The sequence below is a fragment of the Brevundimonas diminuta genome (assembly GCF_022654015.1).
Lineage (GTDB): Bacteria > Pseudomonadota > Alphaproteobacteria > Caulobacterales > Caulobacteraceae > Brevundimonas > Brevundimonas diminuta_C.
In genome coordinates this window covers 505214-559909 of record NZ_CP073063.1, presented here as the reverse complement: position 1 = coordinate 559909, position 54696 = coordinate 505214, and the positions used below count along the sequence as shown (strand labels likewise).

At 67.5% G+C, this 54696-nt stretch carries 58 protein-coding genes and 1 tRNA gene (2 of these 59 only partly in view); 28 read left to right on the top strand and 31 right to left on the bottom strand.

Annotated elements, in window-relative coordinates:
- From KAK88_RS02675 to KAK88_RS02665, 3 genes are all read right to left on the bottom strand, one after another.
- Positions 1 to 277, bottom strand: the start of a protein-coding gene (locus tag KAK88_RS02675) for a phosphatase PAP2 family protein (protein WP_242077771.1). Its footprint begins 521 nt before the window's first position; only the first 277 of its 798 coding nucleotides appear in the window; the start codon lies at positions 275 to 277; its stop codon lies off the left edge, out of view.
- Positions 274 to 771 carry a hypothetical protein gene (locus KAK88_RS02670; protein WP_242077770.1) on the bottom strand — a complete coding sequence of 166 codons (498 nt, stop codon included), beginning with the start codon at positions 769 to 771 and terminating at the stop codon, positions 274 to 276. Before KAK88_RS02670 ends, KAK88_RS02675 begins: the two co-directional genes overlap by 4 nt.
- Before the next feature lie 77 nt (positions 772 to 848).
- The gene (locus KAK88_RS02665) at positions 849 to 1112 is read right to left on the bottom strand and encodes a ribonuclease (protein ID WP_242077769.1); all 264 of its coding nucleotides are present in this window, start codon (positions 1110 to 1112) and stop codon (positions 849 to 851) included.
- A gap of 103 nt (positions 1113 to 1215) precedes the next feature.
- Between KAK88_RS02665 and KAK88_RS02660 the strand changes: the two genes are divergently transcribed.
- A complete protein-coding gene (locus KAK88_RS02660) occupies positions 1216 to 2220 on the top strand; it encodes an LLM class flavin-dependent oxidoreductase (RefSeq protein WP_242077768.1) in 1005 nt (334 codons plus the stop codon).
- Here the strand turns inward: KAK88_RS02660 and KAK88_RS02655 are convergent.
- Positions 2217 to 3188 carry an alpha/beta fold hydrolase gene (locus tag KAK88_RS02655; protein ID WP_242077767.1) on the bottom strand — a complete coding sequence of 324 codons (972 nt, stop codon included), beginning with the start codon at positions 3186 to 3188 and terminating at the stop codon, positions 2217 to 2219. The genes KAK88_RS02660 and KAK88_RS02655 overlap by 4 nt on opposite strands.
- Positions 3189 to 3235: 47 nt before the next feature.
- Here KAK88_RS02655 and KAK88_RS02650 point away from each other — a divergent pair, with 47 nt between their 5' ends.
- Positions 3236 to 4072, top strand: coding sequence for an aldo/keto reductase (locus KAK88_RS02650; RefSeq protein ID WP_242077766.1), 837 nt, complete (start codon positions 3236 to 3238; stop codon positions 4070 to 4072).
- On the opposite strand, the gene KAK88_RS02645 is transcribed toward KAK88_RS02650, so the two are convergent.
- Both KAK88_RS02645 and KAK88_RS02640 read right to left on the bottom strand, forming a co-directional pair.
- Positions 4069 to 4470 (bottom strand): HIT domain-containing protein, encoded by a 402-nt coding sequence (locus KAK88_RS02645; protein ID WP_431307212.1) that lies wholly within the window; start codon positions 4468 to 4470, stop codon positions 4069 to 4071. The two genes, KAK88_RS02650 and KAK88_RS02645, sit on opposite strands and share 4 nt — an antisense overlap.
- On the bottom strand, positions 4467 to 5360 hold the full coding sequence (locus KAK88_RS02640; RefSeq protein WP_242077764.1) for an SIMPL domain-containing protein: 894 nt from the start codon (positions 5358 to 5360) through the stop codon (positions 4467 to 4469). Before KAK88_RS02640 ends, KAK88_RS02645 begins: the two co-directional genes overlap by 4 nt.
- Before the next feature lie 138 nt (positions 5361 to 5498).
- Here KAK88_RS02640 and mdh point away from each other — a divergent pair, with 138 nt between their 5' ends.
- Positions 5499 to 6461 (top strand): malate dehydrogenase, encoded by a 963-nt coding sequence (mdh, locus tag KAK88_RS02635; protein WP_045809972.1) that lies wholly within the window; start codon positions 5499 to 5501, stop codon positions 6459 to 6461.
- 84 nt (positions 6462 to 6545) lie between these two features.
- On the opposite strand, the gene KAK88_RS02630 is transcribed toward mdh, so the two are convergent.
- Positions 6546 to 7046 carry a YbjN domain-containing protein gene (locus KAK88_RS02630; RefSeq protein WP_242077763.1) on the bottom strand — a complete coding sequence of 167 codons (501 nt, stop codon included), beginning with the start codon at positions 7044 to 7046 and terminating at the stop codon, positions 6546 to 6548.
- Between the two features lie 35 nt (positions 7047 to 7081).
- Positions 7082 to 8173: a cell division protein ZapE gene (gene zapE, locus KAK88_RS02625; protein ID WP_242077762.1), complete on the bottom strand. Its 1092-nt coding sequence runs from the start codon at positions 8171 to 8173 to the stop codon at positions 7082 to 7084.
- A gap of 141 nt (positions 8174 to 8314) precedes the next feature.
- On the opposite strand from zapE, the gene KAK88_RS02620 reads away from it, so the two are divergent.
- The 3 genes from KAK88_RS02620 (at position 8315) to KAK88_RS02610 (ending at position 11972) form a co-directional block, all read left to right on the top strand.
- Positions 8315 to 9361 carry an aspartate-semialdehyde dehydrogenase gene (locus KAK88_RS02620; RefSeq protein WP_205682335.1) on the top strand — a complete coding sequence of 349 codons (1047 nt, stop codon included), beginning with the start codon at positions 8315 to 8317 and terminating at the stop codon, positions 9359 to 9361.
- 144 nt (positions 9362 to 9505) lie between these two features.
- Complete coding sequence (rarD, locus tag KAK88_RS02615; protein WP_242077761.1) at positions 9506 to 10432, top strand: EamA family transporter RarD; 927 nt, start codon at positions 9506 to 9508, stop codon at positions 10430 to 10432.
- A gap of 25 nt (positions 10433 to 10457) precedes the next feature.
- The gene (locus KAK88_RS02610; protein ID WP_242077760.1) at positions 10458 to 11972 is read left to right on the top strand and encodes a DHA2 family efflux MFS transporter permease subunit; all 1515 of its coding nucleotides are present in this window, start codon (positions 10458 to 10460) and stop codon (positions 11970 to 11972) included.
- On the opposite strand, the gene KAK88_RS02605 is transcribed toward KAK88_RS02610, so the two are convergent.
- From KAK88_RS02605 to KAK88_RS02580, 6 genes are all read right to left on the bottom strand, one after another.
- On the bottom strand, positions 11957 to 13090 hold the full coding sequence (locus KAK88_RS02605; RefSeq protein WP_242077759.1) for a serine hydrolase domain-containing protein: 1134 nt from the start codon (positions 13088 to 13090) through the stop codon (positions 11957 to 11959). The two genes, KAK88_RS02610 and KAK88_RS02605, sit on opposite strands and share 16 nt — an antisense overlap.
- Positions 13091 to 13175: 85 nt before the next feature.
- Complete coding sequence (locus KAK88_RS02600; RefSeq protein ID WP_039243854.1) at positions 13176 to 13445, bottom strand: ATP synthase F1 subunit epsilon; 270 nt, start codon at positions 13443 to 13445, stop codon at positions 13176 to 13178.
- Positions 13446 to 13447: 2 nt separating this feature from the next.
- Positions 13448 to 14983, bottom strand: a complete 1536-nt coding sequence (gene atpD / locus KAK88_RS02595; RefSeq protein ID WP_242077758.1) for a F0F1 ATP synthase subunit beta — start codon at positions 14981 to 14983, stop codon at positions 13448 to 13450.
- A gap of 37 nt (positions 14984 to 15020) precedes the next feature.
- The gene (locus KAK88_RS02590) at positions 15021 to 15899 is read right to left on the bottom strand and encodes a F0F1 ATP synthase subunit gamma (RefSeq protein WP_242077757.1); all 879 of its coding nucleotides are present in this window, start codon (positions 15897 to 15899) and stop codon (positions 15021 to 15023) included.
- A gap of 32 nt (positions 15900 to 15931) precedes the next feature.
- Positions 15932 to 17464: a F0F1 ATP synthase subunit alpha gene (atpA, locus tag KAK88_RS02585; protein WP_242077756.1), complete on the bottom strand. Its 1533-nt coding sequence runs from the start codon at positions 17462 to 17464 to the stop codon at positions 15932 to 15934.
- Positions 17465 to 17570: 106 nt separating this feature from the next.
- A complete protein-coding gene (locus tag KAK88_RS02580; protein WP_242077755.1) occupies positions 17571 to 18125 on the bottom strand; it encodes a F0F1 ATP synthase subunit delta in 555 nt (184 codons plus the stop codon).
- A 345-nt stretch (positions 18126 to 18470) separates the two neighbouring features.
- Here KAK88_RS02580 and KAK88_RS02575 point away from each other — a divergent pair, with 345 nt between their 5' ends.
- Together KAK88_RS02575 and KAK88_RS02570 are read left to right on the top strand one after the other, a co-directional pair.
- Complete coding sequence (locus KAK88_RS02575) at positions 18471 to 19298, top strand: TerC family protein (RefSeq protein ID WP_066629030.1); 828 nt, start codon at positions 18471 to 18473, stop codon at positions 19296 to 19298.
- A gap of 5 nt (positions 19299 to 19303) precedes the next feature.
- The gene (locus tag KAK88_RS02570; RefSeq protein WP_242077754.1) at positions 19304 to 20077 is read left to right on the top strand and encodes a glutaminyl-peptide cyclotransferase; all 774 of its coding nucleotides are present in this window, start codon (positions 19304 to 19306) and stop codon (positions 20075 to 20077) included.
- A 61-nt stretch (positions 20078 to 20138) separates the two neighbouring features.
- On the opposite strand, the gene katG is transcribed toward KAK88_RS02570, so the two are convergent.
- Positions 20139 to 22409, bottom strand: a complete 2271-nt coding sequence (gene katG / locus KAK88_RS02565; protein ID WP_242077753.1) for a catalase/peroxidase HPI — start codon at positions 22407 to 22409, stop codon at positions 20139 to 20141.
- A gap of 145 nt (positions 22410 to 22554) precedes the next feature.
- Between katG and KAK88_RS02560 the strand changes: the two genes are divergently transcribed.
- The 3 genes from KAK88_RS02560 (at position 22555) to KAK88_RS02550 (ending at position 25245) form a co-directional block, all read left to right on the top strand.
- The gene (locus tag KAK88_RS02560) at positions 22555 to 23454 is read left to right on the top strand and encodes a hydrogen peroxide-inducible genes activator (protein ID WP_066553170.1); all 900 of its coding nucleotides are present in this window, start codon (positions 22555 to 22557) and stop codon (positions 23452 to 23454) included.
- Between the two features lie 72 nt (positions 23455 to 23526).
- Entirely contained in the window at positions 23527 to 23778 is a 252-nt protein-coding gene (locus KAK88_RS02555; RefSeq protein WP_055807296.1) for a hypothetical protein, read from the top strand.
- A 93-nt stretch (positions 23779 to 23871) separates the two neighbouring features.
- Positions 23872 to 25245 (top strand): NAD-dependent succinate-semialdehyde dehydrogenase, encoded by a 1374-nt coding sequence (locus KAK88_RS02550; protein WP_242077752.1) that lies wholly within the window; start codon positions 23872 to 23874, stop codon positions 25243 to 25245.
- Positions 25246 to 25322: 77 nt separating this feature from the next.
- Here KAK88_RS02550 and acnA read toward each other — a convergent pair whose 3' ends face one another.
- Positions 25323 to 28049, bottom strand: coding sequence for an aconitate hydratase AcnA (gene acnA, locus KAK88_RS02545; RefSeq protein WP_242077751.1), 2727 nt, complete (start codon positions 28047 to 28049; stop codon positions 25323 to 25325).
- Between the two features lie 208 nt (positions 28050 to 28257).
- Between acnA and ccmA the strand changes: the two genes are divergently transcribed.
- From ccmA to KAK88_RS02515, 6 genes are read left to right on the top strand one after another with little or no spacing between them, the layout of a single operon-like run.
- Positions 28258 to 28881, top strand: coding sequence for a heme ABC exporter ATP-binding protein CcmA (gene ccmA, locus KAK88_RS02540; RefSeq protein WP_242077750.1), 624 nt, complete (start codon positions 28258 to 28260; stop codon positions 28879 to 28881).
- Positions 28878 to 29588 (top strand): heme exporter protein CcmB, encoded by a 711-nt coding sequence (ccmB, locus tag KAK88_RS02535; protein ID WP_242077749.1) that lies wholly within the window; start codon positions 28878 to 28880, stop codon positions 29586 to 29588. Before ccmA ends, ccmB begins: the two co-directional genes overlap by 4 nt.
- 39 nt (positions 29589 to 29627) lie before the next feature.
- Complete coding sequence (locus tag KAK88_RS02530; RefSeq protein ID WP_242077748.1) at positions 29628 to 30347, top strand: heme ABC transporter permease; 720 nt, start codon at positions 29628 to 29630, stop codon at positions 30345 to 30347.
- 4 nt (positions 30348 to 30351) lie between these two features.
- On the top strand, positions 30352 to 30570 hold the full coding sequence (ccmD, locus tag KAK88_RS02525) for a heme exporter protein CcmD (protein WP_242077747.1): 219 nt from the start codon (positions 30352 to 30354) through the stop codon (positions 30568 to 30570).
- Positions 30567 to 31127 carry a DsbE family thiol:disulfide interchange protein gene (locus KAK88_RS02520; RefSeq protein ID WP_199060160.1) on the top strand — a complete coding sequence of 187 codons (561 nt, stop codon included), beginning with the start codon at positions 30567 to 30569 and terminating at the stop codon, positions 31125 to 31127. The genes ccmD and KAK88_RS02520 overlap by 4 nt, the downstream gene beginning before the upstream one ends.
- 45 nt (positions 31128 to 31172) lie before the next feature.
- Entirely contained in the window at positions 31173 to 31451 is a 279-nt protein-coding gene (locus KAK88_RS02515) for a hypothetical protein (protein ID WP_039243838.1), read from the top strand.
- Here the strand turns inward: KAK88_RS02515 and KAK88_RS02510 are convergent, their stop codons facing one another.
- From KAK88_RS02510 to KAK88_RS02500, 3 genes are all read right to left on the bottom strand, one after another.
- A complete protein-coding gene (locus KAK88_RS02510; protein ID WP_242077746.1) occupies positions 31452 to 32207 on the bottom strand; it encodes a M48 family metallopeptidase in 756 nt (251 codons plus the stop codon).
- Between the two features lie 67 nt (positions 32208 to 32274).
- Positions 32275 to 33813: a cryptochrome/photolyase family protein gene (locus KAK88_RS02505; RefSeq protein ID WP_242077745.1), complete on the bottom strand. Its 1539-nt coding sequence runs from the start codon at positions 33811 to 33813 to the stop codon at positions 32275 to 32277.
- Between the two features lie 12 nt (positions 33814 to 33825).
- The gene (locus KAK88_RS02500; protein WP_242077744.1) at positions 33826 to 34182 is read right to left on the bottom strand and encodes a thiol-disulfide oxidoreductase DCC family protein; all 357 of its coding nucleotides are present in this window, start codon (positions 34180 to 34182) and stop codon (positions 33826 to 33828) included.
- A gap of 95 nt (positions 34183 to 34277) precedes the next feature.
- On the opposite strand from KAK88_RS02500, the gene KAK88_RS02495 reads away from it, so the two are divergent.
- Positions 34278 to 34742: a DUF3429 domain-containing protein gene (locus tag KAK88_RS02495; protein WP_242077743.1), complete on the top strand. Its 465-nt coding sequence runs from the start codon at positions 34278 to 34280 to the stop codon at positions 34740 to 34742.
- Positions 34743 to 34817: 75 nt separating this feature from the next.
- Here KAK88_RS02495 and KAK88_RS02490 read toward each other — a convergent pair.
- Both KAK88_RS02490 and KAK88_RS02485 read right to left on the bottom strand, forming a co-directional pair.
- Positions 34818 to 34892 (bottom strand) — tRNA-Gly (locus tag KAK88_RS02490).
- 118 nt (positions 34893 to 35010) lie between these two features.
- Entirely contained in the window at positions 35011 to 35793 is a 783-nt protein-coding gene (locus tag KAK88_RS02485) for an SDR family NAD(P)-dependent oxidoreductase (RefSeq protein WP_055754272.1), read from the bottom strand.
- Positions 35794 to 35848: 55 nt separating this feature from the next.
- Here KAK88_RS02485 and KAK88_RS02480 point away from each other — a divergent pair, with 55 nt between their 5' ends.
- Complete coding sequence (locus KAK88_RS02480; RefSeq protein ID WP_055754271.1) at positions 35849 to 36247, top strand: YkvA family protein; 399 nt, start codon at positions 35849 to 35851, stop codon at positions 36245 to 36247.
- Between the two features lies 1 nt (position 36248).
- Here the strand turns inward: KAK88_RS02480 and KAK88_RS02475 are convergent, their stop codons facing one another.
- Positions 36249 to 37250, bottom strand: a complete 1002-nt coding sequence (locus KAK88_RS02475; protein ID WP_242077742.1) for an NADPH:quinone oxidoreductase family protein — start codon at positions 37248 to 37250, stop codon at positions 36249 to 36251.
- A 188-nt stretch (positions 37251 to 37438) separates the two neighbouring features.
- Between KAK88_RS02475 and KAK88_RS02470 the strand changes: the two genes are divergently transcribed.
- Entirely contained in the window at positions 37439 to 38308 is an 870-nt protein-coding gene (locus tag KAK88_RS02470) for an isoaspartyl peptidase/L-asparaginase family protein (protein WP_242077741.1), read from the top strand.
- Here the strand turns inward: KAK88_RS02470 and KAK88_RS02465 are convergent.
- A complete protein-coding gene (locus tag KAK88_RS02465) occupies positions 38305 to 40026 on the bottom strand; it encodes an ATP-binding protein (RefSeq protein ID WP_242077740.1) in 1722 nt (573 codons plus the stop codon). The genes KAK88_RS02470 and KAK88_RS02465 overlap by 4 nt on opposite strands.
- 247 nt (positions 40027 to 40273) lie before the next feature.
- Here KAK88_RS02465 and KAK88_RS02460 point away from each other — a divergent pair, with 247 nt between their 5' ends.
- Positions 40274 to 43138 carry a M16 family metallopeptidase gene (locus KAK88_RS02460; protein WP_242077739.1) on the top strand — a complete coding sequence of 955 codons (2865 nt, stop codon included), beginning with the start codon at positions 40274 to 40276 and terminating at the stop codon, positions 43136 to 43138.
- Positions 43139 to 43472: 334 nt separating this feature from the next.
- On the opposite strand, the gene KAK88_RS02455 is transcribed toward KAK88_RS02460, so the two are convergent.
- The 4 genes from KAK88_RS02455 to KAK88_RS02440 form a co-directional block, all read right to left on the bottom strand.
- On the bottom strand, positions 43473 to 44306 hold the full coding sequence (locus tag KAK88_RS02455; protein ID WP_242077738.1) for a S1 family peptidase: 834 nt from the start codon (positions 44304 to 44306) through the stop codon (positions 43473 to 43475).
- A gap of 12 nt (positions 44307 to 44318) precedes the next feature.
- Positions 44319 to 44759, bottom strand: coding sequence for a DUF350 domain-containing protein (locus tag KAK88_RS02450; RefSeq protein WP_091751531.1), 441 nt, complete (start codon positions 44757 to 44759; stop codon positions 44319 to 44321).
- Between the two features lie 111 nt (positions 44760 to 44870).
- A complete protein-coding gene (gene rlmN, locus KAK88_RS02445; RefSeq protein WP_045810001.1) occupies positions 44871 to 46031 on the bottom strand; it encodes a 23S rRNA (adenine(2503)-C(2))-methyltransferase RlmN in 1161 nt (386 codons plus the stop codon).
- 82 nt (positions 46032 to 46113) lie between these two features.
- Positions 46114 to 46413, bottom strand: coding sequence for a DUF6356 family protein (locus tag KAK88_RS02440; RefSeq protein ID WP_242077737.1), 300 nt, complete (start codon positions 46411 to 46413; stop codon positions 46114 to 46116).
- Positions 46414 to 46584: 171 nt separating this feature from the next.
- On the opposite strand from KAK88_RS02440, the gene KAK88_RS02435 reads away from it, so the two are divergent.
- Positions 46585 to 47916 carry a trypsin-like peptidase domain-containing protein gene (locus KAK88_RS02435; RefSeq protein ID WP_242077736.1) on the top strand — a complete coding sequence of 444 codons (1332 nt, stop codon included), beginning with the start codon at positions 46585 to 46587 and terminating at the stop codon, positions 47914 to 47916.
- Positions 47917 to 48238: 322 nt separating this feature from the next.
- Positions 48239 to 48574, top strand: a complete 336-nt coding sequence (locus KAK88_RS02430; RefSeq protein WP_242077735.1) for a DUF2794 domain-containing protein — start codon at positions 48239 to 48241, stop codon at positions 48572 to 48574.
- Between the two features lie 6 nt (positions 48575 to 48580).
- Here the strand turns inward: KAK88_RS02430 and KAK88_RS02425 are convergent, their stop codons facing one another.
- On the bottom strand, positions 48581 to 49210 hold the full coding sequence (locus KAK88_RS02425; protein WP_242077734.1) for a hypothetical protein: 630 nt from the start codon (positions 49208 to 49210) through the stop codon (positions 48581 to 48583).
- A gap of 97 nt (positions 49211 to 49307) precedes the next feature.
- Positions 49308 to 50057: a Bax inhibitor-1/YccA family protein gene (locus tag KAK88_RS02420; protein ID WP_242077733.1), complete on the bottom strand. Its 750-nt coding sequence runs from the start codon at positions 50055 to 50057 to the stop codon at positions 49308 to 49310.
- 130 nt (positions 50058 to 50187) lie between these two features.
- Here KAK88_RS02420 and thpR point away from each other — a divergent pair, with 130 nt between their 5' ends.
- Genes thpR through mmcB form a run of 4 tightly spaced genes read left to right on the top strand, consistent with a single transcriptional unit; the run spans position 50188 to position 52379 of the window.
- Complete coding sequence (thpR, locus tag KAK88_RS02415; RefSeq protein ID WP_017506257.1) at positions 50188 to 50727, top strand: RNA 2',3'-cyclic phosphodiesterase; 540 nt, start codon at positions 50188 to 50190, stop codon at positions 50725 to 50727.
- Complete coding sequence (locus tag KAK88_RS02410) at positions 50724 to 51308, top strand: GNAT family N-acetyltransferase (protein WP_242077732.1); 585 nt, start codon at positions 50724 to 50726, stop codon at positions 51306 to 51308. Before thpR ends, KAK88_RS02410 begins: the two co-directional genes overlap by 4 nt.
- Positions 51309 to 51365: 57 nt before the next feature.
- The gene (locus tag KAK88_RS02405) at positions 51366 to 51890 is read left to right on the top strand and encodes a lipocalin family protein (RefSeq protein ID WP_242077731.1); all 525 of its coding nucleotides are present in this window, start codon (positions 51366 to 51368) and stop codon (positions 51888 to 51890) included.
- A 45-nt stretch (positions 51891 to 51935) separates the two neighbouring features.
- Positions 51936 to 52379, top strand: a complete 444-nt coding sequence (gene mmcB, locus KAK88_RS02400) for a DNA repair putative endonuclease MmcB (protein ID WP_242077730.1) — start codon at positions 51936 to 51938, stop codon at positions 52377 to 52379.
- Here the strand turns inward: mmcB and KAK88_RS02395 are convergent.
- The gene (locus tag KAK88_RS02395) at positions 52376 to 53158 is read right to left on the bottom strand and encodes an NlpC/P60 family protein (RefSeq protein ID WP_242077729.1); all 783 of its coding nucleotides are present in this window, start codon (positions 53156 to 53158) and stop codon (positions 52376 to 52378) included. The genes mmcB and KAK88_RS02395 overlap by 4 nt on opposite strands.
- A gap of 179 nt (positions 53159 to 53337) precedes the next feature.
- Here KAK88_RS02395 and KAK88_RS02390 point away from each other — a divergent pair, with 179 nt between their 5' ends.
- Complete coding sequence (locus tag KAK88_RS02390) at positions 53338 to 53811, top strand: hypothetical protein (protein WP_242077728.1); 474 nt, start codon at positions 53338 to 53340, stop codon at positions 53809 to 53811.
- Here KAK88_RS02390 and KAK88_RS02385 read toward each other — a convergent pair whose 3' ends face one another.
- Positions 53812 to 54696, bottom strand: partial view of a leucyl aminopeptidase family protein gene (locus KAK88_RS02385; RefSeq protein WP_242077727.1) — the 3' portion only. It continues 501 nt past the right edge of the window; the window shows 885 of its 1386 coding nt (coding positions 502–1386); its start codon lies off the right edge, out of view — the gene reads right to left on this strand; the stop codon is at positions 53812 to 53814.

Here is a 54696-nt window from a genome sequence, read left to right as displayed (position 1 = left end):
GCAAGGCCAGGGGCGGACGCAGCTCGGCATGGGCGGTAGCGAGCAGCCAACGGTCGCCGTCCTCCAGCGCGACAAGCCGCGCCGAGGCCGCCTTGTCCGCTATGTCCGCGACGGACCCGGGAGCCGGGGCCGGCGGGACGGCATTCGCCAATTGGACGACAACTTCATCGCTCAGATAGCCTTTAGCCGGCATCGCGCCGTCCGGCTTGGGCGCACCGGCGCACCCACCGGCCAGCAGGATCGCCGTCGCCGCGCCCAGGGCGGCGACCCGCTTCACTGACCGGCGCTCCAGCCCAGCTGGACCGAGGTCACGCCGGTCTCGGTCGGCGTGGCGACGACCTGCAGCGAGGCGCCGTTCACCGCGTCCGCCGCCGCGCCATAGGCGCGCGTGTCGCCCTGGTTCATTCCGGCGACGGACCGCAGGCCCGCCTGCTCGGCGCGCTCGCGATAGAAGGCGACGACATCGTCCGGCGAGGCGGTGGTGGTGAAGGTCACCAGGCCGCCCGGCCCAGCCTCGCCGCCGGCGGCCAGCGGCTGTCCGTCCACCTGTGCGCCGGGATACACGACGGCGAAGGACGGCGGCCCGTCGGCGGCGGCGGGCGCAGCCCCTCCTACGACGGCGGGCGCTTCGGCTGCGGGAGGCGCCGCATCGGCGACGGTCGGCGCCGACGCTTCAGGCGCAGCCTTGGCCTCGACCGGTTGGGCCGAGCGATCACATCCTGCGAGGCAAAACAGAACCACGACGGCGGGGGCCGCCAAGCGAAGCGTCATCGAAAGGTCGTCCTTGGACCGATGGAAGGTCAGAGCGCCACCGTGGCGCATGGTTGCGGCGGCGGCAAGGCGCCCGCTCAGTCTGCGGCGTCGTCTTGGTCCTTCGAGCCTTCCTTCGCCAGCCGGTCGTTGATCTCGGCGGAGTCGGGGTCGTCATCCGTGCCTGCTGCCGAACCGCCGCGCAGCGAGCCTGCCCGCGTGTCCGATCCCGAATCGCTGCCGTCCAGCGCTTCGATCAGCGTATCCGCCTTGTGACCCAGATCCGGCTTTTCGCCCATGTCGGCGGCCTCGCGGGCGTCGTCGCAATCCGGTTCGGGCTTGGGGGAATCGGTGTCGGTCATGGCGCATCGCTCCGCTTATCGAGATCAGTTTAAAGCGCCTGATCCGGTCGCGGTTCCAGACCCTCGCCCTTGAACCCAGAGGCACAGACCCGATCTAGGCGTCATGATCCCGTTTTCAGTTCTCGACCTCTCCCCCATCGTCGAAGGCGGCGACGCCCGACGCGGCCTGGATGAAACCCTGGCCCTGGCCCAGGCGGCCGATCGACTGGGCTATGAGCGGTTCTGGCTGGCCGAACATCACAATATGCCCGGCATCGCCAGCGCCGCCACCGCCATCGTCATCGGCCATGTCGCGGCGGGGACCGAGCGCATTCGCGTCGGCTCCGGCGGCGTCATGCTGCCCAACCATGCGCCTCTGGTCGTCGCCGAACAGTTCGGCACGCTGGAGACCCTGTTCCCCGGCCGGATCGATCTCGGCCTGGGCCGCGCGCCCGGCACGGACGGCGCCACCGCCCGGGCGCTGCGCCGCTATTTCGAAGGCGCAGACCAGTTCCCGCGCGACGTGGTCGAGCTGATCCAGTGGTTCGAGCCGGCGTCTGAAAACCAGCCCGTCCGCGCTGTCCCGGGCGCCGGCCTGCGCGTGCCGATCTGGCTTCTGGGCTCCAGCCTGTTCAGCGCCCAGCTCGCGGGCCAGCTCGGCCTGCCCTACGCCTTCGCCAGCCATTTCGCGCCCGAACTGCTGCTGGAAGCTCTGGCGCTCTATCGCCGCGAGTTCGTGCCTTCGGACCGCCTGGCCAAGCCCCACGCCATGGCCGCGATCAACGTTTTCGCCGCCGACACGGACGCCGAGGGCGTGCGCCTGTCCACGTCGATGCAGCAGAGCTTCGCCCGCCTCTCGACCGGCAAGCCGGGCAAGTTGCCGCCGCCCGTCGACGACATCACCGCGATCCTGACGCCGCAGCAGATCGCGGGCGCCAAGGGCCGCCTGCTCTATTCCGCCATCGGCGGTCCGGAGACCGTCAAGCGCCAGCTGACCGACTTCATCGCCCTGACCGGCGTGGACGAGCTGATGGTCACCGGCATGATGTTCGACAACAACGCCCGCATCCGCAGCCTGGAGATCGTGGCCGAGGTGCGGGATCAGATGGCGACGAAACAGGCGGCCTAGAGGCCCTTCAGGAAATCCAGCAGCAGGCGGTTGATCTCGTCCGACCGTTCCTGCTGGATCCAGTGACCCGCGCCCGGCACGACCACCGAGCGGATCAGGTTCGGCGCCCAGTCCTTCAGGCCCGCCTCATGCCCGCCGGCGTAATGGCGCACCGGGTCGTCCTCGCCGACGATGAACAGGGCGGACGGCGTGATCTTCTGGTCCTGCACGAAGGCCGTCCGCGACCAGTTCAGGTCCATCACCCGATACCAGTTCAGGGGTCCTTCGAACCCGCTGGCTGAGAAGACCTGCACATATTCGTCGAAATGCGCCTCGGTCATCCACGGCGGTAGGGTCGCATCGTCGGCGATGGTGTCGAGCAGGGCCACGCCGTCGGGCATGAAGCCGGTCGATCTGCGCTCAGCCGGCGTCGCGCCGTCATAGGCGTAGAACAGTTTCCTCAGCGCCATCGTCGGATCGGCGTCCAGCGCGCGGTGCGCGTCCGGCGCCTGGAACCGGCTGATGTAGAGGTCGCCCAGCCCGGCCCGTTTCGAGATGGCGGCCATGGCGGCGGTGGGCGGTCCCTTGGGTCGGCGCGGCTGGAACGGCACCGACAGGCCCGCCACCGCCGTGAACAGATCGGGTCTCAACAGGGCGCAATGCCACGCCACCGGCGCGCCCCAGTCATGCCCGACGACGATGCAGGACACCTTGCCCAGCGCGCGGACCAGATCGACCATGTCCCCGACCAGATGCAGGATGGAATAGGCCTCCACTCCCTCCGGCTTGTCCGTCCCGCCATAGCCGCGCATGTCCGGGGCGACGACATGATAGCCCGCCTGCGACATCGCCTCGACCTGAGCGCGCCAGCTGATCCCCAGTTCTGGAAAGCCGTGGATCAGCAGGACCAGCGGCGCGTTGTCATCCTCGAACCCGGCCTCCAGAACCTGTTGGACCAGACCGTCGGTGTTGATATGCCGGGTTCGCATCGCTTCCTCCGACGGCGTCTTCGCCGCTCATTATCGTCAGGACGGACATGACCCGCCTCGTCACCTTTGCGGACGGTACGACCGTTCCCGCCCTCGGCCAAGGCACCTGGGAGCTGGGCGACGACCCGGCCTGGCGCGATGAGGAGCAGCAGGCCCTGGCGCGCGGCATCGACCTGGGCATGACCCTGATCGACACGGCCGAACTGTACGGCGACGGCCGCTCGGAGCGGCTGGTGGGAGAGGTCATCGCCGGACGCCGCGATGAGGTCTTCGTGGTCTCCAAGGTCCGGCCCGAGAACGCGTCGGAGATGAAGATGATGCTAGCCTGCGAGAAGTCGCTGGAACGGCTCGGCGTCGAGCGGCTGGACCTCTACTTGCTGCACTGGGAAGGCCATGTTCCGCTGGAAGAGACCATCGAGGCCTTCCGCGATCTGGTTGACGAGGGGATGATCGCCCGCTGGGGCGTGTCCAACCTGGACCTGCGCGCCATGGAGCAGTTGATGGAGATCGAGGGCGGCGAGGACTGCGCCGCCAATCAGTTGCTCTATAATCTCGCCTCGCGCGGCGTGGAGTTCGACCTCTTCCCGTGGATGCAGGCGCGCGACATGCCCATGATGGCCTATTCGCCGCTTGGGCGCGGCGAACTGCTGGAACAGCCCCTGATCCGCGACATCGCCAATCGCCATTCCGCCAGCCCGGCCCAGGTGGCGCTGGCCGCCGTCCTGCGCCACGACGGCGTCATCGCCATCCCCAAGGCCAGTTCCATCGATCACGTCGAGGCCAACGCCGACGCCTTGGAGATCCAGTTCGATCTGGAGGATCTGGAACGGCTGGATGCGGCCTTCCCGCCCCCGAAACACGCCGTGCCGCTGGATATCATCTAGCTTCCGGCAGCGATCGCCAGCCTGCGCGCCCGCTCATCGTCTGTATACGGAACAACCGGCCCGCGACCCCAGACGGGATCGGGCCAAAGACCGTCGTCGCGGCGGCGGCCGACCACATGGACATGCAGTTGCGCCGTCACATTGCCGATGGCGCCGACGTTCAGCTTTTCGACCGCGCCCAGTCGTCGAACCAGCGCCCCGGCCCGCACCGTCTCCTCCATCAATGTAGCCCGCTGTTCGACGCTCAGGTCCTCCAGCTCCACCGCGCCCTCGACGCGCGGAATCAGGATCAGCCAGGGAAAGCGGGCGTCGTCCTGCAACCGCACATGGCACAGCGGCCATTCGGCGGCGGCGACCGATCCGGCCTCGAAGGCGGGCGCGACCTCAAACCCCATCAGTTCAGTCCATAGATGACGCAGGCGCTGTCGGTCATCACCTGCAACGGGGGTTGCAGCGCCAGCCGCGCCGCCTCGATCTGGGCTTCGCTGGGCGCCCCTCCTCCGGGCGGAGGGGGCGGGGCTGGCGGCGCGGCATATTCCATGCGCGCTTCCGACCGCGACCCCGTCACCACGATGTCGTCCACCGTCGTCTCCTGCCCGCCGCCTGCGGCGTACGAAGGCCAGCCCGCCAGCACGTCCGTCTGACAGACCCGGCCCGACGGATCGATGATCTTGACCCGGCCCAGGGTCGCGCCCGCATTGGTCGCCGCCGCCTCGGCCCGGCGGCGCGCATCCTTCATCGCCTCGGCCTGCAGATTGGCCTTCCAGCTGTTGTCCGGCTCCAGGTTGAAGTTCACCTGTCCGATCGCGGTCGGACGCGAGGCCACGATAGTCGCATAGACCCGCTCAATCAGGCGCACGTCGCGCACCGTCACATTGACCGAAGCGTCGGCCTGATAGCGGGCCACGCGGTCAGCGCGGGTGTTGTCGCGCATCACCCCGTTTTCGTCGCGGTACTGGTCATAGAGCGGGCGCGTGGTGACGCTGGTCTCGACCCGCACCTTGTCGGCGCCATAGGCCGACAAGGCCTGGCTCAGCGCCCGCACCTGATCGGCGGCGGCGCGCGAGGCCTCGGCGACGCTGCGGTCCACCGACTGGAAGCTGGCCGAGACGAAGGCGCGGTTGGCGGGAATTTCCACCCGCACCTGGCCGAGCGACGCGATCACCGGATCACGCATCCACCAGGGCGCTGGGATATAGCGGTCGCCGATCGTCGCGGGCGGCGTCTGGGCCAGCGCAGGCGCGGCGACCGACGCCAGCAGCAGGGCGAAAGCGAATGAACGGCGCATCGAGGTCCTCCGGTTGTCGCCGGACCTTCGCAAGCCTGACCAAGGCCGTAAAGCGAGGTTCTTGCGACAGCCGCGCGAGGGGTCTAGACCGCCCGCACGATTAATCCCCTTTCGCACACGCAATAAACGGAGACATCCATGGCTCGCGCGAAGATCGCCCTTATCGGCGCCGGCATGATCGGCGGAACCCTGGCCCACGTGGCCGCGCGCGAAGCCCTGGGCGACGTGATCCTGTTCGACATCGCCGAAGGCACCCCGCAGGGCAAGGCGCTGGACATCGCCGAGGCCTCGGCCGTCTTCGGCCAGGACGTGGCCCTGAAGGGCGCCAATGACTATGCCGACATCGCGGGCGCCGACGTCTGCATCGTCACCGCCGGCGTGCCGCGCAAGCCGGGCATGAGCCGCGACGACCTGATCGGCATCAACCTGAAGGTCATGAAGGCCGTCGGCGAGGGCATCAAGGCCCACGCCCCCAACGCCTTCGTCATCTGCATCACCAACCCGCTCGACGCCATGGTCTGGGCTCTGCAGAAGTTCTCGGGCCTGCCCAAGGAGAAGGTCGTCGGCATGGCCGGCGTGCTCGACTCGGCCCGCTTCGCCTACTTCCTGGCTGAAAAGACCGGCGTGTCGGTCCAGGACATCCACGCCTGGACCTTGGGCGGTCACGGCGACGACATGGTGCCGATGGTGCGCCACTCGACCGTCGGCGGCCTGCCCCTGCCGGACGCCGTCGCAGCCGGCTTCCTGTCGCAGGACGAGCTGGACGCCATCGTCGAACGCACCCGCAAGGGCGGCGGCGAGATCGTGGCCCTGCTGAAGACGGGCTCGGCCTTCTACGCCCCGGCTGAATCCGCCATCGCCATGGCCAAGTCCTATCTGCTGGATCAGAAGCGCGTCCTGCCCTGCGCCGTCTGGCTGTCGGGCGAGTACGGTCTGTCGGACCTCTACGTCGGCGTTCCCGCCCTGATCGGCGCCGGCGGCGTTGAGAAGATCGTCGAGTTCACCACCAACGACGAAGAAAAGGCGATGTTCGAAAAGTCCGTCGCCTCGGTCCAGGGCCTGCTGCAAGCCTGCAAGGACATCGATTCCTCGCTGGCTTAAGCGGCGCGACCATCGAATGACGAAGGGCCTGCGAGCGATCTGCAGGCCCTTTTTCTTTTCCCTTCTCCCGTTGGGGGAGGCAGCTCATCGCGGCGCGACGTAGCCCATGCCTGCCGCAAACTTGGGCAGCAGTTGCAGCCAGACCGTCAGCGGGTCCGCCAGTTGCGCCACGCCTTCGCCCGACAGCACGACGACGTCGTACTGCACCGTCGCCGTCGGCGTTTCGGCGGCGGTGTGGAAGGCCTTTAGATAGCGGTTGTCGCGGTTCCAGGCGTTGACCGCATCCAGCGTCGCCCCGGCGCCCGGCACCACGGCGCTGAACTGAACCTCGCCGCAGCCAACCGCCTCGCATCCGTAGAAGAAGACCGCCCAGGTCAGGCCCGCATTGGTCACGGCGAAGAAGGTCAGGCCGTTCTCGGTCTGCACCGGACCGACCCGCCCGCCCAGCCCGGCGATCCACGTCGCGACCTCGGCCGGCGTCAGCCCGCGACTGGCGGCAGACGGCGCCGTCTGGGCGAACGCTCCTCCCGCCGTCAGCGGCGATAAGGTCAAAGAAAGGGCGGCGGCGAGGGCGAGACGGCGCATGAAGACACTCCGAAGGTCAGCCGACACCCTAGTCATCACTCGCGAACGTGCGCCAGCCAGTCCTTGCTTTGCATTTCGTTGAAGCGCGACACGGTGCGCTCGAACTCGAACGCCCCCACCCCTTCGGTATAGAGGGCCTCCGGCTTGGCCGCCGCCAGCACGATCAGCTTGGTCTTGGCCTCATAGAGGGCGTCCACCAGGGTCACCAGACGCCGCGCCTCGTGGTGGTTGGCCGAACTCAGGATCGGCACGTCCTCCAGGAACAGGGTATGGAACCGCTGGGCGATGGCCAGATAGTCCTGCGGCCCCAGCGGCCTGGCGCACAGCTCCGCGAACGTCGCCCGCGCCATCGACCCCACGGTGCGCTCCAGCACCACATCGCGGCCCAGTACGCTCAGGTGCGCCGGCTCCTCCGGTTCGCCCCCCTTCAGCTCGCGCCATAACGCCTCGAACGCCGCGCGGTCGTCTGGCGTGTGCCAGACCTGGGCCGAGGTCATCCGATCCAGCCGCCAGTCCCGCGCCCCGGCCGTCTCCACGACCACGCAGCGCTCGCGGATGATGTCGATGAAGGGCAGGAAGAGCTGACGATTGATGCCGTTCTTGTAGAGGTCCTCCGGTGCGCGGTTCGAGGTGATGGCCAGCACCACCCGATCCTCGAACAGGGCTTCGAACAACCGGCCCAGGATCATGGCGTCGGCGATGTCGGTGACCTGCAGTTCGTCGAAACACAGCAGCCGGGCTTCCGACGCGATCAGCTTGGCGATCGGCGGGATGGGGTCGTCGCCCTTATGCGTGCCGAACACGGCCTTGCGGGTCTTCGCATCCCCCTCGCGCCACTGTTTCACCAGGTCGTGGATGCGGGCCATGAAGGCGTGGAAGTGCGCGCGCGTCTTTCGCGGCTCAGGCGTCGCCGAATAGAACAGGTCCATCAGCATCGACTTGCCGCGTCCGGGAGGGCCGTAGAGATAGACGCCCCGCACCTCCGGCGCCTTGCCGAACAGGCCGCGTTTGGCCAGATCGACCTCCAGCCGCTCCAGCGCCGTGATCACGCTCTCCTGCGCCGGATCGGGCGTCAGCACGCCCTCTTCCACGCGGATGTCGTAGGCGTTGCGGATACGGGAGGTCATGGGAGGACTGCTTAAAGCCCGGCACAGTGAAAAGCGATTGCTTCACAGCCCTGAACGCCTATTTGCAGGGCCATCACTACAATGCGCTCAAGCAGCGAGGCCCCGTGGGCCCAGCGGTAGCGCGTCCGAAGGACAAGAAACATGGGTTATCGCGTCGCCATCGTCGGGGCCACGGGCAATGTGGGCCGCGAAATGCTGAACATCCTCGAGGAGCTGGAATTCCCCGTCGATGAAATTCACGCCATCGCCTCGCGCAAGTCCAAGGGCGTCGAGGTCTCCTTCGGCGACAAGACCGTCAAATGCCAGGACATCGAACAGTTTGACTTCTCAAAGGTCGACATCGTCCTGATGTCCGCCGGCGGCGCGGTGTCCAAGGAATGGTCCGAAAAGATCGGCAAGGCCGGTCCCATCGTGATCGACAACTCCTCGGCCTTCCGCAAGGACGCCGACGTGCCGCTGATCGTGCCCGAGGTGAACCCGGACGCCATCAAGGACGCGACCAAGAAGAACATCATCGCCAACCCCAATTGCTCGACCATCCAGCTGGTGACGGCGCTGAAGCCGCTGCACGACGCGGCCAAGATCAAGCGGGTGGTGGTCTCGACCTATCAGTCGGTGTCCGGCGCCGGCAAGGAAGGCATGGACGAGCTGTGGAACCAGACCAAGGCCATCTATGGCCTGGGCGACGCCACGCCCAAGAAGTTCCCCAAACAGATCGCCTTCAACGTCATCCCCTACATCGGTTCCTTCCTCGAGGACGGTTCCACCGACGAGGAGAAGAAGATGTCGGACGAGACGCACAAGATGCTGGACCCCGACATCCAGGTCACCGTCACCTGCGTGCGCGTGCCCGTCTTCGTGGGTCACTCCGAGGCCGTGAACGTCCAGTTCGACCGCCCCATCGAACCCGACGAGGCCCGCGCCATCCTGCGCGAGGCGCCGGGCGTGCTGGTCATCGATAAGCAGGAGCACGACGGCTATATCACCCCCGTCGACGCGGCCAGCGAACACGCCGTCTATGTCAGCCGCATCCGCAAGGACCCGACCGTCGAGAACGGCCTGAACCTTTGGGTCGTGTCCGACAACCTGCGCAAGGGCGCCGCCCTGAACGCCGTCCAGATCGCCCAGCTGCTGGACGAGACGGGCGTGATCAAGTCGTCGTCGGGATATCGTTCGATCACGGTCTGATCCTCACTTTCGTCATCCTCCGTCTTGCCCCGAGGACCGGATGTTGCGCCGCTGGTGCGAACGAGCGACGCATAGACGCCCGCCGCGCCCGATCCTCGGGTCAAGCCCGAGGATGACGGCAAGGGGGTGAAAGGAATACGCGCCATGAGCGCCACCCCCTCTCCCAACGACCCCCGCGCCGTCGGCACGGCCATCGCCTGCTACACCCTGTGGGGGCTGCTGCCGCTGCTCTTCATGGCGATGGCCGCGCACGGCTTCGGCGCGCCCGAAATCCTGGCGCACCGGGCGGTCTGGTCGGTCTTCGTGGCGGGCCTGGTCCTGCTGCTGGCCGGGCAATGGGGAGAGGCGCGCCGCGTGCTGGCCACGCCGCGCACCCTGGCCTGGCTGGCCCTGTCCGCGCTGCTGATCGGCACGAACTGGAGCCTCTACGTCTTCGCCACCACGCACCATGCGACGCTGGAGGCCAGCCTCGGCTACTATATCAATCCCCTGCTCAACATGGCGGCCGGCGCCGTGCTGTTCCGCGAGAAGATCGACCGCTGGAGCGCGCTCGCCATCGGTCTGGCCGCCATCGGGGTCGTGATCCAGACCATCGCCCTGGGCCATGTGCCGATCATCGGCCTGACCCTGGCCGTCACCTTCTGCGCCTATGCGGTGATCCGTAAGCGCGTGCCCGCCTCGGCCCAGACCGGTCTGTTCGTGGAATGTCTGGTGCTGCTCCCCATCGGTGCGGTCTTCCTGGCCTGGTTGACCACCCACGGTCAGGCGGTCGGGTTCGCCTCGCCGTCCGGACTGATATGGGCGCTGGTGAACGGCCCGGCGACCGTGATCCCGCTGGCGCTGTTCGCTTGGTCGGCGCGGCGCCTGCCCCTGTCCACGGTGGGTTTCATCCAGTTCCTGGCCCCGACGCTGCAGTTTGCCTGCGGCGTCGCGACCGGCGAGCCGCTGACCCTGCTGCGGATCGTCTCCTTCGTCTTCATCTGGGCCGGCGCCGGCGTCTTCGCCCTGGCCGCCTTCAATCGCAGCCGCGCCGCACGCGAGGCGTTGAAGACCACGGCGGAACCGGCGTAGCCTTCGCCCACACGGAGGCGAGGCCATGACGACCGCCCAACCGGGCCCTTGCGAAGGCGGACAGGTCCACGCCGCCGCCGAACCGGCCCATCCGCTGTCGGCAGCGCGCAAACGCTGGGTGCTGGCTGCGACGGTGCTGGGCTCCAGCCTGACCTTCATCGACGGCTCAGCGCTGGGCGTCGCCCTGCCCGCCGTGCAGCGGGATCTCGCGGCCGGCACTGCGGCGGTCCAGTGGGTGTCGAACGCCTATCTGCTGACGCTTGGCGCCCTGGTTCTGATCGGCGGCGCGGCCGGCGATCGGTTTGGCCGTCGGCGGGTCTTTCTGATCGGGGTCGCGATCTTCGCCCTGGCCTCCATCGGCTGCGCCCTGGCCCCCACCGTCCAGGCTCTGGTCGCCGGCCGGGCGATCCAGGGGATCGGCGCGGCCCTGCTGACGCCCGGCGCCCTGGCGGTGATCGGCGCGACCTTCCCGCCCGAGGAGCGCGGCAAGGCCTTTGGAACCTGGGCCGGGTTCGGGGCCCTGACCGGCATGGTCGGGCCGCTGATCGGGGGCTGGCTGGCCGACGCCGCCGACTGGCGCGCCATCTTCTGGATCAATGTCCCGCTGGCGATCCTGACCGCCGTCGTGACCCTGACCGCCACGCCCGAGAGCCGCGATCCCGACGCGCGCGGTCTGGACGGTCTGGGCGCGGTTCTGGCCGTCGCCGGCCTGGGCGCCCTGACCTGGGCCCTGACCGCCGCGCCCGATCTGGGGTTCGCATCGCCCGTGATCCTGGCCGGACTGGTCGGGGGCGCGGCGCTGCTGGCCGCCTTCGTCTGGGCCGAGGCGCGCCAGAGCCACCCGATGATGCCGCTGGGCCTGTTTTCGTCCTCGGTATTCAGCGGGATCAATTTGCTGACCCTGCTGCTCTATTTCGCCTTGGGCGGGGCGATGTTCTTCCTGCCCTTCGATCTGATCCGCGTTCACGGCTGGAGCGCGACCGAGGCCGGCGCGGCCATGCTGCCCTTCGCCGCCGTCATGGGCCTGTTCTCCGGCCTGGCGGGACGGGTCGCCGATCGGTTTGGCGCGCGTCTGTCGCTCAGCGTCGGGCCGGCCCTGGCCGGGATCGGACTGGCGCTCCTCGCCGTGCCTGCGCCGGGCGCGGGCTATGTCGACGGACCGCTGGCGGGGATGACGGTGCTGGCGATCGGCATGACCCTGGCGGTCGGGCCGCTAACGGCGACGGTCATGGGAGCGGTCAAGGCGGGCCACACCGGCGTGGCCTCGGGCGTCAACAATGCTGTGGCGCGCGTGGCCAGCCTTCTGGCCGTCGCCCTCCTGGGCCTGGTGCTGTCGGCGGTCTTCGCCGGGGTCGCCAACCTGCCTGACGCGCGCGCCCAGCTGGCCCAGGTCATGTCGGGCGGCGAGATCACGCCGGTCGTGCGCGACGCTTTCCATGCGGCGTTCCGGGCCGTGATCCTGACATGCGCCGCTTGCGCGGGCTTGGCCGGCCTGATCGGCCTGCTGACCGCGCCCGGCCAGGCTCAGAAAGCGGCGTAAAGCGCGTCCAGCAACCGTTTGGGCCGGGGGTCGCCGATCAGGTGCGGCGACTGGCGCGTCATCACATAGGCCGCCGACAGCTTCCGCGACGGATCCGCCATGGCCATCGACCCGCCCCAGCCATAATGGCCGAAGGCGTCGTTCGGCCCGAACACCTTCAGCCCGTCATTGCGCATCAGCCCCGCCGCCCAGCTGATCGTATAGGGCAGCACCTTGTCCGGCCCGTGGATGCGCTCGCGCGTCAGCTGATCCAGTGTTCCCGCCGACAGCACCGACCGGCCGCCCAGCGCGCCGCCATTGGCGACCGCGCCCAGCATCTTCGCCAGCCCCAAGGCGCTGCCGTGCAGATTGGCCGAGGGGATCTCCATCTCGCGCCAGGCCGCCGAACCGCGCCCGCCCGGCGCCGAGCCGCGATCCAGGAAGGCCGCCTGTTTGATCGGATCGATGGTTCCCAGGCTGGGCGCCGCCGTGGGCTTGCGCATCTGCGCCACCCGTTCATGCTCGCTTTCCGGCAGGCCGATCCACAAGTCCAAGTCGGGGAAGTCCTGACGGAGCGCCTGGCCCATCGTCCTCCCGGTCGCCCGGCGATAGACCTCATTGGCCAGATAGCCGACGGTGATCGGGTGATAGCCAGACGCCGTGCCCGGCGCCCACATCGGCGCCTGGGCCGCCAGACGCGCCAGCACCGCGGACACATCGAACCATATCGTCGGATCGACCGCCTCGGAAAAGCCCGGCAGCCCCGACTGGTGGCTCATCAGCTGAGCGACGGTGACGTCCGCCTTGCCCGCCGCGCTGAACTCGGGCCACAGCGAGGCGACCGTCTGGTCATAGTCGATCTGCCCGGCCTCGACCGCGCTCGCCATCAGAATGGCCATCACCGCCTTGCCGGTCGAAAACACCGAGGTCAGGGTCGTATCGGTGAACGGCGTCGTCCTGGCCGTATCCGCATGGCCCGCCCACAGGTCGACGACCGCCTCGCCTTCGACCAGCACGCTGAACCGCGCCGCCTGCTCGTTCAGCCCCTCGGGCGCCTCGGTGAAGTTGGCGGCGAACGCGTCGCGCACGGCCTCAAAACCGGGTGCGCAGACGCCGTGGATGTCGATGAGATCGGTCATGGGCCGGTCCTAGCGCGCCCGCCGCCCACGAAAAAGGCCTCCCGCCGAAACGGGAGGCCTCAAATCGTTCGATCCATCGACAGGCTCAGGCCGCGACGACCTCGGTGGCCTGTTCGGCCAGAATGGTCAGGCCTTCGCCGTTCACGTCAGCGAAGCCGCCGTGAACGTCGTACTGGGTCTTTGAGCCGTTGTTATAGACGGTCACCAGACCCTCGCGCAGGGCGGTCATGAAGGGCGCATGGTCCGGCAGAACGCCGAAGTCGCCCTCGACGCCCGGTGCATCGACCTGGTCCACGAGGCCGGAAAAGACCTCGCGTTCCGGCGAGACGAGAGAGAAGTTCAGCTTGCCGGCCATGATCAGGCTTCCGACGCCATCTTCTCGGCCTTGGCGACGGCCTCTTCGATGGAGCCGACCATGTAGAAGGCGGCTTCCGGCAGGTGGTCGTAGTCGCCGGCGACGATGCCCTTGAACGAACGGATCGTGTCTTCCAGCGAGACGAACTTGCCGGGCGAACCGGTGAACTGCTCGGCCACGAAGAAGGGCTGCGACAGGAAGCGGCTGATCTTGCGGGCGCGGGCCACGACCAGCTTGTCCTCTTCGGACAGCTCGTCCATGCCCAGGATGGCGATGATGTCCTTCAGGCCCTTGTAGGACTGCAGGACTTCCTGGACCGAACGGGCGACGTTGTAGTGCTCTTCACCGATGACCAGCGGGTCCATGATCCGCGAGGTCGAGTCCAGCGGGTCCACGGCCGGGAAGATGGCCTGGGCGGCGATGTCACGCGACAGAACGGTCTTGGCGTCCAAGTGGGCGAACGAGGCGGCGGGCGCCGGGTCGGTCAGGTCGTCGGCCGGGACGTAGATGGCCTGGATCGAGGTGATCGAACCCTTCTTGGTCGAGGTGATGCGCTCTTGCAGGTTGCCCATCTCGGTGGCCAGCGTCGGCTGATAGCCCACGGCCGAGGGGATGCGGCCCAAGAGAGCCGACATTTCCGAACCGGCCTGCGTGAAGCGGAAGATGTTGTCGACGAACAGCAGAACGTCCTTGCCCTCTTCGTCGCGGAAATATTCCGCCTGGGCCAGGCCGGTCAGGGCCACGCGGGCGCGGGCGCCGGGGGGCTCGTTCATCTGGCCGTAAACCAGGGCGCACTTGGAGCCTTCGGTCGAGCCGCCGTTCTTGGTCGGGTCCACGTTCACGTTGGACTCGATCATTTCGTGATACAGGTCGTTGCCTTCGCGGGTGCGCTCGCCCACGCCGGCCAGAACCGAATAACCGCCGTACGCCTTGGCGATGTTGTTGATCAGTTCCTGCATGGTGACGGTCTTGCCCACGCCGGCGCCGCCGAACAGGCCGGTCTTGCCGCCCTTGGTGTAGGGGCACATCAGGTCGATGACCTTGATGCCCGTGACCAGGATTTCCGACGAGGTGGATTGTTCTTCGAACGACGGCGCCTCGCGGTGGATCGGGCGATACAGGTCGGTCTTGATGGGGCCCTGTTCGTCGATCGGCTGGCCGACGACGTTCATAATGCGGCCCAGGGTGCCGGGGCCGACGGGCGCCTGGATCGACGAACCGGTGTCTGTCACGGGCTGGCCGCGCGTCAGGCCTTCGGTCGTGTCCATGGCGATGGTGCGGACCATGTTCTCACCCAGGTGCTGGGCGACTTCCAGCACCAGTGTGAAGGGCTCGCCCGTCTTCTGGTCGACGTTCTGGGTGTGCAGGGCGTTCAGGATCGCCGGCAGCTGGCCGTCGAACTCGACGTCCACGACGGCGCCGATGACCTGGGCGATCTTGCCCGTGCCGGCGGCGTTGACGGGAGCGGCGTCCGGAGCGGCCTTCTTGGCGGCGGGCTTGCGGGCTGCGGGTTTCTTGGCGGCGACGGTGTCGGTCATGGTCAGGGTCCGTATCGGAATGTCTGTTCGGTCGGGATCAGAGGGCTTCGGCGCCGGCGATGATCTCGATCAGCTCGGTGGTGATCTGGGCTTGGCGCTTGCGGTTGTACTGCAGCGTCAGGGCGTTGATGAGGTCGCCCGCATTACGCGTCGCGTTGTCCATCGCCGCCATCTGCGAGCCGAAGAAGCCGGCCTGGTTCTCATACAGCGCGGCCAGGATCTGGGTCGTCAGCGCGCGCGGCAGCAGGGTTTCCAGGATTTCCTCTTCCGAGGGCTCGTATTCATAGACCGCGCCGTTCAGGTCGATCGGCTGGGCATCGCCATCAACCACGGCCGGGATCAGCTGCTTGCCAGTCGGGACCTGTTGGATCACCGACTTGAACTGGCTGTAGAACAGGGTGACCACATCGGCCTGACCCTCTTCGAACGCCGTGGCGATCATTTCGGCGACCGGCTGGGCTGACGGCAGGCCGACGGTCTTGTGCTCGCTCAGTTCGAAGGTGTGGATCACCTTGTCGCCGTACAGACGCGCCAGCTGGTCGCGCGACTTCTTGCCGACGGCGATGATCTTCACGTCCTTGCCGGCGTTGATCAGGCTGTTGATCCGCTCGCGCGCGGCGCGGATGACGTTGGTCGAGAAACCGCCCGCCAGACCCTTGTCCGCCGTCGCCACCACGATCAGATGGCGCTGATCCTGGCCCGTGCCGGCCAGCAGCTTGGGCGCGTCGGCGCCCGAGACGCCGGCGGCCAGATTGGCGATGACCGAGGCCATCTTCTGCGCATAGGGCCGGGCGCTTTCGGCCTGGTCCTGGGCGCGCTTCAGCTTGGCCGCGGCGACCATCTGCATGGCTTTCGTGATCTTCTGCGTGGCTTTCACGCTTCCGATCCGATTGCGCATTTCCTTGAGGCTGGCCATCCGGCGCTACTCTCTCAGCTTACCAGACGGGTTCAGGCGAAGGTCTTGACGAAGGCGGCCAGGATGTCCTTCAGCTCGGCTTCGAGGTCCGAGGTCAGGTCCTTCTTGGTGCGGAGGCCTTCCAGCAAGGAGGCGTGGTTCGCATGGATGCGCGCCAGCAGCTCCTTCTCGAAACGACCCACGTCGCCGACGGCGATGCCGTCGATATAGCCGCGCGTGCCGGCGTAGACCGAGACGACCTGCTCTTCCATCGCCAGCGGCGAATATTGCGGCTGCTTCAGCAGTTCCGTCAGACGGGCGCCGCGCGCCAGCAGCTTCTGGGTCGAGGCGTCCAGGTCCGAGCCGAACTTGGCGAAGGCGGCCATCTCGCGATACTGGGCCAGTTCGCCCTTGATCGAACCGGCGACCTTCTTCATCGCCTTGGTCTGGGCCGACGAGCCGACGCGCGACACCGAGATGCCGACGTTCACGGCCGGACGGATGCCCTGATAGAAGAGGTCCGATTCCAGGAAGATCTGGCCGTCGGTGATCGAGATCACGTTGGTGGGAATGTAGGCCGAAACGTCGTTGGCCTGGGTTTCGATGATCGGCAGGGCGGTCATCGAGCCCGAACCGTAATCCTCGTTCAGCTTGGCCGAACGCTCCAGCAGGCGGCTGTGCAGATAGAAGACGTCGCCCGGATAGGCTTCACGGCCGGGCGGACGGCGCAGCAGCAGCGACATCTGGCGATAGGCCACGGCCTGCTTGGACAGGTCATCATAGACGATCAGGGCGTGCATGCCGTTGTCGCGGAAGAACTCGCCCATGGCGGTGCCGGCGAACGGAGCCAGGAACTGCAGCGGGGCCGGCTCCGAGGCGGTGCAGGCCACGACGATCGTGTATTCCAGCGCGCCGGACTCTTCGAGGGTCTTGACGATCTGGGCGACGGTCGAACGCTTCTGACCGATGGCGACGTAGATGCAGTAGAGCTTGGCGCTCTCGTCGTCGGTCTTGTTGACGTTCTTCTGGTTCAGGATGGTGTCGATGGCGACGGCGGTCTTGCCGACCTGACGGTCGCCGATGATCAGCTCGCGCTGGCCGCGGCCGACGGGGATCAGGGTGTCGATGGCCTTCAGGCCGGTCTGCATCGGCTCGTGAACCGACTTGCGCGGGATGATGCCGGGCGCCTTGACGTCCACGCGGCGACGCTCGGTGAACTCGATCGGGCCCTTGCCGTCGATCGGCTCGCCCAGCGGGTTGACGACGCGGCCCAGCAGGCCGCGGCCGACCGGCACGTCCACGATCTCGCCCAGGCGGCGCACGTCGTCGCCCTCGGCGATGGCGGCGTCGGCGCCGAAGATCACGGCGCCCACATTGTCGCGTTCCAGGTTCAGGGCCATGCCCTTCACGCCGGCCTTGGTGAACTCGACCATTTCGCCGGCCTGGACATTGTCCAGACCGTGGATGCGGGCGATGCCGTCGCCGACCGACAGCACGCTGCCGACGTCGGAGACATCGGCTTCGACGCCGAAGTTGGCGATCTGCGACTTGAGGATGGCCGAGATTTCAGCGGCGCGGATGTCCATGACGGGCTCTCTGTTCTTCAGTCTTCTGCGGGTGCGCCGTTCAGGCGCGCATTCTGGGTGGCGGGAGCGCGTTTAGGCGCGCAACATTTTGGTTTCTGAAACGAGTCTAGGCTCGTTTCAGGGCGAACTTCATCTGGTCGAGTTTGGTCTTCAGCGAGGCGTCGAACAGTTTCGACCCCACCTTGACCTTCAGGCCGCCCAGGATCGACGGATCGACGCGTGCGGTCAGTTCCGGCGCCTTGCCCAGGCTCTTGGACAGGGCGGCGGTGATGGCGGCGACCTGTTTGTCGTCCAGCGGCTGGGCCGAGACGACCTCGGCGGCGACGACGCCGGCGTGTTTGGCGTAGCGGGCCTCAAACCCGGCGATCACGGCCGGCAGGTCCTTGGCGCGGCCGTTCTGCGACAGCAGGCCCAGGAAGTTTGTGGTGGTCTGCTCGAACTTGGCCTTGGCGGCGATGGCGACCAGACCCTTGGCCTGGTCGGGCGCGGCGATGACGGGCGATGTGGCCAGGCGACGCAGGTCGGCGCTTTCGGTCCAGGCCGCCTTCAGCGACTTCAGGTCGGCGCGGACGGCGTCCAGGCGGCCGGTTTCCAGCGCCAGGTCGAACAGCGCCTGTGCGTAGCGATCGCCGACTTCCGTCGTTCTGAAATCATCAGCCACTGATTAGGGTCCGAGGTCGTTGTGTCAGGGTCGCAACCGACTGCGAGGCTCGCAACGGTCAAAAGCTTGAAATGCTTACGGAAAGCACGACGGAGGCCGTATCCGTAAATACGCCCCCTTCAAGCCGGGCGCCTGATAGCACGGGGTTTCGCCGCTCGCAACATTGCGTGAAGGCGCGCCGATGCCGCAGGGCGAGAGCGCGCCGCCGTTTCCTTCCACACAGCGTAGGAAGGGCGACTGCGCCCAAGGGGGGTGCGACCATGACGCCGCACCCCATCGCTTGCTTGGAACCCGCGTCGGCCCTAGCGCTTTCCGCTCAAGCTTTATCCACCATCTGGAACCCCAATGCTCGACAGCATAACTCCCCTGCTCTCCGATCCGGCCGCCTGGGCTGCATTGGTGACCCTCATCGTGATGGAGGTCGTGCTCGGCATCGACAACCTGATCTTCATCTCGATCCTGTCGAACAAACTGCCCGAGCATCAGCGGCAGAAGGTGCGGCGCATCGGTATCGGCTTGGCGCTGGTCATGCGTCTGGCCCTGCTGTCGATCATCGCCTGGCTGGTCGGTCTGGTGCAGCCGGTCTTCACCGTCATGGGCAATGAATTCTCGTGGAAGGACCTGATCCTGATCGCGGGCGGTCTGTTCCTCGTCTGGAAGGCCACGAAGGAAATCCACCACACGGTCGATCCCACGCCCAGCCACGACGTCATGGACAAGAAGGACGTGGTCATCGCCAACGCCGGCGCGGCCATCTTCCAGATCATCCTGTTGGACATCGTGTTCTCGATCGACTCGATCCTGACCGCCGTCGGCATGACCGAGCACCTGCCGATCATGGTCGTCGCCGTCCTGGTCGCCGTGACCGTCATGCTGCTGGCCGCCGACCCGCTGGCCAACTTCATCAACAAGAACCCCAGCGTGGTCATGCTGGCGCTCGGCTTCCTCCTGATGATCGGCATGGTGTTGATCGCCGACGGCTTCGGCTATCATGTGCCCAAGGGCTACATCTATGCGGCCATGGCCTTCTCGGCCGGTGTTGAGGCGTTGAACATGCTGGGTCGCAAATCCGCATCCAAGAAGGAAAAGGCCGAACTGGCCCGCAGCGAGGCCAACGCCGCCGAGGCCCGCGCCCAAAAGGCCGAGGCCGAAGCCGCCGCCGAGCGGGGCTGAGCCTCATGATGCGCCTGTCGTCCCGGCTCGCCGGCCTCGTCGCCGGCCTGCTGCTGACGACAGGCGTCGCCCTGCCGGTCAGGGCCGAAGTCCCGGTCCAGTCTTACGAGGTCGTGCGGGCCTATCCGCACGACCGGTCGGCCTTCACCGAAGGCCTCTTCTTCCACGACGGCGACCTTTACGAGAGCACGGGCCTTTATCCGTCCTTCATCCGCAAGGTCGATTTGGAGACCGGCCGCGTGGAGCGTCAGCGCGACCTGCCGACCATCTATTTCGGCGAGGGCATGACCACGCTGAACGGCAAGCTTTACAGCCTGACCTGGCGCAACCACATCGGCTTCATCTGGAAGCTGGACGATTTCTCGCCTCTGGGCGGTTTTTCCTATCCGGGCGAGGGCTGGGCCCTGACCACCGACGGCCGCCGTCTGATCATGAGCGACGGCACCGATCAGTTGCGCTTCCTCGATCCCGAGACCCTGGCCGAGACCGGCCGCGTCTCCGTCACCGCCGACGGCCGGCCGCTGGATCAGATCAACGAGCTGGAATGGATCGACGGCGAGGTCTTCGCCAATATCTGGCAGGACAACCGCCTCGCGCGCATCGATCCCGAGACCGGCGTGGTCAAGGCCTTTATCGACCTGACCGCCCTGGTCCCCAAGGGCGCCAACCTCGACCCCAACGACGACGTCCTGAACGGCATCGCCTGGGACGCAACCGGCAAACGCCTGTTCGTCACCGGCAAACGCTGGCCGCAACTGTTCGAGATCAAGCTACGCTAGAAAAGCCAAAGGCCGGACGCGTCTTCAGCGCCCGGCCCTCAGCCTTCAGTTTGGGTCAGCTTCAACCGTGCAGGTCGAACCGGTCCAGCTCCATCACCTTGGTCCAGGCCGCCACGAAGTCCGAGACGAACTTCCCTTCGGCGTCGGCCCCAGCATAGACCTCGGCCAGCGCGCGCAGCACGGCGTTGGAGCCGAACACCAGATCGACACGCGTGCCGGTCCACTTGGCTTCGCCCGTCTTGCGATCGCGGCCTTCGAACACGTCCTTGGCGTCCGAGGTCGCCGCCCACTTCACGTCCATGTCCAGCAGGTTGACGAAGACATCGTTGGACAGCACGCCCGGCCGCTCAGTCAGCACGCCATGCGTCGCGCCGCCCGTATTGATGTTGATCGCTCGCAGGCCGCCGATCAGCACCGTCATCTCCGGCGCCGTCAGCGTCAGCCGCTGCGCCTGATCGATCAGCAGCGACTCGGCCGGCACGGCATAGCGGGCCTTCTGGAAGTTGCGGAATCCATCGGCGACCGGCTCCAGATAGCCGAAGGATTCAACATCCGTGTCCGCCTGGCTGGCGTCCGTCCGGCCGGGCGTGAACGGCACGCTGGCGTCGTGGCCCGCCGCCTTGGCCGCCTGCTCGACGCCCGCGTTGCCGGCCAGCACGATCAGGTCGGCCAGGGACACCTTCTTGCCGCCCGTCTGCGCCTGGTTGAACTCGGTCTGGATGCGCTCCAGCGTCTTCAACACCCGGTGCAGCTGTTCGGGCTGGTTGATGGCCCAATCCTTCTGCGGTGCCAGGCGAATGCGGGCGCCGTTGGCCCCGCCCCGCTTGTCCCCGCCGCGGAAGGTCGAGGCCGAGGCCCAGGCCGTGCCGACCAGTTCGGCAGTACTCAAGCCCGAGTCCAGCACCTTGGCCTTCAGAGCCGCCGCGTCCGTCGCGTCGATCAGCGGGTGATCGACCTCCGGCACCGGATCCTGCCACAACAGGACTTCGCTCGGGACTTCCGGCCCGACGTAGCGCGAACGCGGCCCCAGATCGCGATGCGTCAGCTTGAACCAGGCCCGCGCAAAGGCGTCGGCGAACGCTTCCGGATCGTTCAGGAACCGGCGCGAGATCTTCTCGTATTCCGGGTCGAACCGCATCGACAGGTCGGTCGTCAGCATGGTCGGCCGTTTCTTCTTGGCCGGATCGTGGGCGTCGGGGATGATCTCGCCCGCGTCCTTGGCGACCCACTGGTGCGCGCCCGCCGGAGACTTCTCCAGCTCCCATTCGAAGCCGAACAGGTTTTCGAAATAGAAGTTGCTCCATTGGGCCGGGGTCTGGGTCCAGGTGACTTCCAGGCCGCTGGTGATGGCGTCGGCGCCGTGTCCCGTGCCGAAGCTGGAGGTCCAGCCCAGGCCCTGCGCCTCCAGGCCGTCGCCTTCCGGCTCTGCGCCGACGTGGTCGGCCGGTCCCGCGCCGTGCGTCTTGCCGAAGGTATGGCCGCCCGCGATCAGGGCGACCGTCTCCTCGTCGTTCATCGCCATCCGGGCGAAGGTGTCGCGGATGTCGCGCGCCGCCGCGATCGGATCGGGATTGCCGTCCGGCCCTTCCGGATTGACGTAGATCAGGCCCATCTGCACGGCGGCCAGCGGGTTCTCCAGATCGCGCGAGTGCTTATCGCCGTCCGCATTGTCATCGCTGACAAGTACGGCCTCATCGCCCGGCTTCACCACCCCATCCGAGCCGTGGGCATAGCGTTCGTCGCCGCCCAGCCAGGTCGTCTCGCGACCCCAGTAGACGTCCTGATCCGGCTCCCAGGTATCGGCGCGGCCGCCGGAGAAGCCGAAGGTGCGGAAACCCATCGTCTCCAGCGCGACGTTGCCGGTCAGGATCATCAGGTCGGCCCAGGAGATGGCCTGGCCGTACTTCTGCTTGATCGGCCAAAGCAGCCGGCGCGACTTGTCGATATTGACGTTGTCGGGCCAGGAGTTCAGCGGCGCGAACCGCTGCTGGCCCCGCCCGCCGCCGCCCCGACCATCGCCGACGCGATAGGTGCCGGCGCTGTGCCAGGCCATGCGGATGAACTGCGGGCCATAATGGCCGAAGTCCGCCGGCCACCAATCCTTGGAGTCCGTCATCAGCGCGCGCAGATCCGCCTTCAGCGCCTCATAGTCCAGCTTGGAAAAGGCCTCGCGGTAGTCGAACGACTCGCCCAGCGGATCGGACTTGGCCGAATGCTGGTTCAGCAGATCGACCCGCAGCTGGTTGGGCCACCAATCGCGGTTCTGAACGCCGCCGCCTGCGACCGACCGGGGCGTCCGGCCGGAAAAGGGGCATTTGGCTTCGTCGGTCATGGTGTTTTCTCCCTGCTGCTCTGGCGCACGACGGCGAGCGATTTTCCATCGCCCTGTAGATGATGGGGTCATACGACACGGGTCAAACGGATAAAGCCAATCGATTATCCTTGGCGTCAGCATAGGACGGGCCTATTTCTCTCCCATGCTCCCCACGTTGCGTCAGCTCCAGTATCTCAAGCTCCTTGCCGAACACGGCAGCTTCTCGCGCGCCGCCGAGGCCGCCCACGTCAGCCAGCCCGCACTCAGCGCCGGGGTGCAGGAGCTTGAGCGCATCCTGGGCGCGCCGGTGGTCGAACGCGCGCGCGGCGCCGTGATCATGACCGCCGTCGGAGCGGAGGCCGTTCGCCGCGCCGAGGACGTCCTGGCCCGCACCGAGGATCTGGTCGAGGCGGCCAAGAACGCCGGCCGCCTGCTGTCCGGCCGCTTCCGCCTGGGCGTCATCCCGACCGTGGCCCCCTTCCTGCTGCCCGCCAAACTGCCGTCGGTGAAGGCCGCCTACCCCAGCCTGAAGCTGTTTATCCGCGAGGATCTGACGCCCCGGCTGATCGCGGCGCTGAAGGCGGGTCAGATCGACGCGGCGGTCATCGCCCTGCCCTATGATGCGCCGGGCATCGCCCACGCTCGCATCGGCGATGACGAGATCATGGCCGCCGCCCCCGCCGACCATGCCCTGGCCGCGCCCGGCCCCATCCGTCCCGGCTCGCTGCGGGCCGAGGATCTGATCCTGCTGGAGGACGGCCATTGTCTGCGCGACCACGCTCTGGCGGCGCTGGACATCGAGGCCCCGCGCGGCGACGACGTCTTTGCGGCCACCAGCCTACACACACTTGTCCAGATGGTCGGCTCGGGCCTCGGCGTCTCCTTCCTGCCCAAGATGGCGGTTCAGGCCGGACTGGCCGACAACCCGTCCGTCGCCATTCGCGCCTTCGAAAACCAGGCCGACGGCGCCCCGCCCCACCGCGAGATCGTCGTCGCCTGGCGCGCCGGCTCCAGCCGCGCAGCCGAGGCCCGGCTGCTGGCCGAGGCCCTGAAGCTAGAGTGAAACGAGGGTGAAACCGGACTGACGCTCGATTGATCGATTGACCTGAACGCCGAACAGGTCGCTTGGAAGCGGATGGCAACCGAAACCGTCTATATCGTCCAGGCCTATGTCCAGGGCCGGGGCAAGGCCCTGCGCGCAGAACCCCAGGTCGGCTGCAAGGACGCCGAAGAGGCGCGTCGCAAGGCCGAACGGCTGGCGCCGTTGCGTCTGGGCGTCGTCGCCTTCGCCGTCTCGGCCGACACCGAAATGGGCGACTACGACGAAGAGCCGACCATCCTCTTCAAATCCGGCCAGCTGCCGCCGCCGTTCAGCGATCCGGACTGACGGCCAGGCAACCCGCCCCGACAGGTCGCGTTTGCCTTCCTGACAACGGATCGGCGCCGCCCCGGGCGTCCGACCGAAGCTTCAGGACGCCCCATGGCCTATCGCACCCTCAATCCCTTCACCGAACAACTGGTCGAGGGCTATCCCGAACACACCGACGACGCCGTCGAGGCCGCCCTGGCCAAGGCCGACGGCCTGTTCCATTCGGATTGGTCCAAGGGCGACATCCAGCCGCGCCTCGCCGTGCTGAAATCCCTGTCGGGCCTTCTGACCGCAAACCGCGACGAGCTGGCCCGCACCATGGCCGAGGAGATGGGCAAGCCCCTGGCTCAGGGGCAGGGCGAGATCGATCTGTGCGCCGGCATCGCCGCCTACTATGCCGAGAAGGCCGCCGATTTCCTCAAGCCCGAAAAGATCGCCAGCGAACTGGGCGAGGCCTGGGTCGAGTTTCACCCGATCGGCGTGCTGCTGGCGGTCGAGCCGTGGAACTTCCCGATCTATCAGCTGATCCGCGTGGTGGCTCCCGCCATCGCGGTCGGCAATCCCGTGCTCTACAAGCACGCGGGCATCGTGCCGCGCTGCGCCGCCCGGTTCGCCGAACTGGTGCGCGACGCCGGCGCGCCCGAAGGCTTCGTCGCCAACCTCTACATCTCATCCGAAAAGGTCGCCGAACTGATCGGCGACGACCGCATCCAGGGCGTGGCCCTGACGGGTTCCGAGGGCGCCGGCGCCAAGGTTTCGGCCCGCGCTTCGGAAATGCTGAAGAAGTCCACGCTGGAACTGGGCGGCAGCGATGTCTTCGTGGTTCTGGACGACGCCGACCTCGAAAAGGCGGTCGCGGCGGGCGTCGAAGGCCGCCTGTCCAACGCCGGACAGGTCTGCACAGGCTCCAAACGCTTCATCGTTCAGAAGTCGGTCTCCGACGCCTTCATCGCCGGCTTCGTCGAGGGCATGAAGACCGCCGTCATGGGCGACCCGCTGGACGAGGCGACCGACCTGGGTCCGCTGTCGTCCGAGGATGCGCTGAAGACCCTGACCAAACAGGTCGAGGAGGCGATCCAGCACGGCGCCAAGGCGGTGACCGGCGGAAAGCCCGCCGACCGCACCGGCTTCTTCTACGAGCCGACCGTCCTGACCGACGTCGCGCGCGACAACCCGGCCTTCTATCAGGAGTTCTTCGGCCCGGTGGCTCAGGTGTTTGTGGTCGAGGACGACGATGCGGTCGTGGCCCTGGCCAACGATTCCCACTTCGGCCTGGGCGGCTCGATCTTCTCGGGCGACACCGACCGCGCCCGCAAACTGGCCTCGCGCATTGAGACCGGCATGGTCTTCATCAACACCACCACGACCTCCATGCCCGAACTGCCGTTCGGCGGCGTCAAACGCTCGGGCTTCGGCCGCGAGCTGGGCGATGTCGGCATCAAGGAGTTCGTGAACCGCAAGCTGGTGGTCGTCAGCGCCGACTGACCACCGCCTTTCGGCAAACGGAAAAGGGCCGGCGGATCGCTCCGCCGGCCCTCTTTCTTGTCTGGACGAACCGCGACCTATTCGGCGGCGATCGGCGCTTCGGTTTCCGGGCCGCGCGCCAGGTTGCGCAGCACATAGGGCATGACGCCGCCGGCCAGCAGATAGTCCAGCTCGGTCTGGTTATCGATGCGGCAGCGGACCGGGAAGCGGGCCATCTTGCCGTCCGACGGGCGGAACAGCTCGACCCACAGGTCCTGACGCGGCTTCAGCTTGCCGATGTTGGCGTCCGACAGGCCGCGGATCGTGACGATCTCCTCGCCCGTCAGGCCCAGCTTCAGCCAGCCGTCCTGCTTGAACTGCAGCGGCACGACGCCCATCCCGACCAGGTTGGAGCGGTGGATGCGCTCGAAGCTTTCGGCGATGACGGCGCGAACGCCCAGCAGACGCGTGCCCTTCGCCGCCCAGTCGCGCGACGAGCCGGTGCCGTATTCCTTGCCGGCGAAGACGACCAGCGGGCGGCCTTCCGACTGATACCGCATGGCCGCGTCATAGATCGACATGGTGTCGCCCGACGGGAAGTGCTTGGTCACGCCGCCTTCGATCTCGGGCGTGATGCGGTTCTTGATGCGGATGTTGGCGAATGTGCCGCGCATCATGACTTCGTGGTTGCCGCGACGGGCGCCGTAGCTGTTGAACTCGGCCGCCTCGACGCCGTGGTTGGTCAGATAGACGCCGGCGGGCGAGGTCTTCTTGATCGAACCGGCCGGGCTGATGTGGTCGGTGGTGATCGAGTCGCCGAAGATGGCCAGAACGCGGGCCTCGACCACGTCCTGAACCGGGGTCAGGTCCATCGACAGGCCGTCGAAATAGGGCGGGTTGGCGACGTAGGTCGAGCTGTCGTCCCACTCATAGGTCTGACCGCCGGTGACCTTGATGGCCTGCCAGTGCTTGTCGCCCTTGAACACGTCCTTGTAGCGTTTGGCGAACATGGCCGGGGTGACGGACTTGCGCTGGATGTCGGCGATTTCCTGGGTGGTCGGCCAGACGTCCTTCAGGAAGACGTCGTTGCCCTTCTTGTCTTGGCCGATCGGGTCCTTGGTGATGTCGATCCGCATCGAGCCGGCGATGGCGTAGGCCACGACCAGCGGCGGCGAGGCCAGATAGTTGGCCTGGACGTCCGGGTTCACGCGACCTTCGAAGTTGCGGTTGCCCGACAGGACCGAGGTGGCGACCAGGGCGTTGTCGTTGATCGCCTTGGAGATGGCCGGATCCAGCGGACCCGAGTTGCCGATGCAGGTGGTGCAGCCATAGCCGACCAGGTTGAAGCCCAGGGCGTCCAGATCCTTCTGCAGGCCGGCGTCGGTCAGATAGTCGGTCACGACCTGCGAGCCGGGGGCCAGCGAGGTCTTGACCCAGGGCTTGGCCTTCAGGCCCAACGCATTGGCCTTGCGCGCCACCAGACCGGCGGCGATCAGCACCGACGGGTTGGAGGTGTTGGTGCAGGAGGTGATGGCCGCGATGACAACGTCGCCGTCGCCGACGGTGAACTTCTCACCCTCGACCTCGGCGCGCGGGGCGTCGGCCGGGCGGGCGAAGACGTCGGTCAGGGCGGTTTCGAAGGCCGGGGCGGCGGTGGTCAGTTCGACACGGTCCTGCGGACGCTTCGGACCCGCCAGCGACGGCACGACGGTCGAGATGTCCAGTTCCAGAACGTCGGTGAAGACCGGGTCTTCCGAGGTCTCGTCGATCCACAGGCCCTGCGCCTTGGCGTAGGCTTCGACCAGGGCGACGCGCGCCTTGTCGCGGCCCGTGGCGGTCAGATAGCCGATGGTGGCGGCCGAGACGGGGAAGAAGCCGCAGGTGGCGCCGTATTCCGGCGCCATGTTGGCGATGGTCGCCTGGTCCTCGATCGTCATGTTCGGCAGGGCGTCGCCGAAGAATTCCACGAACTTGCCGACCACGCCCTTCTTGCGCAGCATCTGGGTGACGGTCAGCACCAGGTCGGTCGCCGTCGTGCCTTCGGGCATCGTGCCCGTCAGCTTGAAGCCGATGACCTCGGGGATCAGCATCGGGATCGGCTGGCCCAGCATGGCCGCCTCGGCCTCGATGCCGCCCACGCCCCAGCCCAGGACGGCCAGGCCGTTGATCATGGTGGTGTGGCTGTCGGTGCCGACGACGGTGTCGGGATAGGCGACGGTCTTCTTGCCTTCGTCCAGGGTCCAGACGGTCTGGGCCAGGTTCTCCAGGTTCACTTGGTGGCAGATGCCGGTGCCGGGCGGCACGACGCGGAAGTTGTTGAAGGCCGACGAACCCCAGCGCAGGAAGTTGTAGCGTTCGATGTTGCGCTCGTATTCGCGCTCGACGTTCTGGCCGAAGGCTTTGGACGTGCCGAAGTTGTCGACCATGACCGAGTGGTCGATGACCAGATCGACCGGCACCAGCGGGTTGATCTTGGCGGCGTCGGCGCCCAGGGCGCTCATGGCGTCGCGCATGGCGGCCAGATCGACCACGGCCGGCACGCCGGTGAAGTCCTGCATCAGCACGCGGGCCGGACGGAAGGCGATCTCGTGCTCGACCGAGCCCTTGTTCTCGACCCAGGCGGCGACGGCCTTCAGGTCGTCTTCGGTGACGGAAACGCCGTCCTCGTTGCGCAGCAGGTTCTCCAGCAGCACCTTCATCGAGCGCGGCAGGCGGGAAATCCCGGTCAGACCGGCTTCCTCGGCGGCGGGAAGGCTGTAATAGGCGTATTTCTTACGCCCGACGGAAAGGTCCTGGCGGGTCTTGAAGCTGTCGATCGACGGCATGGAGAGTTCCTCTGGTCAGCGCCGCCCGACAATCCGGTTGCGCCTTCGCGCGGCAGACGCAGCGGCTCACAGGGCCCCTGCGCGCGCGGCGAAAGCCTGCTGCGGCGACCGTGCCTATAGCCCCGCCACGCCGCACCGTCCATGTGTCCACACCCCTGACGTGGACATTGAGAAGGGTTCGCAGATTTGGCGCGGCGGGTGAAACGCGATGATCCACGCCCTGACCCTCTCCGGCCTGACCGTCTCGCGCGGCGAGCGGCGATTGTTCGACGGTCTCGACCTGACCTTGCGCGCCGGCGAGGTGCTGGCCCTGACGGGCGCAAACGGGGCGGGCAAGACCAGCCTGCTGCGCGCGATCGCGGGCCTGTTGCGGCCCGACGCCGGGACGGTCGCTTTCCAGGACGGCGACGGCAATCGGCTGGACGAACGACAGGCGCGTGGACGCGAAACCCATTTTCTCGGCCATCTGGACGGGCTGAAGGGCGGCCGAACCGCGCGCGAAGAGTTGGGGTTTCAGTGCGACTGGTTGGGCCACACCCAGTACGGTGTCGACCACGCCGTCGAGGCTTTCGGCTTGAAGCCCCTGCTGGACCTGGAGGTCCGGCGTCTTTCGGCCGGTCAGCGCCGTCGCCTGGCCATGGGGCGGTTGGTCGGATCGCCGCGCGCCCTGTGGCTGCTGGACGAGCCGATGGCGCCGCTGGACGCCCGCTGGCGCGAAGCCTTCGCTGAACAGATGCAGCGACATCTGGACGCCGATGGCCTGATCATCGCCGCCGTCCACGACCCCCTGCCGCTGCCGACCCGCTCTCTCGATCTGGGGGCGCTGAAGTGAGCCGCCGCGATGTCGATCAGGAACCGCGCCCGCCCGGCCTGCGCGGCGCGACGCGCGTGCTGCTGGAGCGCGAACTGGATCTGGCCTGGGGCGGGGGCGGCGGCCCCTTGCTGGCGTGCGGCTTCTTCGCCTGTCTGACCGCCATTCTGCCGCTGGCGGCCGGCGGCGATCCGCGCACGCTCGGCCCCGTCGCCGGCGGCGTCGCGTGGTTGGCCCTCGCCCTGGCGTCCCTGCTGTCGCTGGAGCGGCTGTTCGAGCGTGACATGGAGGACGGGGCGCTGGATCTGCTGGCCCTCGGCCATCTGGCGCTGGAGCAGGTCGTCCTGATCAAGGCCTTGGCCCAGTGGATCGCCGTCGGTCTGCCGCTCGCCCTGACCGCCCCCGTCGCCGCCCTGGCGCTGGGACTGCCCGCATCGCTGACGCCGCTCGTCGCCGTGACCGCCCTGATCGGCGGCGCGGGCTTCGCCTTCACCGGCGCGCTGGGCGCCGCTCTCGCGCTGGGAGCCAGGCGTGGCGGGCTGCTGATCGCCGTCGTCGTCCTGCCGCTGTTCATTCCGCCGGTCGTCTTCGGCGCCGGGGCGTTGGAGCGCGCCGGATCGGGCCAGCCGGTCGGCCCGGCGTTGGCCTTGCTGTGCGCCTACGTCCTGTTCGCCGCCGTCGTCGCGCCCTTCGCCGGGGCCGCCGCCGTTCGCAACGCGCAAGGGTGAGCTTGCCCGCCGCCCCTTCGCCGCGTAAGCGCTGAACCGATGTTCGGCCTGTCCAATCCGCAGCGCTTCATGGCCTTCACCGGCCCGTTGACGCCCGTTCTGTGGGGGCTCGCCGCCGTGCTGCTGGGCGTCGGCGCCTGGCTCAGCTTCACCGTTCCGGCCGATTATCAGCAGGGCGACACGGTGCGGATCATGTTCGTCCACGTGCCTGCCGCCACCCTGGGCCTGGGCGCCTATGCGGCGCTGGGCGTATCCAGCTTTTTTGCGCTGGTCTTCCGCCACGCCCTGGCCGACGCCGCCGCCCGCGCCGCCGCCCTGCCGGGCGCCGCCTTCACGGCGCTCGCCTTATTCACCGGCTCGCTGTGGGGTCAGCCGATGTGGGGGACCTGGTGGGTGTGGGACGCGCGCCTGACCAGCGTTCTGGTGCTGTTTCTCTTCTACCTCGGCTATATCGCGCTGAGAGCCTCGATCGACGACGAGCAAAAGGCCGGACGCGCCGCTGCCGTCCTGGGCCTGGTCGGCCTGATCAATCTGCCGATCGTGAAATTCTCGGTCGACTGGTGGAACACCCTGCATCAGCCCGCCAGCTTCCTGACCCCCGGATCGTCGGGGCTGGACCCCGTCTATCTGCCGCCCTTTCTGACCATGCTGGCGGCCTACGGGGTTCTGTTCCTCGCCCTGTGGCTGACCGCCATCCGCACCGAAATCCGCCGCCGCCGCGTCATGACCCTGCGCGCCCGTCTGGCTCAGGAGGCCTGACGCTATGCTCGACCTCGACATGACCCCCTACGCCGCCTTCGTCTGGCCCGCCTGGGGCGTTAGCGCCCTGGTGCTGATCGTCCTGACCATCCGCGCCGTCGTCGTCTCCCGCAAATGGAAGCGCGAACTGGCCCGGCTGGAAGCAGACCAAGCTCTCTCGTCAGAAGCGGCAGACTCAACCCGTCCTCAAGTAGCGCGAAGCGCGGTAGGACAACAAAAATGAACCGCTGGCTGGCTCTGATCCCGCTGGCGGTCCTCGCGGCGCTGGCGGCCCTGTTCGTCGGCTGGTCGCTGAAGCGCGATCCGGCGTTTAAGCCCGACGCCTTGGTCGGCCAGACCATCCCCGAGACGGTCCTGCCCCTGCTGTCGGGCGATCAGGCGGGACCTGGCAATCTGGACCTGAAGACCGCAGGCGTCGGCCGGCCCATGCTGGTCAATGTGTTCGCCTCCTGGTGCGCGCCGTGCCGGATCGAACATCCCAAGCTGCTGGCGCTGAAGGCGCGCGGCGTCGCCGTGGTCGGCATCGCCTACAAGGATGAGCCGGTCGCCACTCGCGCCTTCCTCGACGAACTGGGCGATCCTTATTCCATGGTGCTGGTCGACCGCGAAGGTCGCGCGGGCCTAGACCTCGGGATCTCCGGCGTGCCCGAGACCTTCGCCGTCGACGCCATGGGCCGCATCACCGCCAAACAGTCCGGCCCCCTGCTGGACGACGCCGACATCGACCGACTGGTCGCCTCCATGCAGGCCCCGCCCCGTCCCGCGCCGACCAGGCGGTGAGGCTGCGTTAACCCTTTTTCGAGGGTTTCCGTTAACCATGTCGGCATGAGCGCGATTCGTCCCGGCCTGCCGCTGAACACGCCCGCCCAGGGTCTTGATCTGCCGAGCGCCCGCAGCGCCCAGGCGGCCTTCTTCCGCGCTGCCCTGAACCAGAATGCGGTGGATCAGACTGCGGCACCGAAGCCGCCGGTCCCGGCCGCCGCTGTCATGTCCACGATCCGAACTGCCAACCCGGCCCGGCCGGTCGAGGCGCCCCCCGCCCCGGCCCAGCGCGAGGAGCCGCGGATCATGCGTCCCGGCTCCTACCTCGACATCCGGGTCTGATCAGTTCCAGCCGCGGCTGGCGATATACTGCTGCAACGCCTCGATCCGGGTCGCGTCCGACGGGTGGGTCGAGGCGAACTGCGGCGTCTGGGTCTGACGCTGCGCCGCCATCAATCGCCATAGCGCCACCGCTTCCGAAGGCTTGAAACCGGCTCCGGCCATATAGTCCACGCCCAGGCGGTCGGCCTCCAGCTCGTCGCGCCGCGAATAGGGCAGCAGAAGCCCGTATTGGGCGGCCAGACCGCCATAGGCATTGACCGCATCCCCGTATCGACCCGCCGCCCCGCCGACGGCCGCCAGACCGACGCTGGTCACCGTCTGGTTCGAGGCGCGCTCGGCCGCATGGTTGGCGACGACGTGCCCGATTTCGTGACCGATCACGCTGGCCAGCTGGTCGTCGTTCTGGACCAGGGCCAACAGGCTGGTCGTCACGCCGATCTGGCCGGACGGCAGGACGAAGGCGTTGGGGCTGGCCTCCGTGAACACCGCATAGTCCCAGGTCCGACCGCCCAGACCCGCCGCCTGGACCAGACGGTCGCCGACGCGCCGGATCCGGTCGACCTGGGCGCCGGTCGTCATCACGCCGGGCTTGGCGATGGCCTCGCGCCAGGCCGCCGTCGATTGCTGCGACAGGGCGGCGTTGTCCACCAGCAGCAACTGATTGCGGCCCAGGACTTCGTTATAGGCGCAGGCGGACAGGGCCGAGGCCGCGACGGCGGCGGCCAGGACAAGGGCGGAACGGCGGGGCAGGGTCACGGAGCGGCCTCTTGGAGCAGGACGAAACAGCAAGGCAAATGGTCGCGCTGGGCCTGGGGTTCCACCGTCAATCGATCGGCGTCGCGCCCAATAGGGTCCGGCACGCCTCCGCCTCGGCCGCCAGGGCCTTGCGCTTGGCCTCTCCGAACTTCTCCAGCGTGCGGTAGGGCATGGCCAGCCGCACATTGTCCCGCAGCCGGCCGCGATTGCGCTCCAGAAAGCCCCAGTACAGCCGGTTGAACGGACAGGCCGCGTCGCCGCTCTTGCTCTTCACGTCATAGCGACACGCCCCGCAGTAGTCGCTCATCCGATCGATATAGGCCCCCGAGGCCGCATAGGGTTTGGACCCGACGATGCCGCCATCGGCGAACAGGGCCATGCCGCGCGTATTGGGCATTTCGACCCATTCATAGGCGTCGGCATAGACGCACATGTACCAGTCATCGACCTGATCGGGATGCACGCCCAGCAGCAAGGCCAGATTGCCGGTCACCATCAGCCGCTGGATATGGTGGGCGTAGGCGTTGTCGCGCGTGGTCTTCACCACGTCGGCGACACAGGCCATGTCGGTCTCACCGGACCAGTAGAACCAGGGTAGCTTGCGGTCCGCATCCAGGAAGTTGCGCGCTCGATACTCCGGCGCCTTCAGCCAGTAGATGCCGCGCACGAACTCGCGCCATCCCAGGATTTGCCGGATGAAGCCTTCGACCGCGTTCAGGGGCGCCTTGCCCGCCCGATAGACCGCCTCGGCGCGCTTGCAGACGTCCAGCGGGTCCAGCAGGCCCAGGTTGATCGAGGTCGAGATCAGCCCGTGCCACATCCACGGCTGCCCCTCCGCCATCGCATCCTGCCAGTCCCCGAACGACGGCACGACATCTTTCAGGAAGTGCTTCAGCGAGGCCTCCGCCTCCTCCGCCGTCGTGGCCCAGCCGAACCCGTCCAGCGATCCGAAATGGTCGCCGAACAGCCGCTCGACATCCGCCATCGTCTCGCGCGCCACGGCGTTGGGCGGGATGCGCAGGCGATCGGGCGGCGTCACGCCCTTGGCCAGCTTCTTGCGGTTCTCGGCGTCATAGTTCCAGCGCCCGCCCTCCGGCTGATCGCCGTCCATCAGAATGCCCGTCGCGCGGCGCATCTCGCGATAGAAGAACTCCATGCGCAGCTGCGACTTGCCCGAGGCCCAGCGGCGAAAACGGTCGTGGCTGCTGATGAAGCGGCGATCCTCGCGAATCTCGACCGGCAGCCCCGCCCCTTCCGCAAAGGCGGCCAGATGCTCGGCCAGCCGCCACTCGCCGCATTCGGTCATCACCACCGCCTCATGGGCGCCGTCGTCCAGCGCCCGGGCCAGTTCGCCGGTGATCGAGCCGCTGTTGTTCGCGTCGTCGATGCGCACATAGCGCACCTTGACGCCCCGCCCCTTCAGCCGCTCGGCGTGATTGCGCATGGCGGCGAAGACCAACGCCAGCTTCTGCTTGTGATGCCGGACATAGGTCGCCTCGTCGCGAACCTCGGCCATCAGAACCGTGTCGACGTCCGGGTTCAGATCCTTCAGCGCAGACAGGTCGTCCGACAGCTGATCGCCCAGCACCAGCCTAAGCACGGACATGCGTTAATTCCATCACCGGGCCCATTTGCGAGCGAGAGACTGAAGTCGAGGACGCAGGCGCAGAAACACCCGATACCCACCCTCCAACGCCGCAAGAACCCAGGGGATGCGTGCGGCCAGACCCAGCGTGCGCAACAGCGGTATGGCCCGCCACATCGCCGCAAAGGCCGCCGCGCCCGACAGCAGCCTGCCGTTCTCCGTTGCGTGGAATCGCGCCAGCAGCGTCTCGCGATCCAGCGGGCAGCTTGTCTGACCATCCGACACATCGACGAAGCGGATCGCGCCGCGTCGATCCAGCCGACGCATCAGGGCGATCTCGCGTCGGCATAGGGGACAGCCGCCATCGTACCAGACAAGCAAGGGTGTCATGACGATCGAAGGCTCTCGGCGACGGCGAACGGGCTCGCCATCCTATACGGGCGTCCTCTACAGTCTGGATCGCAACCCGCCTCGACAGGTGTCCGATGACGATTGAACCCACCGGCCGACATCGCTTGCCGCCGCTCGCCCGCGTCCTGGGTTTCGCCGGCCTGCTGCCCCAGGCGGCGGCGGTTGTCGTGCTTCTTGCAGGCGACGCGGACCAGCAGACCGCCGCGCTCGGCCTGGCCTATGCCTACGCCGCCCTGATCGTCAGCTTCTTGGGCGGCGTCTGGTGGGGACTGGCGGCTGCGACGGGCCTGAAGGCGCCCAAATGGGTCTGGATCGCCTCGGTGGCGCCCTCGCTTCTCGCGCTGGCGACCAGCGTCGTCTGGGCGGCGGGTTCCGATCCGGCCGTGCCGCTTGTCCTGCTGGGCGTCTTCATCGCCGCCAGCGTCCTGATCGATCTGAAGCTGAAGGCGGCCGGTCTGACGCCCGAGGGCTGGCTCGCGCTGCGCGCGCCGCTGTCGATCGGCCTGGGCGCGCTGACGCTCGTCGCCGGACTGATCTGAAAACATCTCAGGCAGCGGTCAAAAAAATCGGGGCCTGCCGCAACCGACAGGCCCCTGATTTTATTCGTCTCGACTTGGAGCGGGCGAAGAGATTCGAACTCTCGACCCCAACCTTGGCAAGGTTGTGCTCTACCACTGAGCTACGCCCGCACTCCGTAGGAGCTAGGTGCGCTCCCCGTCGAGGAGGGGGCGTATAGCGGAGGGTTGATCGGTCCTGCAAGAGAGAATTTGCAAAAAGCGATCAAGTCCCGCTCACGCCCCCCGCGCCTCAGCGCGGCGCCAGACGAATGGCGCCGTCCAGACGGATGCATTCACCGTTGATGTAGACGTTTCGAGCCAGCTCCAGCACCAGCGACGCATAGTCGGCCGGCGTGCCCAGACGGCTGGGGAAGGGGATGGCGGCGGCCAGGGCGTCCTGGATCTTCTGGTCCATGCCGGCCATCATCGGCGTCCACATGATGCCGGGCAGGATGGTGTTGCAGCGCACCCCTTCCTGAGCCAGATCGCGCGCGATCGGCAGGGTCATCGCATAGACGCCGCCCTTGGACGCCGAATAGGCCGCCTGGCCGATCTGGCCGTCCTGCGCCGCCACCGAGGCGGTGTTGACGATCAGGCCGCGCTCGCCGTCCGCCATCGGCTCCAGCGTCACCATGCCCGCCGCCGACTGCGACAAAACGCGGAAGGTGCCGAACAGGTTGACCCGCACGGTGCGCTCGAACTGGGCCATGTCGTGGGCCTTGATCTCGCCGGTGTCCTTCTTGCGCGAGACGGTCTTCTGGCCCGTGGCGATGCCGGCGCAGTTGACGGTCAGACGCTCCTGGCCATGGGCGGCGCGGGCCTTTTCGAAGGCGGCGGCGACCGAGGCGTCATCGGTCACGTCCACCTGGCAGAAGACGCCGCCGATCTCTTTCGCGATTTCCTCGCCGCGTTCGGCGTTCAGATCAAACAGGGCGACCTTGGCCCCCGTCGCCGCGATGGCGCGCGCGGTGCCTTCGCCCAGGCCCGAGGCGCCGCCGGTGACCACTGCGGCGATGGTGTTGTCGAGTTTCATCCTGATCGTTCCTATATTGTCGTGAACCTGAGTTTCGTTTGAGGATTTAGCGGCCATGACCGCCAAAGCCAAACCCGCCGATCCGTCGGATGTCCTGGACCCGAAAAAGGCGCTCGTGCCGTCGGTCGTGAAGATCAACGAGGCCCGCGTGGCCAAGGGCTTCTGGCCCAAGATTCAGCGCACGGCCGCCCGCATCCCCTTTGCGGACCAGGCCCTGGCCGCCTGGTACGCCGCGCGCGATCCGCAGACGCCGATGGCGGCCAAGGGCATGATCTTCGCGGGCCTGGCCTATTTCGTCATGCCGGTGGACGCCATTCCCGACATCTTCGCGGGCATCGGTTACACCGACGATGCGGCCGTCATCACCGCCCTGCTGGCCCTGGTCGGCGCCAACATCAAACGCCGCCACCGCGACCAGGCCGAGGACGCGGTGCAGCGGCTGAAGGCGAAATAACTCAGCTCTCGACCGTCACCACGATCTTGCCCAGCGCCTGACGGTCGCCCAGGGCTTTGATCGCTTCGCCGGCCTTTTCCAGCGGGAAGGTCTTTGAGACCCGCGGCTTGATCTTGCCGTCGGCGTACATCTGCATCAGCTCGCCCATGTTGGCGGCGTGGGCCTTGGGATCGCGCATCACCGCCGCGCCCCAGAAGACCCCGATCACCGACACCGACTTCAGCAAGGTCAGGTTTAGCGGCAGGGATGGAATGCCCGCCGGGAAGCCGACCACCAGATAGCGCCCGTTCCAGTCCATGGCCCTCAGCGCCGGATCGGCATAATCCCCGCCGACCGCATCATAAACGACGTCCGCGCCATCGCGGCCGGTCGCCAGCTTGAACTCGCCCGACAGCTCCTTCTGCGCCGCCTTGTCCATCGGTCCCGACGGATAGATCAGGCCGTTGTCGGCGCCCAGTTCAAGCGCGAACTCGACCTTGTCGTTGGTGGAGGCGGCGGCGACCACCTTGGCCCCCATGGCCTTGCCCAGTTCGACGGCGGCGGCGCCGACGCCCCCGGCCGCGCCCAGCACCAAGAGGGTTTCGCCCGCCTTCAGCTGCGCCCGGTCCTTCAACGCATAGTAGCTGGTGCCATAGGTCATGATCAGGGCCGCCGCCTCTTCGAAGCTCATGGCGTCAGGGATGCGGATGACCGTCTCGGCCCGCACCGCCAGCCGCTCGACCAGTCCGCCCCAGCCCGGCACGGCGATGACCCGGTCGCCCTTGCGTACGCCCTTGACGCCCTCGCCCACCGCCTCGACCACGCCCGCGACCTCGGCGCCCGGCGAGAACGGCCGCTCGGGCCGGAACTGATATTTGTCCTCGATGATCAGGGTGTCGGGATAGTTGATACCCACCGCCTTGACCTCGATGATCACCTCGCCCGCCTTGGGCGTCGGGTCGAGCACGTCTTCCACGACCAGGGTTTCAGGGCCGCCAGGCGTCTTGGACAAAACAGCGCGCATCATTCCTCCTTGGGCCTACCGCGCTTCGCGCTACTTGAGGCCGTTGTTATTTGGCCTACCGCGCTTCGCGCTGCTTGAGGCCGTTTCGCAATTGGGTGGCGACCGTCATGGCGCGGCCTTCATCGCGACGCTAAAGAGCGCCACGCCCGTTTGAAAGAGGCGATAAGGACAAGGCTCAGGAAGACGATATGACCGCCCTCATCCTCCACGGCGGCGCCGGCGCCCGGCGCGAACGCAACTACGACGCCGAGGTCGTGCACATGCGCGAGGTGGTCGAGGCCATGAAGGTTCGTCTGGACGCGGGCGACAGCGCCCTGGATGTCGCCACCGCCGCCGTCGTCATGCTGGAAGATTCGGGCCTCTATGTCGCCGGCAAGGGCGCATCCCCCAATCTCGCCGGCGCCTATGAGTTGGACGCTAGCATCATGGACGGATCGACGAAACGCGCCGGCGCCGTCGCCGCCCTGCAAGGGTTCCGCAATCCCGTCGTCGCCGCCCGCGCGGTGATGGATCGCACCCCCCACGTCATGCTGGTGGGCGACGGCGCGGCCCTGTTTGCCCACGACCAGGGGCTGGAGCCCATCGCCGACGAAGCCGCCTGGTTCACCGGCGCCGGCAAGGGCGAGGACAACCATCCGCCCGGCACGCTCAGCCACGGCACCGTCGGCGCCTGCGTGCTGGACAGCCAGGGCCGTCTCGCCGCCGCCACCTCGACCGCCGGGGTGTTCGGCAAGATGCCGGGCCGCGTCGGCGACACGCCGATCCCCGCCGCTGGAACCTGGGCCGACGCCCACGCCGCGACCTCATGCACCGGCCAGGGCGAATACTTCATCCGCGTCGCCGCCTCCGCTCAGGTCGCCTTGCGCGTCGCCGCCGGCCAGTTGCTGGCCGAGGCCACCCAGGCCGTCATCGACGAGATCGGTCAGATGGGTGGCGACGGCGGCATGATCGCCCTGGACGCCGCCGGAAACATCGCCGCCCCCTTCAACAGCCAGGGCATGAAGCACGCCTGGCTGACGCCCGCCGGCGAAATCGGCGTCCAGGTCTTCCGCGACTAGGTCCTGGCGGACATCACGTCGGAAATGGTGGTAAGCAGCCGTTTCAGATCAATGGGCTTGCTGACCACCGCATCCATGCCCGCGGCCAGATAGCTCTCGACCTGCTCCACCATCGCATTGGCTGTCAGGGCTATGATCGGCGTACGCACCAGCCCCTGGTCGGTCTCACGCTGCCGGATCGTCCGGGTCGCCGTCGGACCGTCCATGTGCGGCATCTGCACATCCATCAGGATCAGGTCCCAGTCGCGCGTTTGAGTCGCTTCGACCGCCTGAAGCCCATCATCGACGATCTCGACCTCGATCCCGACCTGGCCCAGAAGGCCCCGGATCACCTGCTGATTGACCGGGTGATCCTCGGCGACCAGCACCCGTAGCGCCCGCTCCGGCTCGGCGCCCGGCGCATCCTCGCCGACCTGCACGGGCTGCGCTGGCGTCAGCGGCAGCGTGACGACGAAGGTCGCCCCTTCGCCCGCCTCGCTCTCCACCTCGATCCGGCCGCCCATCAGCTCCACCAGGGTCGCCACGATCGACAGGCCCAGCCCGGCCCCGTCGCGCCGGTCGACGGCCGCCGCCTCGATCTGGGCGAAGCGCGTGAAGATTTGCCCGATCTGGTCCGCCGGTATGCCCCGCCCGGTGTCCGACACCCGGAACACCGCCCCGGCGTCCGTCGGCGCGACATCCAGCGCCACCTGCCCCTCGGCCGTGAACTTGATGGCGTTGGACAGCAGGTTGAACAGGATTTGACGCAGCCGGACCGGATCGGCGCTGATCCAGCCCAGGCCCGGCGACACGACGTGGAAAGCCAGGCCCTTGCTTTCGGCCAAGGGCCTCAAGGTCTCTGTGACTTCGTGGACCAGGGCGTCCGCATCGATGGACTGCGGCACGATCTCCAGCCGCCCCTCCTCGATCCGCGACAGGTCCAGAATCTGGTTGATCAGGTCCAGCAGGGTGTGGGCCGACCGGTCCAGGATCTCCAGTCGCGCCTTCTGCCGATCCTCCAGCGCGTCGCCCGCCATGATCTGCGCCATGCCGATGACGCCGTTCAGAGGGGTGCGGATTTCATGGCTCATATTGGCCAGGAAGCGGGACTTGGCGGCATTGGCCTCGTCCGCCTCCAGACGCGCGCATCGGGCGGCGTCGCGGTCCAGCACGGCCGCCTCATGCGCCGCCTGCACGTCCATCAGCAACGCCTTGTTGCGCTGGTCCGCCGCGAACAGGTCGCACCACAGGGCGTGGGTCGCGCGCGAGATGATGAACAGGATCGTCGCCAGCATCACGAAGGCCGCCGCCACCGCCAGACCGTGCGGCCCGATCAGCGAGGGATAGATGACGACCAGCACGGTCGCGCAGATCGGCGCCGCCGCCAGCGCCAACAGCCGAGGCGCCGCGCTGAACTGAACGAAGGCCACGCCGATCGACCAGACCTGGATCAGCACCACCACCAGCATCACATCGGCGCGGGGGTTCATCAGCCAGGCGATCAGCGGGCCGGACACCCCCAGCGCGAACCGGATCGCCACGATGGCCATCAGCAGCGGGGGCCAGCCCGCGACGGGCGCCTCAGCCTTCTGGTATCGCCTGACGCGCCCCTGCGCCCAAGCGTCGAACGCCATGCCGACGAGGGCGAACCCCAGCCCCACCCACGGCTGCCCGAGGGCCGCCAGGATCAGCCCGGCGGCCGCCCAGCTGCCGTAGAGAACGGCGGGCGGAGTAACCATATTTTGCAGAACAAAGGCCCAGACCGCGATCTTTTCGTCGGAGACAGAAGTCGCTTTCGCTCGTCTCGGCACGCGTCCTCGGCTTGGGTGGTCGCTGGGATGCGACCTATTGGCGAATAGAGCGCCGTCGGGGGTTTGTCCATCAACGACCCGCGCATTATCCGGTTCATTACAGCTCGGTAAGGTGCAAGACGGTCAATCGCTGATACGGTCTCGGCGCCCGGCGTTCCGGGCTTCGGAGCCCTTCATGAAATCCCGCCTGATCGCCACAGCTGCCGCCTCGGCCCTCCTTCTCGGCCTCGCCGCCCCCGCCTTCGCAGAGGGCGCCGCGCCCGCTGCGGCCGCCGCTCAATCGACGGGGCAGGCGCCGCAGGGCGTGACCGTGCCGCCGCTGGGCTTCACCAAGCGCGTTCTGGCGAACGGCCTGGAGGTCTATTCGGCGCGTGACGCCGACACCTCGAACGTCACGGTCCAGGTCTGGTACAAAGTGGGCTCCAAGGATGACCCGGCCGGCCGCTCGGGCTTCGCCCACCTGTTCGAACACCTGATGTTCAAGTCCACCACCAACCTGCCGCCCGAGACCTTCGACCGGCTGACCGAGGACGTGGGCGGCTCCAACAACGCCTTCACCGCCGACGACACCACCGCCTATTTCGAGACCGTGCCCGCCAACCACCTGGAGCGGATGCTGTTCGCCGAGGCCGACCGCATGGGTTCGCTGGTCGTGGACGAGCCGACCTTCGTCGCCGAGCGCGACGTGGTGAAGGAGGAATACCGCCAGCGGATTCTCGCCAACCCCTACGGCCGCCTATTCGGTCTGTTCGTGCCCGAGACAATCTACCAGGACAGCCCCTATCGCCGTCCGGGCATCGGCTCGATCGAGGAGTTGGAGGCCTCATCTCTGGAGGACGTGCGCCGCTTCCACGCCACCTATTATCGTCCCGACGCCGCCTATCTGATCGTGGCCGGCAACTTCGACCAGGCTCAACTGGACCGCTGGGTCGATCAGTATTTCGGCCCGCTGAAGAACCCGACCACGCCGATCCCGACCAACAATGTCGTCGAGCCCGAGCCGACGGGCCCGCGCAACGTCACCTACTATGCGCCGAACGTGCCGCTGCCGGCCGCCGTCGTCGCCTGGCCGACGGTGAAATACGCCGACGCCGACCGCGCCGCCCTGACCGTTCTGGACGGCATCCTGTCCACCGGCGAATCCAGCCGCCTGTATCGCTCGCTGGTCTATGACAAGCAGATCGCGGCCCAGATCGGCTCGACCCCCGACTTCTCGCAGCAGGCCGGCAATCTGTCCGCCCTGGCGATCATGGCCCAGGGCCATACGGCCGAGGAAGGCATCGCCGCCCTGAACGAAGAGATCGGCAAGCTGCGCGACACGCCCGTCAGCGCCGCTGAGCTGGCCGAGGCTAAGAACGAACTGGTCGCCGATGCCCTGCGCAGCCGCGAGACGGTGGACGACCGCGCGACCGCCCTGGGCTTCTCGCTGATCAACACCGGCTCGGCCGCCGCCGCCGACGAAGAGGTCGCTCAGATCCAGGCCGTCACTGTCGCCGACATTCAGCGCGTCGCCCGCAAATATCTGACGCCGCAGCGCCAATCGACGATCACCTTCCTGGCCGCCGACGACCAGAACCCCGCCTCGGTCCAGAAGATGAACGTGGACGCCCCCGTGAAGGTCGCCGACCTGGCCCCCGCCGGCCCGCCCGCCGTCCTCCTGCCCGAGGCGGAGCGCAAGCCTCTGCCCCAGCCGGGCGCCGAGGTCGCGCCCGTGACGCCGACCGTCGCCGATTTCCGGCTCGATAACGGCCTGCGCATCTTGGTCGCCCCGACCGACGGCGTGCCGCTGGTTTCGGCCCGCCTCAGCTTCGACGCCGGTTCGTCCGATGATCCGACAGGCAAGGCCGGCGTCGCCGCCATGACCGCCGCGCTTCTGACCCAGGGCACCAAGACCAGGACCGCGCCCGAAATCGCCACCCAGATCGAACAGCTGGGCGCCAGCGTGGGCGCATCGGCCGGGGTCGATTTCTCGAACGTCTATGCCAACGCGCCCTCGAACGCCTTCCCGGCGACCGTTTCCCTGATGGCGGATCTGGTGAAGAACCCGACCTTCGCCGGCGAAGAGCTTGAACGTCAGCAGGCCCAGACCTTGGACGGCCTGCGCGTCGCCCTCAGCCAGCCGGCGTCCATCGCCGGCATGACGGTCGGCCGCGTCATCTACGGCGACGCCCCCTATGGCGCGACGATCACCCAGCAGACTGTCCCGGCCATCACGGCGGCCGACGTCGCCGCCTTCCACGCCGCCCGCTACCGGCCGTCGGACGCGACTCTGGTCTTCTCGGGCGACATCACGCCGGCCGCCGCTCGCGCCCTGGCGCAACAGGCGTTCGGCGACTGGCGCCCGGCCGGCGCGGCCCCGGCCGCTGCGACCAATCCGGCCGGTCAGCCCCTGGCGCCGCGCATTGTCGTGGTGAACCAACCCGGCGCCGGTCAGGCCGCGGTCGTCGCCGCCGTTCGCGGCGTGTCGCGCACCGATGCGGACTTCTTCCCGCTGACGGTCGGCAACACCCTGCTGGGCGGCGGCTTCTCGTCGCGCCTGAACCAGGAGATCCGCATCAAGCGCGGTCTGTCCTACGGCGCCTCGTCGTCGCTGGGCGCACGGGCGGATGCGGGCCTGTTCACCGCCTCGACCCAGACCAAGAACGAGACCGCCGACGAGGTCGCCGATCTGATCCTGGCTGAGATCGCCAAGCTGGGAACCGAGACCCCGACCCAGGCCGATCTGGCCCCGCGCCGCGCCACCCTGATCGGCGGCTTCGGCCGCTCGCTGGAGACGGTGGACGGCCTGGGCGCTTTGGTCGCCAACCTGGCGCTCTATGATCTGCCGATGAGCGACCTCGCCGACTACGCCGGCCGGGTCCGCGCCGTCACGCCGAAACAGGTCGAGGCCGCCTTCGCCGAACACCTGCCGGTCAACCGTGCCAGCCTGGTCATCGTCGGCGACGGCTCGAAGTTCCTGGACGATCTGCGCGCCAAACATCCGAACCTCGAAGTCATCGAGGCGGGCGCCCTGAACCTGAACACCGGCTCGCTGAAGTAAGGCCGGATCGGCAAGCCCCCTCCTTCCCTTGCGGCGAAGGAGGGGGATCGGCCGCCAGCCGTCCTATGTTCAGAACCGAAGTCGTCTCTTTTCAGGGACTTTCGGGACGCCGTCGACAATCATCCATACAGGCGTCGAACGGGGATATGATCCATCCCCGATCTTTGACATCGCGATCTGTCCCTCCCGCGACCTTGAATCTCAGAGCCGGGCCCTACCGGCCTCGACAATTGCACGCGTTCAATTCGAGCGCAGATTTATCCCTGAGATTTCCGCCTCTTCGCGCCGAATTGCACGCCATTGCACCTTTTTCGCCGCGTGCAATTTCCGTCCGCTAGACCGACAGGCACACCACCTGGGCCACGCGCAGGTCGCGTCTCAGCCGGTTGGACACCTGGCCGTAATCCTCGGTCGTGATGGTCTGGCCGCGCGCGTCGTCGGCCGGCGTCTGTTGGCCGCGAATGGCCGGCCCGAAGGTCTCCGGCGCCGTCGTATAGATCCGGCCCCGCCTCGGCGCCTCGGCGATGGTGACGCCCACGACGCGGCCCTGCGCATCCAGGGCCGGCGCGCCGGACAGGCCCGACAAAGTGCCCTCAAGCCCATTGGTGCGCCCGACCTCGGCCCAGGACAGCACCGGCTCGTCGCGCGCCCCGCGCCCGAAGACCTTCAAGGTCTCGCGCCCCAGCAGGCGTGACGTCACCTCGCCGGGACGCCCTTGAGGAAAGCCCGGATGGAAGGCGCGCTGACCCTTGCGCAGCGGCGCCTCGACCGCGACCGGCAGTGCGGCGGGACCGCCGTCGGTGATCAGCAAGGCGACGTCGGCGCGCGGCGCCAGACGGACGTCGGCCGCGACCGCCCGTCCCTCGCCGACCACCAACGCCGGCTTGCGGCACCCCTCGACGACATGGCGCGCCGTCACCCAGCGCCCCCGTCCTGCGATGGAGAAGGCCGTGCCCGACGACGGCTTGAACGGCGCCTCGCCCGCATCGACGGTTACGGCGGCGTCAAAGGGGGTGATGGGGCCCAACAGCGCGCCCTCGGCCACATCGGCTCCCGCCTCCGCGACCGGCGGTACATCGGCGTTCTCGCGTCGCCCCAGGGACACCGCCAGAAACACGGCCGCCACCGCTCCATAGATGGCCCAGTCCGGCAGGCGGGGAAACTGCATCGCTCCGGCCGATCAGCCGGTCAGCGCGGCGGACAGGATGACGGCCGTCGCCAGTTTGGCGCCAAGCAGCACCACCGCCGCCGAGATCTCGCCATGGCGGATCCGCTCCGGCAGGCCCGTCAGCAGCAGGTCCACGACCCGAAAGGCCAGAAGCTGCAGCACCACGGTCGCCACGCCCCAGATGGCGATGTCGCGCACCGAGGTCGACACCGCCAGCGACACCGCCAGCGGCACCGCCAACCCCACCAGAATGCCGGCGAAGGCGATGGCGGCGGCGACATTGCCCTGACGGATCAGGGCGACCTCCTTCCACGGCGTCAGCAAGGCATAGACCGTCGCCCCCGCCGCGAGCAGCAGCAGGGTCACGATCAGGTGCATCACCATGACCGGGAAGCCCGAGGCGAAAGCCTGAACCTCGGCGCTGGAAAGGACGTTCGACAAGGAGGGGTCCATGCCCAGACGCCTTGCCCGATTGTCGCCCCAATCCGCAAGCGCGCCGGGGACACACTGCGTGACATTATGTGTCCGAAGGTTGTGCCCTCTCATCAAGAGAGGACATCAGGATCAGGCCGCCGCCTGTTCCGCCTTACGCAGAGCAGAAGCCCTGATCTTCTCGCTCTCCGACTTCAGCTGACCGCACGCGGCCAGGATGTCGCGGCCGCGGGGGGTGCGGATGGGCGAGGCGTAACCGGCCTTGTTCAGGATGGCGGCGAAGCGTTCGATCGTCTTCCAGTCCGAGCATTCGTATTCGACGCCGGGCCAGGGATTGAACGGGATCAGATTGATCTTGGCTGGAATGCCCTCGATCAGCTTCAGCAGCGCCCGCGCCTCTTCCGGGCTGTCGTTGACGCCCTTCAGCATGACGTATTCGAACGTCACCCGCCGCGCGTTCGACAGGCCCGGATAGGCCCGGATCGCCGCCATCAGCTGGTCCAGCGGGTATTTTTTGTTCAGCGGCACCAGCACGTCGCGAAGCGCATCGTTGGTGGCGTGCAGGCTGATGGCCAGCATGGCCGCCGTCCGGTCGCCCAAGGCCTGAAGCTGCGGCACCACGCCCGAGGTCGAGACCGTGATCCGACGACGCGACAGGGCGATGCCCTCATTGTCCGAGATTATGTCGATGGCGTCGGCGACGTGGTCCAGATTGTAGAGCGGCTCGCCCATGCCCATGAAGACGATGTTGGACAGGCGCCGGTCTTCCTTGGGCGACGGCCATTCCTCCAGGTCGTCGCGCGCCACCTGGACCTGGGCCACGATCTCGGCGGCGGTCAGATTGCGCACCAGCTTCTGTGTGCCGGTGTGGCAGAAGGTGCAGTTCAGGGTGCAGCCGACCTGGCTGGACACGCACAGGGCGCCGGCCCGGCCCACGTCGGGAATATAGACGGTCTCGATCTCGATGCCCGGCGCGGTGCGGATCAGCCATTTGCGCGTGCCGTCCTTGGACACCTGGCGCTCGACGACCTCGGGGCGGGCCAGGGTGAAATGCTCGGCCAGCTTGGCCTGCATGTCTTTGGCGACATTGCTCATGGCCGAAAACTCGGTCACGCCGTAGTGGTGGATCCAGCTCCACACCTGGCTGGCGCGCATCTTGGCCTTCTCGGGCGGACAGACGTTCGCGTCGATCAGGGCCTGGCGCAGGCCGGCGCGCGTCAGACCGCTGAGGTTGACGGGCGCCTTGACGGCGGGCGCGTTAGAGACGCGCGAAAGATCGAGCGTGATGCTCAAGGCGGCGATCCTGCGTGAGGTTTAGCCGGCCTATATAGCACGGATCCCGGCGATTGCATGGCCGGGGCGGATTCGACCGCCCTTAGAGCCCCACGTCCCAGACGCCGGCGTCGCGCATCCGGGTCTCGCGCGCCTCTTCGGCCCGGCCGCCCATGTCCTTGGCCATGCTGCGGATCGCGGTCGAGACGGTGGCCTTATGCACGCCCGGCACGATCGCGTGCGAGAAGGCGGCGCCCGCCAGACCCAGCAGCTTGAAGCCGAAGCCGGCCGAGGCGACCATATGCTGGATATAGGTCTCGTCGACCTCGCGCGGATGGTCGCGGAACAGGCGGTCGAACGGGGTTGAGCCCGAACGGCGGCGGTCGATCGTCGTCTGACTCATGGCGGCGGCCTTCCCTGCTTCGTCGCCTCATGGTCACGCCGGACGACCGGCGACGCAACCCCCATCGCAATCTGTTCATTGGACGTGACCGACACGCGACCCGCTCGCTTCAGACCCATCGTCAGAAGCGAAAACTCGGTCTAGGGTCGGCGTTCGATCAAGGAAATGCCCATGCCGATCCGCCTTTCGCTCGCCTCTTCCATGGCCGTCGCCCTGGCCCTGCTGGCCTCAGCGACGCCGGTGCTGGCGCAATCGGGCGCGGCAGGCCTGCCTTATGACGCCCGGCGCGGGGTCTTCAGCTTCTCGTCGGGGCTGGAGGGCTCGCTTCCGGCGGTGGTTCAGGTCACGACCCTGGGCCAGTCGCGCGGTCCCAGTTCGGACGCGGCCGATCCCAAACCCTACGCCTCCGGCTCCGGCGTCATCGTCGATGCGGCCGAGGGGTTGGTGATCACCAACAATCACGTCGTCGAGGGCGGGCGAAAGTTCACCGTCGATCTGACGGACGGCCGCCTGTTCGACGCCGTGCTGGTGGGGGCGGACAAGGCGACCGACATCGCCGTGCTGCGCATCACGCCCGACGGTCGGCCGCTGAACCTGAAACAGGTCCAGACGGTGGATTCCGACACCCTGCGCACCGGCGACCTGGCCTTCGCGGTCGGTTATCCGCTGGGCCTGGACCAGACCCTGACCATGGGCGTCATCTCCGGCCTGAACCGCTCAGGGCTAGGCGATGCGGTCGAGGACTATATCCAGACCGACGCGGCCGTGAACTCGGGCAATTCCGGCGGGCCGCTGCTGGACAGCCGGGGCCGGCTGATCGGCATCAACACCTCGATTCTGTCGGGGGGCCTCGGCGGCGGCAATGACGGCATCGCCTTCGCCGTGCCGACGCGGATCATGCTCTACGTCGCCGACCAGTTGAAGAAGAACGGCGAGGTCAAGCGCGGCGCGACCGGCGCCATCTTCGGCTCGCTGAACGCCGAGCGCGCGCGCGACCTGCATCTGGGCATCGTACGCGGAGCCGTCGTCGCCGATGTCGCGCCGGGATCGCCGGCCGAGCGCGCCGGCCTGCGCCACAACGACGTCATCACCCGAATCCAGGGCCGCCCCGTCGCCAACGCCGGCTCGGTCAACGCCACCATCGGCATCGCCGCGCCGGGCTCGGACCTCAGCGTCTCCTATCTGCGCGGCGGCCGCGAGGCGACCACGTCGCTGGCGGTCGAGACTCCTGCTGATCAGCCCGTGATCGTCGGCGCCCAGTCGGTGCTGGCCTATGGGGCGACCCTGCGAGACCAGGACGGCGGCGCCCAGGTCACGGCCGTCTCGGCCGGCTCGCCCGCCGCCCAGGCCGAACTGACGGCCGGCGATGTGATCACCGCCATCGCCGGCGCGCCCGTCGCCGAAGCTCGCGCGGCCGCGACCGCGCTGCAGAGCGCCTCGGGATCGGTCGAGGCGACCGTGCTCAGAAATGGAGAGACCCTGAACCTGACCCTGTCGCTCTAAGGCGGGGTTCAGACGCCGACGTGGCGCTGTCTGGCGGGGTCCAGACAGCGAAACGCCCGCCTTGCCAGGGAGGGGGAGGGGAAAGGCAGGGCGGGCGCTCGCTTGGAGGAAGCATCGGCCGCCGGAGCCCGTAAACTGGAAACATCCAGGGGGGCTGGGGGGGCTGTTCAGGATCCGGGACGCTTCCGAACTCCGACGAGCCGATGATCGATATTTCGTTGCGCATACGGGCGGGCGAAGGACCGAAACGGGGCCATTTCGTGTCTGCGTCGATTTCCTGGCCGCCTCTGGCGTCGGGCCTCCAGCGGCCTAAGTTGAACCCATGAGCCTGAACCCTCACGACACGACGCCGGCGCCCGGCCCCGTCTTCTTCGACCGTCGCGAACTGGACCTGATTCTCAGGGTCTATGGCCGCATGGTCGCGCAGGGCGAATGGCGCGACTACGCCATGGTCGGGCACAAGGACTTCGCCGAGTTCGCCGTCTTTCGCCGCAGCGGCGACGCCCCGCTCTACCGCATCGAAAAGCGACCGGCCCTCCAGACACGCCAGGGCCAGTGGGCCGTCATCGGCGAGGGCGGCCAGATCCTGAAACGCGGCCGCGACCTGGCCCAGGTGCTACGCGTCTTCGACGGCCGCAAGTTTCAGGTGGTCGAGTAGATCATCTCACGGCTCCCGCAAGACGGGCGATAGCCAGGAATCACCGTCCAAGACAACATCGACCTGAGGACGGGCTGGTCCGCCGACGACGATGATCGGCTTGAGAACGACGTCATAGTCCATGTTCACGTCAGCCGTTTCGTAAGCTGGCTGGGAAATCTTCGCCATGACGAAGTAGCGACCATCGGGCGCCTGATCGAAGTGGAAGGCGCCGCCTGCGCCGCACGTTCCTTCTCGAATGAAGGTCGTCGACTCCGGCCAATTCCAATGCGCCATAAAGCCTATGCGCCAAACCCCTTCCGCCTTGAGAGGCCATCCAAGGCGTTCCGACAATAGCCAGCGATTGCGAGGCGTATCGGGAATCAACCGGATGGCCCGTCCCTCGCAGGTCAGCGTTTCCTTCGCACCATAGTCCATACCGCCAGTAACGGGACGAGTCAGGTGCGTGGTCAGCGAGAGCGTGCCGGAAACAGGAAATCCCTCGGCTTCGAACCAGGTCTTCTCCGCCGCTCCGGGCTCACCGAAACGATCGGACGCCCGCTCTTCGGCCGCTCTTTGATAGGCCGCTAAAGTCAGGCAACTCGTCAGAGGTATTGCAGCCGCCAGAGCGACGACGACTTTCGTAAATCCCTTCACGGATCATCTCCCAAACCCACCCACAGGATCACCAAGCGGCGCGCAAAAAGAAAGGGCCCCGCGAGGGGCCCTTTCCGTATCCGTCTTTCGACCGATGTCAGTTCCGGTTGCCGCCCATGAAGGCCAGCAGGAATTGGAACAGGTTCACGAAGTTGATGAACAGGCTCAGAGCGCCGAAGCCGGTCGCCACGCCCATCGCGTTCTGGTCGCCGCCCAAGGCGTAGTACGTCATCTTCAAACGCTGGGTGTCGTAGGCGATCAGGCCCGAGAAGATCAGCACGCCCAGGCCCGAGATGATCAGGTAGAAGGTCCCGGACTGCAGGAACATGTTTACGATCGAGGCGATGATCAGGCCGATCACGCCCATGATCAGGAAGGTGCCCATGCCGGTCAGATCCTTCTTGGTCGTGTAGCCCACCAGGCTCAGACCGCCGAAGGCCGCCGCCGTCACCAGGAAGGTGGTGGCCAGCGAACCGCCCGTGTAGCGCAGGAACAGGATACCCAGGCCCGCGCCGATCGTGGCGACCACGGCCCAATAGAGCATATTCACGCCCTTGGCCGTCGGATTCTTCATGAAGAACATCGAGCCGAACAGCATCACCAGCGGCGAAAACTGGACGATCATGCCCAGCATCGTCAGACCGACGCGGCCGTCTGGCGTCACGCCGAACAGCAGCTGCTGCACCGCCGGCACATTGCCGGTGACATAGGCCAGGGCGCCGGCGACCACGAGGCCCAGGGCCAGCTTGTTGTAGACGCCCAGCATGAAGCTGCGCAGGCCGGCGTCGACCGACATGTCGGCCGTCTGCGGCAGAGGACGGGCGTAACCGTTGTTGAAATCGCTCATGGCGACGAACTTTCTCCGATTGGCCGGAGAGGCTTCTCCGGTCACAGGCTTCGAATATCGTGAGCCAAGGCCCGCGCTGCAAGGAAAACCGGACTTGGAGGCTTGTGTTCCGGCCGCTACTTTCGGTCGCATGCTTCGTCTGTTCACCGCCCTGACCCTGCCGCCAGACGTCGCAGAGACGCTGAAACGACGGCAATCGGGCCTGCCCGGCGCAAGGTGGCGGCCGCTGGACGCCCTGCACGTCACGCTCGCCTTCTATGGCGAGATCGACGAACGCCGCGCCGACGACCTGGCGTCGGAACTGACGCGCGTGACGGGCGGTCCGTTCGAGATCGCGCTGAAGGGCGTCGGCTGTTTTGGCGACGACCACCGCAGCCACACGCTGTGGGCTGGGGTCGAAACGCCCAACGAGCGCCTGTCGGTTCTGGCCGGGCGCTGCAAGGCCGCCGGAGAGCGGGCCGGGATCGGCATGGAGGCGCGCGCCTACAAACCGCATGTGACCCTGGCGTATCTGAAAACCCAGACCAATCCCGACCGGCTCGGCGCATGGGTGTCGGGGCACAATCTGCTGCATTCGCCGCCGATCCGCATCGACCGCTTCGGCCTGTATTCCAGCGTCCTGACCGACAGCGGCAGCCATTACGAACTGGAGCGGGAGTATCTGCTGTGACCACTGCCGCATACGCCGTTCCGCCCCACGTGACCTTGGGGCCGACGCTGGAGACGGAACGACTTATCCTGCGTCCACCGGCGGTAGAAGACTTTCCGCGCTGGGCTGATTTCATGGCCGATCCCGAAACCGCCCGCTTCATCGGCGGGGTCCAGCCCGCACCCCAGGTCTGGCGCCTGATCTGCACCGTCGCGGGCATGTGGGCCCTGACAGGCGAAGGCATGTTCTCCATCCTTGAAAAGGAGACCGGCCAGTGGATTGGCCGCGTCGGGCCGCTGCACCCCTATGACTGGCCCGGCCGTGAGGTGGGCTGGAGCCTGCATCGCGACGCCACCGGCAAGGGTTATGCGGTCGAAGCGGCCGCAGCCACGATGGACTACGCCTTCAACGTGCTGGGGTGGGACGACGTGATCCACTGCATCGCGCCCGAGAACCTGCCCTCCGCGGCGGTCGCGACACGGCTGGGATCGCGCAATCGCGGGCCGGGTGTCCTGCCCCAACCGCTCCAGGACATCGCCATCGATCTGTGGGGCCAGACGCGCAACGAATGGGCGATCAATCGGACGCGCCTGAAGCGCTGATCACAACCGAACGCGTCGTCGCGTCGTATCCCTTCCAAACCGAACGAGGATACGCCCATGTTTCGCGCCAACCTGATCGCCGCCGCAGTCACCCTCGCCGCCCTGCCGTCAATGGCTTTCGCCCAGGCGTCGAACGTCGATCTGAACCGCTTCGACGGCCGGTGGTTCGAGATCGAGCGCAATCACAATAACGTCCAGAAGGACTGCAGCCGGGCGCAGATCGACTTCATGCCGCAGGGCGCGGCCGACCGCTACGCCATCACCGTCACCTGCGTCCGGCGCGCCGATGGCAAAGTCGAGACGCTGCGCGCCAACGCCCGCGTCACCGACACCACGACCAATGCGAAGTTCCGGTTCAGCCTGACCGGCCTGCTCAGCTTCGGCGGCCTGGCGGGCCAAAACTACTGGGTCTACGACCATGCCCCGGACTACAGCTGGGCCATCATGGGTCTGCCGGACAAATCGAACTGGTGGATCTGGCACCGCAACCAGAATGCGACGCAGGCTGAGCGCGACCGCATTCTGAGCCGCGTCCGCGCGCTGGGCTTCAGCACCAGCCGCCTGGTCCACACCGGCCTCTAAGGCCCCGCTTGCGATAGGAACGTAGGCGGAACATAAGCTGTCGGCATGTCCGCCGTCTCCCATCTCGAACTCGTCTTCAGCCGTCCCGAGACCACCCTTTCGGTCACGCGCGGCGCGGCGCGGCTGATGATGGACATGGGCTATGCGCCCCTCTTGGAAGTCTGCCTGCCCAATGGCCGCCGCGCCGATGTCATGGCGATCGGGCGCAAGGGCGACATCGTCATCTGCGAGGTGAAGTCGGGCGTCGAGGACTATCGCGTCGACCGCAAATGGCACGAGTACGGACTGTTCTGCGACGCCTTCTTCTTCGCCGTCGCGCCCGAGTTTCCGCAGGACATCCTGCCCGACGAACCGGGCCTGATCGTTGCAGACGGTTTCGGCGGGGCGGTCGTGCGAGACGCGCCGGTGGTCGGCTTGGCGCCCGCCCGCCGCAAGGCGCTGACGCTGGCTTTCGCCCGGCTGGGCGCGATGCGGACCTTGCGGGACTAGAGCCGACGGAAGACGGCGGTTGCAAAACCTTCGGCGATCAGACGCGCCTCGACCTCGGCCAAGGTCTCGATCACGACGCCCTTGCCGCCTGTCGCGTGAATGATGCGTTCGCCATCCAGCATCAGCGCCGAATGACCCGTCCAGTCGTGATCGTCGTTCGGCGCCAGCCAGACGACGATGTCGCCGCGCTGGAGGTCCGATGAAGACGCGGCTCGACCCAACCGGGCCTGCGCGTCCGACCGGCGGGGACCGGGCAGGCCGCACGCCAGCAGGGCCTGCTGCACCAGGCCGGAACAGTCGGTGGAGATCGAAGACCGCGCGCCAAGTTCATGCGGCCGCCCGAGCAACCGCTCGGCGACCGCGACCAGATCCGTCTCGAACGCGCCGATCGGCTTCAGATCAGCCTCAGAAGCTTCCGTCGCCTCGATCACCAGAGCGTTCAGCGGCAGGGCGGCATCCACGGCGGCGATCCAGTGCGTCGCCAACGGCGCGCCGGCCGACAGACTGTCCAGGACGACCCAGCCGACGACGCCGTCGCGCCGCGCCCGGCCCCAGGCCCGGCCGTTCGATCGATCCAAAACGTCGAAGATCTCGCCGTGCAGTAGCTGGTCGATTCGACCGTCGGCGTCAGACAGGATGTCCGCCACGGCCACGCGGCAATGCATGGCCTCGGTCGCCCGATAGGCGTCCGCGCGCACCAGCCCTTCCAGCGCCTGTTCGGCGAGGTCAGGGCGAACGAGGCGATCGCCGGGCGGAAGAAGGTCGAGGACGTCGGTCAACGTGAACTCGCATTGGTGAACCCACAGCCTTATCCCCCGATGGCTTAGGGGCCGTTAACGCGATGCGCTTTTGCGAAAGAAAATCAACAGAACCGCGTTCTTGATGGCGCGACGCTGTCTTGCAGCGTCACCTTGGGCGCCCATTTCGGTTTGAGGCGGCGTCGCGCCGGGAGGTCCCTATGCTGCTGCTGAGCGTTCTGATCATTCTTGGCCTGACCCTCGCTGACGAAGGCGTCGTCGGCACGGCTCTCAGAAAATGGCTGGTCCAGACGCCTGCGCGATTCCTGGCGGGCCTGTCACGCGGTAGAGCGCTGGAGTTGGGCCTCGTCGCTCTAATGGGCGTCGCGGCCGTCATGCTGTTCGAGACGGAAGGCGCCCGCCTGTTCTCGATGGCCGCCCCGGACATGGTGGCCTGGGTTCTGATGTTCGACGTGACCGTCCTCTTCGACATCGTCGTTCTGGCGGTCAGTTTACGCGCGGTCGCCGGTTGGCGAGGCCTGATCCGGCGCCGCGACCTGATGCAGGGCCTCGCTCGAAGACTGATCGCCCGGATCAAAGGCGCGCGGTCGAGGGGCCGACGCGTCAGTAGGCCTCGACCGCCGCGATCTCAGTCGGGCGATCCTGAACCTGAGCCCGCCTACGCCTTCGCTTAACTACGTCGCGTAGCGGGCCTTCAGCATGGCGTAGCAGGCTCTCAGCGCCTGGGCCTCGCCGCCTTCCGGATAGCCAGGGCGGGCGCGGGGGTTCCAGGCGAAGATATCCATGTGCGCCCAGGCCCCCGTGGCCGGAGCGAACTTTTGCAGGAACAGGGCGGCCGTCACCGAGCCGGCCTGGGCCCAGCCGGCCGGGTCGTTCCGCAGGTCCGCGATCTCGGCGTCCAGCGCGCCGCGATAGCCAGCCCACAGCGGCATTCGCCACAGGGGATCGCGCACCTGACCCGCCGCAGCAAGCAGCCCGGCGGCCAGGGCTTCGTCGTCTGTGTAAAGAGGCGGCAGCTCCGGACCCAGGGCGATCCGCGCCGCCCCGGTGAGGGTGGCGAAGTCCAGCGTCAGGTCGGGTTGATGCTCGTCCGCCCGTGTCAGGGCGTCGGCCAGGATCAGCCGCCCTTCGGCGTCCGTATTGCCGATCTCGATGGTCAGACCCTTGCGGCTGTTCAGGATGTCGCCGGGCCGGAAGGCGTCGGCCGACACGGCGTTCTCGACCGCCGCGACGATCACCACCAACCGCACGGGCAGGTCCGCCTGCATCACCAACCGCCCCAGCGCCAGGGCATGGGCCGAGCCGCCCATATCCTTCTTCATGTTGCGCATGCCGGCGGCGGGCTTCAGGTCCAGACCGCCAGTGTCGAACACCACCCCCTTGCCGACCAGGGCGACCAGCGGCAGGTCGGTCCGGTCCAGCTTCCAGCCGATCTCGATCAGGCGCGGCGCCCGGTGCGGGGCGGCGGCGCGCCCCACCGCGTGGATGGCCGGATAGTTGTCTTCCAGCAGGGCGTCGCCGGTCGTGACGGTGATCTCGGCGCGGGCGCTCTCTGCAAT

Bases quoted from the DNA above. Each gene is read 5' to 3' on its own strand.
- KAK88_RS02670 (WP_242077770.1), bottom strand. From the start codon at position 771: ATGACGCTTCGCTTGGCGGCCCCCGCCGTCGTGGTTCTGTTTTGCCTC.
- KAK88_RS02665 (WP_242077769.1), bottom strand. From the start codon at position 1,112: ATGACCGACACCGATTCCCCCAAGCCCGAACCGGATTGCGACGACGCC.
- KAK88_RS02660 (WP_242077768.1), top strand. From the start codon at position 1,216: ATGATCCCGTTTTCAGTTCTCGACCTCTCCCCCATCGTCGAAGGCGGC.
- KAK88_RS02655 (WP_242077767.1), bottom strand. From the start codon at position 3,188: ATGCGAACCCGGCATATCAACACCGACGGTCTGGTCCAACAGGTTCTG.
- KAK88_RS02650 (WP_242077766.1), top strand. From the start codon at position 3,236: ATGACCCGCCTCGTCACCTTTGCGGACGGTACGACCGTTCCCGCCCTC.
- KAK88_RS02640 (WP_242077764.1), bottom strand. From the start codon at position 5,360: ATGCGCCGTTCATTCGCTTTCGCCCTGCTGCTGGCGTCGGTCGCCGCG.
- mdh (WP_045809972.1), top strand. From the start codon at position 5,499: ATGGCTCGCGCGAAGATCGCCCTTATCGGCGCCGGCATGATCGGCGGA.
- KAK88_RS02630 (WP_242077763.1), bottom strand. From the start codon at position 7,046: ATGCGCCGTCTCGCCCTCGCCGCCGCCCTTTCTTTGACCTTATCGCCG.
- zapE (WP_242077762.1), bottom strand. From the start codon at position 8,173: ATGACCTCCCGTATCCGCAACGCCTACGACATCCGCGTGGAAGAGGGC.
- KAK88_RS02620 (WP_205682335.1), top strand. From the start codon at position 8,315: ATGGGTTATCGCGTCGCCATCGTCGGGGCCACGGGCAATGTGGGCCGC.
- rarD (WP_242077761.1), top strand. From the start codon at position 9,506: ATGAGCGCCACCCCCTCTCCCAACGACCCCCGCGCCGTCGGCACGGCC.
- KAK88_RS02610 (WP_242077760.1), top strand. From the start codon at position 10,458: ATGACGACCGCCCAACCGGGCCCTTGCGAAGGCGGACAGGTCCACGCC.
- KAK88_RS02605 (WP_242077759.1), bottom strand. From the start codon at position 13,090: ATGACCGATCTCATCGACATCCACGGCGTCTGCGCACCCGGTTTTGAG.
- KAK88_RS02600 (WP_039243854.1), bottom strand. From the start codon at position 13,445: ATGGCCGGCAAGCTGAACTTCTCTCTCGTCTCGCCGGAACGCGAGGTC.
- atpD (WP_242077758.1), bottom strand. From the start codon at position 14,983: ATGACCGACACCGTCGCCGCCAAGAAACCCGCAGCCCGCAAGCCCGCC.
- KAK88_RS02590 (WP_242077757.1), bottom strand. From the start codon at position 15,899: ATGGCCAGCCTCAAGGAAATGCGCAATCGGATCGGAAGCGTGAAAGCC.
- atpA (WP_242077756.1), bottom strand. From the start codon at position 17,464: ATGGACATCCGCGCCGCTGAAATCTCGGCCATCCTCAAGTCGCAGATC.
- KAK88_RS02575 (WP_066629030.1), top strand. From the start codon at position 18,471: ATGCTCGACAGCATAACTCCCCTGCTCTCCGATCCGGCCGCCTGGGCT.
- KAK88_RS02570 (WP_242077754.1), top strand. From the start codon at position 19,304: ATGATGCGCCTGTCGTCCCGGCTCGCCGGCCTCGTCGCCGGCCTGCTG.
- katG (WP_242077753.1), bottom strand. From the start codon at position 22,409: ATGACCGACGAAGCCAAATGCCCCTTTTCCGGCCGGACGCCCCGGTCG.
- KAK88_RS02560 (WP_066553170.1), top strand. From the start codon at position 22,555: ATGCTCCCCACGTTGCGTCAGCTCCAGTATCTCAAGCTCCTTGCCGAA.
- KAK88_RS02555 (WP_055807296.1), top strand. From the start codon at position 23,527: ATGGCAACCGAAACCGTCTATATCGTCCAGGCCTATGTCCAGGGCCGG.
- KAK88_RS02550 (WP_242077752.1), top strand. From the start codon at position 23,872: ATGGCCTATCGCACCCTCAATCCCTTCACCGAACAACTGGTCGAGGGC.
- acnA (WP_242077751.1), bottom strand. From the start codon at position 28,049: ATGCCGTCGATCGACAGCTTCAAGACCCGCCAGGACCTTTCCGTCGGG.
- ccmA (WP_242077750.1), top strand. From the start codon at position 28,258: ATGATCCACGCCCTGACCCTCTCCGGCCTGACCGTCTCGCGCGGCGAG.
- KAK88_RS02530 (WP_242077748.1), top strand. From the start codon at position 29,628: ATGTTCGGCCTGTCCAATCCGCAGCGCTTCATGGCCTTCACCGGCCCG.
- ccmD (WP_242077747.1), top strand. From the start codon at position 30,352: ATGCTCGACCTCGACATGACCCCCTACGCCGCCTTCGTCTGGCCCGCC.
- KAK88_RS02520 (WP_199060160.1), top strand. From the start codon at position 30,567: ATGAACCGCTGGCTGGCTCTGATCCCGCTGGCGGTCCTCGCGGCGCTG.
- KAK88_RS02515 (WP_039243838.1), top strand. From the start codon at position 31,173: ATGAGCGCGATTCGTCCCGGCCTGCCGCTGAACACGCCCGCCCAGGGT.
- KAK88_RS02505 (WP_242077745.1), bottom strand. From the start codon at position 33,813: ATGTCCGTGCTTAGGCTGGTGCTGGGCGATCAGCTGTCGGACGACCTG.
- KAK88_RS02500 (WP_242077744.1), bottom strand. From the start codon at position 34,182: ATGACACCCTTGCTTGTCTGGTACGATGGCGGCTGTCCCCTATGCCGA.
- KAK88_RS02495 (WP_242077743.1), top strand. From the start codon at position 34,278: ATGACGATTGAACCCACCGGCCGACATCGCTTGCCGCCGCTCGCCCGC.
- KAK88_RS02485 (WP_055754272.1), bottom strand. From the start codon at position 35,793: ATGAAACTCGACAACACCATCGCCGCAGTGGTCACCGGCGGCGCCTCG.
- KAK88_RS02480 (WP_055754271.1), top strand. From the start codon at position 35,849: ATGACCGCCAAAGCCAAACCCGCCGATCCGTCGGATGTCCTGGACCCG.
- KAK88_RS02475 (WP_242077742.1), bottom strand. From the start codon at position 37,250: ATGCGCGCTGTTTTGTCCAAGACGCCTGGCGGCCCTGAAACCCTGGTC.
- KAK88_RS02470 (WP_242077741.1), top strand. From the start codon at position 37,439: ATGACCGCCCTCATCCTCCACGGCGGCGCCGGCGCCCGGCGCGAACGC.
- KAK88_RS02465 (WP_242077740.1), bottom strand. From the start codon at position 40,026: ATGGTTACTCCGCCCGCCGTTCTCTACGGCAGCTGGGCGGCCGCCGGG.
- KAK88_RS02460 (WP_242077739.1), top strand. From the start codon at position 40,274: ATGAAATCCCGCCTGATCGCCACAGCTGCCGCCTCGGCCCTCCTTCTC.
- KAK88_RS02455 (WP_242077738.1), bottom strand. From the start codon at position 44,306: ATGCAGTTTCCCCGCCTGCCGGACTGGGCCATCTATGGAGCGGTGGCG.
- KAK88_RS02450 (WP_091751531.1), bottom strand. From the start codon at position 44,759: ATGGACCCCTCCTTGTCGAACGTCCTTTCCAGCGCCGAGGTTCAGGCT.
- KAK88_RS02440 (WP_242077737.1), bottom strand. From the start codon at position 46,413: ATGAGTCAGACGACGATCGACCGCCGCCGTTCGGGCTCAACCCCGTTC.
- KAK88_RS02435 (WP_242077736.1), top strand. From the start codon at position 46,585: ATGCCGATCCGCCTTTCGCTCGCCTCTTCCATGGCCGTCGCCCTGGCC.
- KAK88_RS02430 (WP_242077735.1), top strand. From the start codon at position 48,239: ATGAGCCTGAACCCTCACGACACGACGCCGGCGCCCGGCCCCGTCTTC.
- KAK88_RS02420 (WP_242077733.1), bottom strand. From the start codon at position 50,057: ATGAGCGATTTCAACAACGGTTACGCCCGTCCTCTGCCGCAGACGGCC.
- thpR (WP_017506257.1), top strand. From the start codon at position 50,188: ATGCTTCGTCTGTTCACCGCCCTGACCCTGCCGCCAGACGTCGCAGAG.
- KAK88_RS02405 (WP_242077731.1), top strand. From the start codon at position 51,366: ATGTTTCGCGCCAACCTGATCGCCGCCGCAGTCACCCTCGCCGCCCTG.
- mmcB (WP_242077730.1), top strand. From the start codon at position 51,936: ATGTCCGCCGTCTCCCATCTCGAACTCGTCTTCAGCCGTCCCGAGACC.
- KAK88_RS02390 (WP_242077728.1), top strand. From the start codon at position 53,338: ATGCTGCTGCTGAGCGTTCTGATCATTCTTGGCCTGACCCTCGCTGAC.